Below are 56,271 nucleotides of genomic sequence, written 5' to 3'. Positions count from 1 at the left end.
GTGGCAGTCGGCCATGTTCGCGCCGATCACGAAGAACAGGTTCGCGCGATCGAAGTCCTGGTACGACCCGGGCGGGCCGTCCGCGCCGAGCGACTGCTTGTAGCCGGTGCCCGCGCTCGCCATGCACAGGCGCGAGTTCGACTCGATGTTGTTGGTGCCGACGAAGCCCTTCGCGAGCTTGTTCACGAGGTATTGCGCCTCGATCGACATCTGCCCCGAAACGTAGAACGACAGCGCGTCGGGCCCGTGCGCGTCGAGCACCGCGCGCAGCCGCCGCGCGGTCTCGGCGATCGCGTCGCGGGCCGGCAGCGGCACGAGGTCGTCCTCGCGCGCGCGCCGCACGAACGCGCGGTCGAGCCGCCCCGAGCGGCGCAGCGCGACATGCGCCGACGAACCCTTCGTGCACAGCCGTCCGAAGTTGGCCGGATGGTCGGAGTCGCCCGATACCTTGACGACTTCGTCATCCTCGACGTGCAGCACCATCCCGCAACCGACGCCGCAGTACGGGCACACGCTCTTGACGGGGGTGGCGCTCATGCGTGCTCCGGGGCGTTCAGGCGGCGATCCACACGAAACCGTCCTCGACCCGCGACGGATACGCGCTCACCGATTTCTCGGGCGCTTCGAGGCATTCGCCGGTCCGCAGGTCGAAATGCTGCTTGTACAGCGGCGACGCGACCACCACGCGCTCGCCGAGGCTGCCGATCAGCCCGCGCGACATCACCGCCGCCTGCGACACCGGGTCGACGTTGTCGATCGCGAACACGCCGCCTTCCTCGGCATGCGCGACGTGAAACACGGCGACCTGCTCGCCGTTGACGAGCGCGCACACGCCGGTGTTCGGCACGATGTCGTCGAGCGGGCACACGCGGGTCCAGGACAGGGGATGACGATCGTTCATGATGGGCTCCTTGGAAAAGACGCTGGTGTCGGTCGAAGTCACACGGTTGCAGGTTCGGCGACGACGGGAATCGCGACGGGCTTGCCGCCCGCGCGCTCGGCGAGCGTGGCAGGCCGGATCTGGCCGCGCGTCTCGACGAATGCGATGGTCGTGTCCGGCGCGTCGCTGTTCACGAAGTGGCGGAAGCGCTTGCGCGTGTCCGGATCGGTGACGGCCTTCTTCCATTCGCATTCGTAGGTGTCGACCACGTGCTGCATGTCGGCTTCGAGTTCGGCCGCGATCCCGAGCGTGTCGCGCACGACGACGTCGGCCAGGTAGTCGAGCCCGCCTTCGAGGTTGTCGCGCCACACGCTGGTGCGCTGCAGCCGGTCGGCGGTGCGCACGTAGAACATCAGGAAGCGGTCGATGTAGCGGATCAGCGTGGCGCGGTCGAGGTCGGACGCGAGCAGCTCCGCGTGGCGCGGCTTCATCCCGCCGTTGCCGCACACGTACAGGTTCCAGCCCTTCTCGGTCGCGATGATCCCGACGTCCTTGCCTTGCGCTTCCGCGCACTCGCGCGTGCAGCCCGACACGCCGAACTTGATCTTGTGCGGTGCGCGCAGGCCCTTGTAGCGGTTCTCGAGGTCGATCGCGAGGCCGACCGAATCGTCGACGCCGTAGCGGCACCACGTCGAGCCGACGCACGACTTCACGGTACGAAGCGCCTTGCCGTACGCATGCCCCGATTCGAAGCCGGCCGCGATCAGTTCCTCCCAGATCGACGGCAGCTGCTCGACGCGCGCGCCGAACAGGTCGACGCGCTGGCCGCCGGTGATCTTCGTGTAGAGCCCGTACTTCTTCGCGACCTGGCCCACCGCGATCAGCCCTTCCGGCGTCACCTCGCCGCCCGGCATGCGCGGCACGACCGAGTACGTGCCGTCGCGCTGGATGTTCGCGAGATAGTAGTCGTTTGAATCCTGCAGCCCCGCATGCTCCTTCTTCAGCACGAACTCGTTGAAGCACGACGCGAGGATGCCCGCCACCGCCGGCTTGCACACGTCGCAGCCGAGCCCGTGGCCGTGCTTCGCGAGCAGTGTGTCGAAGGTCGTGATGCGCTCGACGCGGATCAGGTGGAACAACTCCTGGCGCGAATACGGGAAGTGCTCGCACAGATGGTTGTTGACCGCGAGGCCCTGCTTCTTCATCTCGGCCTTCATGATCTGCGTGACGAGCGGCACGCAGCCGCCGCACGACGTGCCCGCGCCCGTGCACGACTTCAGTGCGCCCAGGCTCGTCGCGCCGTCGGCCACCGCCGCGCAGATCTGCGACTTCGACACGTTGTTGCACGAGCAGATCTGCGCGCCTTCCGGCAATGCGTCGACGCCGAGCGCGGGCTTCGCCGCGCCGTCCGACGACGGCAGGATCAGGAATTCCGGCGACTCGGGCAGTTCGATGCGGTTCAGCATCATCTGCAGCAGCGTGCCGTATTCGGCCGCGTCGCCGACCATCACCGCGCCGTGCAGGAACTTGCCGCAGTCCGACACCACCAGCTTCTTGTAGACCTGGCGGCGCTCGTCCGCGTACTGGTAGGTGCGGCTGCCGGCCGTCGCGCCGTGCGCGTCGCCGATGCTCGCGACGTCGACGCCCATCAGCTTCAGCTTGGTGCTCATGTCGGCACCGGCGAATGCGGCGTCGGCCGCTTCTTCCGGGGCGCCGCCGAGCTGCTTCGCGACCACGCGCGCCATGTCGTAGCCCGGTGCGACGAGCCCGTACACCATCCCGTTCCAGGCCGCGCATTCGCCGATCGCGTAGATGTCGGCGTCGCTCGTGCGGCACGTGTCGTCGATCGCGACGCCGCCGCGCGGGCCGATTTCGAGGCCGCAGGCTCGCGCCAGTTCGTCGCGCGCACGAATGCCGGCCGAGAACACGATCATGTCGGCATCGAGATGCGAACCGTCGGCAAACGCCATCCGGTGCGTGCCTTCTTCGCCGTCGACGATTTCGAGCGTGTTCTTGCCCGTATGCACGGTCACGCCGAGCGCCTCGATCTTCGCGCGCAGCATCCGGCCGCCGCCGTCGTCGACCTGCACCGCCATCAGCCGCGGCGCGAATTCGACGACGTGCGTGTCGAGCCCCATGTCGCGCAGCGCCTTCGCGCATTCGAGGCCGAGCAGCCCGCCGCCGATCACCACGCCGCGCTTCGCGTGCGTGCCGCACGCCTGCATCGCTTCGAGATCCTCGATCGTCCGGTACACGAAGCAGCCCGCGCGATCGCGGCCCGGCACCGGCGGCACGAACGGACGCGAGCCCGTCGCGAGCACCAGCTTGTCGTATGCGAGCGTTTCGCCGGACGCGAGCGTGACCGTGTGCGCGTCGCGATCGATCGACGCGACGCACGCGTTCAGGCGCAGGTCGAACTGCGGATGCCGTTCGAAGAAACCGGGTTCGACGAGCGACAGGTCGTCGGCCGACTTGCCCGCGAAGAATTCCGACAGGTGCACGCGGTCGTACGCCGGGCGCGGTTCCTCGCCGAGCACCGTGACCTGCAGCGCGCCCGCCGCGCCGGCTTGCGCGGCGACGCATTCGAGGAGCTTGTGGCCGACCATCCCGTGGCCGATGACGATGAGTTTCATGATGACGTTTCCTTCGGTCGATCAGTTCGCGGCGCCGGCGGCGGCGAGCGCGCGGTCGCGCAGCTCGGCCTCGCGTGCCTTGTGTTCCTCGCTGAAGCGCACGGCCATCGCGCACAGCGCGGTCGCGGTGACGGCGAGCCCGAGCAGGCTCAGCGTGTGCTGCACGTCGCCGACGCCCTTCAGCAGGAACGCCGCGGCCACCGCGCCGACGTTGCCGCCCGCGCCGACGATCCCGGCGACGCCGCCGAGCGCCTTGCGGTCGATGAACGGCACCAGCGCATAGGTCGCGCCGCAGGCCATGTGCGTGAAGAGGCCGAAGGTCAGCATCGCGACGAGCGCCATGCCGATGCCCTGCGCATGCGAGAACCAGACCAGCCCGAGCCCTTCGCCGACGATCAGCGCGCACAGCAGCGTCGCGCGCACGTCGAGGCTGCGGCGCGCGGCGATCTTGTCCGACAGCCAGCCGCCGAGCGCGCGGGCGAACAGCGCGAGCAGCCCGAACGTCCCGGCCGCGAGGCCCGCGTCCTTCAGCGACAGCTTGAAGTGATCGACGTAGTACAGCGCGGCGATGTTGTGGATGAACACCTCGACGCCGAAGCACGCGCCGTACGTGACGAACAGCATCCACACGCGATAGTTGCCGCACGCGGCGAAGAAGCTCGCCCAGCCGCCCTTCTTGCCGCTGTCGACCGTCACGCCCTGCTTGCGCAGCGCGACGAAGTCGCCTTGCGGGCAGTCCTGCGTGAAGCGCCAGTACGCCCAGGCCATCGCGAGCATCGCGACGCCCGGCACGACGAGCGCGATGCGCCACGACGCGTCATCGCCGAAGCCGAGCATCAGGCCGGCCGCGACCAGCAGCGGCATCATCGCCTGCGTCGCGCCCGCGCCCGCGTTGCCCCAGCCGGCGGTGGTCGCGTTCGCGGTGCCGACCACGTTCGGCGCGAACATCACCGACGTGTGGTACTGCGTGATCACGAAGCCCGCGCCGATCGCGCCGATGCCGAGCCGGCAGATCAGGAACGTCACATAGTCGTGCGAGAACGACACCGCGAACACCGGAATCGCGCCGAGCGCGAGCAGCCCGACATAGATGCGGCGCGGGCCGAAGCGGTCGCACATCGGGCCGACCAGCAGCCGCACGGCGATCGTCGCGGCCACCGCGGCGATGTTGATGTTCGCGACCTGTGCCGCGGTGAGGTGGAACTCGCGCGCAATCAGCGGCATCAGCGGCGCGCATGCGAACCACGCGAAGAAGCAAACGAAGAACGCCATCCACGTCATGTGGAACGCGCGCATCGGCGCGGTGCGGAAGCTGAAGAGATCGATACGGGTAGCTTTGTCGGTCATGTCATCCGCCAAACGAAAAACGGCGTCCTGCACACCCGGTCTCGTCGAGACCCGATGTGTAGGACGCCGTTGCCCATGAAGCCCGTTGCCGGGCGCGTCGGTAATCGGTACTGCGGACGAATCGTCGTTGATCCGCCCGTGCCAGCTTACGCAAACGCCGTGCCATATCCGTCCGAATCGCAGTTGCAGCCCCGCCGCACAAGGCTCGCCGGCCGTTGCACGCGTCGCTGCACGACGCCGCGCATGATGCGTCGGGATGCAGCGAGGCACAGATACGGTGCGCTGCAGCACTGTCGCCGTGCGACATCGCGGTGCGCGTGGACGGGGCCGCGATGCACGCCGATGCGGCATCGCGTGCGCCGCGGCCCCGCGGTCGCATGCGGGCCGGCGTCCGTCGTGGCGGTCGCGCCGTGTGTATCGCCGCGCTTATTGCCGCACTTGTCGCCACGTCTGTAGCCGCGCTCGCCGCCCGGTTCGATCAGGTTGGCCCGGATATTGCTGAATCCGGACCACACCGGCAACGGCGCCGGTGGGCAGTCCCCGCAAGTCGGGCCCGCCGTCGCAGGCGGGCGCAACAGATCAGGACAACGACGTCCCCCCGTGCCCGGCACGGCCGGATGTCGCGATCGCGTCGACCGCCCGCCGCCGCCGCAAGCAACAATGCGTTATCGATCGCCGCACGCACGCGGCACTGGAACACGACATGACGACTGGAAAAGTCACGCTGCTGGGCGCCGGGCCCGGCGATCCCGATCTCCTCACCCTGAAGGCCGTGAAGGCGCTGGCGGCCGCCGACGTGCTGCTGCTCGACGATCTCGTCGCGCCCGGCATCGTCGAACTCGCGCCGCACGCGCGCGTGATCCGCGTCGGCAAGCGCGGCGGCTGCCGCTCCACGCCACAGGCGTTCATCGAGAAACTGATGCGCCGCTACGCGCTGCGCGGCGCGCACGTCGTGCGCGTCAAGGGCGGCGACGCGCTGCTGTTCGGCCGCGCCGGCGAGGAACTCGCGACGCTGCGCGCCGCCGCGATTCCCGTCGACATCGTCAACGGCATCTCGTCGGGCTTCGCGGCCGCCGCGAGCCTCGGCATCTCGCTCACGCACCGCGAGCACTGCCAGGGCGTCACGTTCGTCACCGCACATCGCCAGGACCACGGCGAACCCGACTGGGTGGCGCTCGCGGCGACCGGCACCACGCTCGCGATCTACATGGGCATGAGCCGCGTGGCCAGCATCGCGGCGGGCCTGCTCGCCGCCTTGCCCGCGTCGACGCCGGCCGCCGCCGTGCAGTGGGCCGGCACGCCGCACGAGCGCCGCTGGACCGGCACGCTCGGCGGCCTCGCGCGCGGCGTCGCGGCAGCCGGGCTCGGCAGCCCGGCCGTGATGCTGGTCGGCGCGGCGATCGGCGAAGCCGCCGTGCAGCGCACCGATGTCGCCGGCGAGGCGCTCCTGTCGCGGGCGGCGTAGCATGGGTCACGTCACGCGGCACCGTCCGCACGCCCGTTCCGCTCACCGCGGCCGCGTTCGCGCCGGCTGCCGGGGATGCATGCGCGAGGTTCCGGGTACATCGACTTCCGCCCGCACCCCGCAACCCCCGCTCAACCCTTGTACCGAAGCCGGTCCGTCCCCGTTCGCGTCATGAGTTCGTCCGCCCCGCCCGCACGCCTGCGCGTGCTGCTCGTCACCGACACCGACAAGCCGATCGGCGAACTCGGCGACGCGCTCGCGCGCCTCGGCTACGAGATGCTCAACGACGTCGCGACGCCCGCGCGCCTGCCCGCGGCCGTCGAGGAGCAGCGCCCCGACGTCGTGATCATCGATACCGATTCGCCGTCGCGCGACACGCTCGAGCAACTGGCCGTGATGCACGCGACCGCGCCGCGCCCCGTGCTGATGTTCAGCCACGATGCCGACCAGGCGCTGATTCACGCGGCGGTCGGCGCCGGCGTCAGCGCGTATCTCGTCGAAGGGCTGTCGGCCGAGCGCCTCGCGCCGATCCTCGAAGTCGCGCTCGCGCGCTTCTCGCACGACGATGCGCTGCGCCGCCGGCTCGCCGACGTCGAGCGCGAGCTCGCCGAACGCAAGCTGATCGATCGCGCGAAGCGCCTGCTGATGGATCAGCGCAGGCTGTCCGAGCACGATGCGTATGCGTTGCTGCGCAAGCGCGCGATGGACCAGGGCCTGCGCATCGTCGACGTCGCGCGGCAACTGCTCGATGCGACCCAACCGTCATGAATGCCATGAACCCTTCGCCTCCCGCCGCGCCGGAACGCGCGCATCTTCGTCTCGGGTTCGTCGCGCTGAGCGACGCGGCCCCGCTGATCGTCGCGCAGCAGCTGAATCTCGGCGCGCGCCACGGCCTGACGCTGGAACTGAGCCGCCAGCCGTCCTGGGCCGCCGTGCGCGACAAGCTGCTGAGCGGCGAACTCGACGCCGCGCACGCGCTGTACGGACTCGTGTGCGGGCTGCAGCTCGGCATCGGCGGCCCGCAGGCCGACATGGCCGCGCTGATGGTGCTGAACCGCAACGGCCAGGCGATCACGTTCGCCCGCGGCCTCGCCGACGCCTACCGCGCCAGCGGCGACGTCCGCGCGGCGCTCGCGACGCTCGGACGCAAGCCGCTGCTCGCGCAGACCTTCCCGACCGGCACGCATGCGATGTGGCTGAACCACTGGCTCGCGTCGCACGGCATCGATCCGCTGCGCGACGTGCGCAGCGTCGTGATTCCGCCGCCCGAGATGGTCGCGGCGCTCGCGAGCGGCGAACTCGACGGCTTCTGCGCGGGCGAGCCGTGGCACGCGGTGGCCGAAGCGTGCGGCGCGGGCCGGACCGTCGCCGTCACCAGCGAGATCTGGCCCGATCATCCGGAGAAGGTGCTCGCGGCCCGGCGCGATTTCGTCGCGCTGTATCCGGCCACCGCGCGCGCGCTGATCCGCACGCTCGTCGATGCGTGCGCGTGGCTCGACAGCGCCGCGCACCGTCGCGACGCGGCCGGCTGGCTCGCGTCGCCCGATGCGCTCGGCGTGCCGGCCCGGCTGATCGCACCGCGCCTGCTCGGCGACTACGGCCCCGGGCCGTTCGCCCAGCCGCCGCTGCCGATCCGCTTCCACGACGGCGGCGCCGTGAACCGGCCGGATCCGCAGGAAGGCCGGTGGTTCCTGTTGCAGTACCGCCGCTGGGGCATGCTCGACGGCACGCACGACGACGCGGCCATCGCCGCGGCGATCGCGCAAACGGCGTTGTATGATGCTGCGGTCGCCGAAGGCGGTGCGGCGGACAGGTGATCCCGGCACGGGATGCTGGGGCCCTCGCGCAGCACCATGCCGCGCCCCGCGGAATGCCTGACGCGATGCGCCGATCCGCTCCGGCTCGCCGCGCCGCATGGACGCGTTTGCATCCGCGCCGCCAGTCCGTCCCCGTTCAGAATCGATGCCGAAACGAACGCGCACGCCGCTCGACGTGCTGCTCACCGAAATCCGCGCGTGCCGCGCCTGCGAAGCCGACCTACCGCTCGGCCCGCGCCCCGTCGTGCGCGCCCATCGCGACGCCCGCATCCTGATCGTCGGGCAGGCGCCCGGCGCCCGCGTCCATGCGAGCGGCATCCCGTGGGACGATGCCAGCGGCAAGCGGCTGCGCGACTGGCTCGGTGTCGACGCCGACACGTTCTACGACGAGACCCGCTTCGCGATCGTGCCGATGGGTTTCTGCTACCCCGGCCGCGGCGCGAGCGGCGACAACCCGCCGCGTCCTGAATGTGCGCCACTGTGGATCGACCGGCTGCTCGCCGAATTGCCGTCGATCCGGCTGACGCTGCTGATCGGCCAGTACGCGCAGCGGCATTTCCTGCGCGACACGCGCAAGGCGACGCTGACCGACACCGTGCAGGCGTGGCGCGACTACGGCCCCGACGTGCTGCCGCTGCCGCATCCGTCGCCGCGCAACCAGGCGTGGTTCAAGCACCATCCGTGGTTCGATGCCGAGGTCGTGCCGGAACTGCGCCGACGCGTCGCGCCGCTGATCGCCGGCTGACGGAGCCTGACCGCGCCCCGCTCCCTGTCGCGACGAACCGGAACGACATCGACTTTGTTCGGCCGCCTGATTGCGGTGTCACCGGGCCGGATGGAGCGTGTCCCCGCCCGTCCGGCTTGCGCCGATCGGCCCGCGGATTCCGGCCGCGCCCGGTTCGCTGTACCATCGCGGCTCAACCGCGTCACGAACAGCAGAATCCTTCATGCCCTCCACCGCCCCGCCGCGCCTGTACGGGATGCCCGAACGCAGCGACCGGCTCGATTTCTACATCCGCGACCAGGCGTCGCGCCAGGCGATCACCGAGCCGCACCGGCACGCGTATTTCCAGATCCAGTTCAACCTCGGCGGCGACACCGAGCAGCGGATCGGCGGCGTCACGCGGCCGTTTCCGCGCGGCGCGCTCGCGTTCGTGCTGCCGCACCGCGAGCACCTGATTCCGCATCCGGAAGGCGCGCACTTCATCGTCATCAACTTCAGCCAGGCGTTCCTGCGCGCCGATCTCGACGTCGATCCGCTCGATCTCGAGGATGTCCCCGCGCAGCGCTTTCCGGAGCTGACGCCGTTCCGCTTCCAGGAACATCTCGACTTCATCCTGACCGGCGACGCGTTCGACGAGGCGCGCCGCCTCGCGCTGTGCATGCTCGATGCCGACCGCGTGCGCACCTTCGGCTCGACCACGTTGCTGCGCGGCTACCTGCTGCAGCTGATCGGCCTCGTCTGCACGCAGTACGCGGGCGCGCTCGACAAGCTCGCGCAGCGTGGCGCCCAGCGCGCGGGCCGGCGCGACGCCCTCGCGCGCGTGCTGCGCCACGTGCGCGCGAACCTGACCCGCGAGGACCTGACGCTCGCGGCCACCGCCGAGGCCGCGTTCCTGTCGCCGAACTACCTCGCGCACCTGGTGCGCAAGGAAACCGGCAGCACCTTCACCGATCTCGTGACCGAGCGCCGGATCGCGCTCGCGCAGTCGCTGCTCGCGCATACGAGCCGGCGCATCGCCGACATCGCGCGCTCGGTCGGCTTCCGCGACGAAGGGTATTTCGCGCGGCGCTTCCGTGCGCGGGTCGGCGTGTCGCCGAAGGCGTACCGGGATGCCAATGCCGCGCTGCCGGACGCCGACGCAGCGCCGACGGCCGGCGACGCATAGATTTGTCCGGTTAAAGCGCAGTTGCGTCGCATCCCGGCGCGCACGCGTCGGGTATCGTTCCATGCATGCCGGCCCGCGGCGCATTGCGCGGGCAACGGCATCCGTCTATTCATCGAACGAGGTCATCCGATGTCCGCATACGTCATCGACGCTTCCGAGCGTCCTTCCGTCGAAGTCGAACAGTCGTCCGCGCGCTTTCCGGTGCGCCGCGTGTTCTGCGTCGGCCGCAACTACGCCGACCACGCACGCGAAATGGGCGCCGATCCCGACCGTGAACCGCCGTTCTTCTTCACGAAGCCGGCCGACGCGATCGTCCCGGCCGCCGGCACCGTCCCGTATCCGCCGCTGACTGGCGACCTCCATCATGAAATCGAGCTGGTCGTCGCGATCGGCAAGGACGGCCGGTCGATCGACCCGGCCGATGCGCTGTCGCACGTGTGGGGCTACGGCGTCGGCGTCGACCTCACGCGCCGCGACCTGCAGGCCGAAGCGAAGAAGCTGAGCCGGCCGTGGGACTGGGCGAAGGGCTTCGACGCGTCGGGCCCCGTGACCGCGCTGCGCGCGGCGACCGCGACCGGCCATCCGGCAAGCGGCCGGATCTGGCTCGCGGTCAATGGCGAAACGCGCCAGCAAGGCGATCTCGCCGACATGATCTGGGCCGTGCCGGACGTGATCGCGTACGTGTCGCGCTCGGTCGAGCTGAAGGCCGGCGACCTGATCTTCACCGGCACGCCGGCCGGCGTCGGCGCGCTGCAGCCGGGCGACCGCGTGACGGGTGGCGTCGACGGCGTCGCGACGTTCGAGTTCGTGATGGGGGCGAAGCCGTAAGGCATCGTGCGGGCGCATGCGACGCGCAGTCGGTCCGACGGTTGTCGGGTCGGGTCGTATCGCTCCTTGTCGATCCGGGCAGCGATCGCATCGCGCCGGATCGGCATGCCGATCCTGTCGCGTCGATCACGCGCGCCGTTCGCGGGCGTCGAAGATTCGTACGCACACCGAGGTAGCCAGCGCGATCGTCGTGGACAGCAGCATCACGACCAGCGGCGCACGACCGGCGTTGCCGACAGTCAGCACCGCCCCCGTCAACGACGACAGCGCGGCCCCGCCCGCGATCGTCATCGCGCCGGCCAGCCCCGATGCACTGCCGGCCAGTTCCGGCCGCACCGACATCGCGCCTGCATGTGCGCCCGGATTCGACAGCCCGTTGCCGATGCCGATCAGCACGCACGGCCCGAACCATGCGATCGCGTGCGTCGCACCGCCGAACCACAGCACGAGTGCGATCGCCGGCCCCATGCAAGCGACGATGCGTCCGTACAGGATCGTCGTGGCGAGCGGATAGCGGTGCGCGTAACGCGCGGCCAGAAAGCTGCCGCATACGAAGCCGGCCGTGATCGTCCCCATGTAGAAGCCGATTTCCGCGGGCGAAATGCGGAACACCGTTTGCGCGGCGAGTGGCGCGCCGGCCAGGAACGCGTAGAACGCACCGGTCGAAAACGCCATGCAAAGCGCATAGGCCCAGAAGCGTCGCGCACGCAGCAGCGCGGGATACGCGCGAAGCTGCTGGGCAAGCGTCGTGGCGCGCTTCGTATGGGTCTCCGCGAGATCGAACGCGCACCAGCCGAGCAGCACGATACCCGCCGCACCGAGCAGCCAGAAGCTCGCGCGCCAGCCGACCGTTTGATCGAGCACGCCACCGAGCGTCGGGCCGATCATCGGCGCGAACGCGGCCGCCGTCGCCGCATAGCCGATCCGGCTCGCCGCACGCGCGCCGCCGGCGGTGTCGCGCAGCGTCGCCATCGACACCGGATAGACCGACGTAATCGCCGCCTGCATCAGCCGGCAGGCAAGGAACCCGCGGATATCGGTCGCCATCGCGCAGCCGAGCGACCCGAGCGTGAAGATGCCGAGGCTCGTCAGCATGATCGGCCTCCGCCCGAACCGGTCCGACAGCGGCCCCATCACGAACTCGAGCGACGCGGCAACCGCCGCGTAGCCGCCGAGCGACAGCGCGACGAGCGCATAGTCGGCGCGCAGGTCGCGCGCGATCGCAGGCAGCGACGGCAGGAACAGGCTCAACGGCAGCACCGAGAACGCACACAGCAGGATCAGCGTTGCGTGTCGCGGTGCAGCCGGTTCGGAAGCGATCGGCAGGTTGGGTTGCAAGCGGGTGCCCTCCGCGCACGCGTCGCGTGGACGTGCGCAATGCAAAAGACGTTCTTCGTGGATTTCCGGGGAGGTCGGTTGTCGACCCTGAACGGCCCTTCAGATTTATCCAAAGCGGCCAATCGTTGTGACCTGCAGCGGGATTTTGTAGCCACGCTCGATGAGTATCTTGGCCTCGGCGCGACTGCGGAATCATGCCCGATTAAATTGCTTCTCCCGCAGCGTGCCGTTGGAACCTTCAACGGAGTCGTTCTGCCAAGGGCGGCAAGAACGGACACAGCGTGTACGATCTGGTCTTCAAGAAAACCATCCAAGGAGAGAGGAATGAATCCGGAACAGGCCCGAGCCGAAGAAACGCAGGCGATGGAGCGCATGGTGGCCGCCACGCTGCGCGTGCAGAGTACGTTCGCCTCGATGCAGAAGCAATTTCCGCCGCAAGGCAGCGGCGAGCCTTCGCCGTTCGCGCTGCAAACCTTTGATGCCGCCCTGCAGGAACTTGAAGACGCACAGGCCGCGTTCGATGCGCTGCTGAACGATCTGATCGACGGTAACCGCTAAAGACCACGCCCTTATCTGCACCGATTGTCGACGATCTAAAAAGCTGTGTCGAACGTCCGATTGTGGCCGGACTGCGACGGCGGCAAGACGTCAAGAAATGTTTTCAGCTGCGTTTCTGAACGACGCACCCCCAACCATCGGATCTGACGCCGAATGTCCCTTCCTGGCCGATGCCCGTCAGGTACGGCAGGCACCGATCAATGGTGGCACCGGGGTGACATGAGCGCACGATTAATCAATATTTGTGCACCGTCACGCCATTGGTCTGGATTAGCGCCCACATAGACTCGGACCGCTCGCAGCTCGTCGTTCGTTGAACGCAGCCCAGATTCGTCACAGACGAGCCCCAGTGTCCGCCCGTACTCTGCGCTTCCATGAACGTAGCCGGTGACGTAGGCGGCGAGTTGGGTAGTAGAAGATGCTTTTTCGCCAAGTGCTTGATCCAGACCGCGCATCAGTTCGTCAACCGTCAGGGCAAAACAACCCTGCGTCACAATCAGGCCTATGGCAAGCACGCATACCAATTTTCTATACATCTCCGACATCCCATGTTCGAATCAATCCAGACGCCGCGTCAGTTGATCATGCATCGTTGATCGGCAAAGCATTGATCGTCTACGATCCGGGCACCCATGGCCCAACGACTGACCGAAACTCGCGGCGGTTATGAACGCTTGTCAATCAATCGGATTGGTTGGCTACGCAGTCGCGAAGCGTCTGCGAAAGCTCAACGCTGTAGCCAGGCGGCTCAATGAACGTCCGCGAAAGACACTAGACTTCGATACACCGATCGAGCAATTTCATCAATTCGTTGCATCGACGGGTTGAATCCGCAGCCGAATACTGCCCAATTTGCCGTCAATTCATGAAGCAGTCGCTCGAAGAACCTCCCCCGAAGATGCCACCGATCGCGGTCGAGTTCCGCATTCGCAAGCCCGGTCCCCCACCAGCACTCACTGGCGCAGCCCGAACACGCCGTGCCACAGAGCGCTGAAAAAGTCCGTATGCGCGTGTTCGTCACTCCTTCGCGCGTCGCTCTTTGGCGCCTGCTCCGATGCCTCCTGTGTCGCCCCCTCGTCGCCTTGCGGCATCTGCTCATCACGCTGCCCGTCTCGCGATGCGCCCGGCTGGCGCGACGCATGCAGCTCGACCACGCTGCCGGCAATGCGCTCGGCGAGTTGAACATCGCAATCACGGCCGAGCAGAACACCGAAGACGACGTCGCGATTGTGCCCTTGCTCGGCGAAGCGCATCGCCAATGCCACGAACCGCGCATATTCCGCTTCGCGCTCTGCCTTCAGGCGTTCCTCTTCTTCGCGAAGCCGTGCGTGACGGAGCATTTCCTCTGCGTAAACGGTGTCATAGACGCGGCGCAGCTTCGGGTCCGAGAGAATCGCGTATGCTTCCTTGATCTCCTGAAATCGCGCATGCGCGTCCGCTTCGCACCCGACATTGCGGTCGGGATGCGCTTTCATCGCTGCTTTTCGGTAGCCGCGCTTGATTTCCTCGTCGGTGGCGTTCTCGCACACACCGAGCAATTCATACATTGTCGTCATGGTGCGTCCGGATGGAAGTCGGATCGCGTTGATCGTAGCATGTCGCCGCGGCGCCCATCCGTCGGGTTGAGCATTCACCAGGTTCTGAACACCCTGAGTACAGGTCAAGGGCGCTTTGGCAGCTGACGAGATCCGAATCATTCTCGTCGGAACGGCCGTTTGCCGACTGGAGCGATCGCTCGAGTGTCCGAATGAGCATGCAGGCTAACGGCGCTTCATGCGCCGTAATCTACCGAAGCAGCGCCGAGTCATGCAGCAATCGTTCACCCCGATGGCCAAGGTCAGTGGCCGCTTTCGAGCGGCTATCGAAACACATGCTGCCACCCAGGTTCGTCACAGTCGACGAGCCAATCCGTTCAACCCTGCCTCTTCGTGAAGCGCTCCCGTTTTGTATCGCCATGCTGGAACAACGGTGCGTACTCGTGCAATTCTCGTGGCGAGATGTCGAAGGCACGACGGAATGCACGTGTAAAGCTTGACGCATCATTGAAGCCCAACCCCGAGGCAACGTCCTGCACCTCCACATGGGGAAAGCGCACCAGTTCATCGGCCGCCATTCGCAGCCTGCGGTTGCGGATATAAGCGGCAAGGCCCCCTTCATGCTCGAATATGCGGTACACGCTGGCGCGTGAGAGATGTAGCGACGCCAACACGCTGTCAGGCGACAAATTCGGATCATGCAGATTTGCCTCGACGTGCCGCCGCACTTGCCCGTATACAGCTGCGCGCACCGCCGCGCGGGCATTGCCGGCAAGACCCGCCTGGCGGCAGAAGGCCGCAACGATCAACTCTACCGCCGTGAGCAAGGACCGATGCGCTTCGTCCTTGCTCAGTCCGACGATGGTTTTATTGAGCGCGACCAGATGCTCGATCAGCATGCGCGTCAGCGGATCGGTGGCGTGAATCCAGCGGCCATGCAGCGAGGCCGCATCGGGGAATGACTTTTCCACCAGTGCGCGTGGCACAAACAGGAGAAGTATCCGGCTATGAAAACTCCGGATCGTGCACGGCTGATCCATGTCCAGGGCGAGGATACTTGGCACGTGCGGCACGTGCGGCACGTAAGGCGCGTCGGACCGTGGTTTGCCGCCCAGGAACTGCCCCGGCGACCCTTCAAGATATATGCTGAACGAGACGTCCCGCACGCTCTCGGTCGAAACCCGACCCAACGATCGCACGGCCAGGTTCGGCCCCGTGCGAAAGTCGAAGATGCTCAGATTCTCGATCGTGTAACGGGACATCGATGCATCGAACGTATCCTCGGCTTGCTTCGACGAAGGCAATATGTCGTAGACGGGACTCATGCGCTCTTGCCAGGCCAGCAAGCTTCGACGGGCGTCGCCTTGAACGCTGAAACTGCTGTGCACGATGCCGGGCGCGAGCACCGGCCGCTCCGGCGGCAACAACAGGCGGCCTGGCGGTATCGCAGTGTGTAGTGGGTCGTCGTTCAATGCGGCGCTCTTCGCTGATTTTCGTCCGGCTTTGATCTGCCCAGCACTCCTGAACGCCATATTGATCCAATCGCTCGCCCGGAACGCGCTAGTGCAGCATGGGAAGCATACCAGTACGTGCTTTGCCGTAGCACACGGCGCGTCCCCTCCCGCTTCTTCAGCATCACGCAATCGTTTGCGAATCGCGATTTCACCACCTGCGCGAAGGCGGGCCCGATCGCTCGTGCTTCCGGCAATTCGACCGGGCCCTGCGCATCCGATAGAAGTTCCGTTTTTTTGAGACGGAGTGTCAAGCCGACCCGACCGCCCTTTCTAGAATTCTCGCGGCCGCATGTCCGCGGGTGCTTGCCTGTTTTCAGGCGGCCACAGGCTGTCGAATCCGGCCACGCGATAGTTGTCGAAGGCCGCCTGTAAGGCATGCGTCAACGGCTTCGAGTTGCAGAGCCCGAAGCGGGCCGCTGCCGGTCAACAACATCCTTGGGGAATCACCGATGGAATCGGAGCACTCCACCATGTCGCGCTCGCGGATGCCCACCGCAGGGGCGGCGACGCGAGTCGACATTGTGCTGTCCAACGGATTTGCACTGCACGACGTCGCGGCGATCATCGAGATTTTTCATAAAGCAAGTGCGCTGACGACAGCTCGTCCGTCCGGCGAGGCGCGCTATGACGTATCGCTGGTGTCCGCTGCTGGCGGCAGAATTGCCGCCTCTTCATCGGTCTTCGTCTGGACGGAAAGCATCGATTCGCGGCGGCGCGTGGAAGGCAAGCAGATCATGTTCGTCGCCGGTGGAGCGGCTGCTGATCCGGCCTGTCGCGACAAGCGGCTGTTCGATTGGCTGCGCCGCCAGCATCCGCTATGCGAAACCGTTCATCCGATCGCAAACGGAAAGCTTCTCCTGGATGCGGCCGGTCTTCCGAGCGGATTTCGTGCCGCCAACGACACGCCCGACATGCATGCCGCCAGATCGCCGGGCGGCGAGCCTGATGCCATTCGCATTGCGTTGCGCGTGGTCGAAGACGATTTGGGCGGCGAGCTCGCGCGGCAAGTGTCCGGGTCTCTGGCGATGCCGGCGCCTGCACCGTCGGATGCGTTCGTTGCGGCGAGCAACGCGCCACGTGTGAGCGAGCAGATCACGGCATCCGCGCGCTGGCTGGAGGCGAACGTCGACCGGCCCGTCTCGATCGATGCCGCGGCGCAAGTCGCGGCCATGAGCGAGCGCAACTTCCTGAGAAGGTTCAAGAGCGAGATCGGCATGACGCCATCCGACTACCTGCAACGCGCGCGCTTGAACATGAGCTGCAGGATGCTGGTGGAATCGAGCTTGCCGGTCGACAAGGTCGCGCGTCGCTGCGGCATCAACAGTGGCGCCCAACTGGCGAGGCTGTTCCGGAAATACCTGTCGACAACGCCGACTGAATATCGCATGCGTAACGATGCGACCGCTGGCATGGCGTGAGTGCAACGTACATCGGCCGACGTGCGCTCGATTCCGGTGCCACGCGTTGCGCGTCGTCGCGATCAGGGGCGCCCATGAAGCGCGTCGCAACCGGGGCGCCGTTTCCGGTCAAGCCGTCGGATGCGCTGCATCGTCCACATGACGAATCGACGGAGCGCCGCCGCTCTTCCCCGCGCCCCCATCGACACCCTACCGCGCCCGCACCGACACGAACTTGCGTGCGTTCTCGCGCTGAATCAGCACGGCGATCACGCCGCCTTTCGCTTCGAGCGCCTGCACGTCGTCCGGCGTTTCGAGCAGCGTGTCGTTGAGTTCGAGCACGACGTCGCCGGGCCGGATGCCCGCATTCGCGGCCGGCCCGTGCACCGCATCCACCATCATCCCGACCGCGAGCCCGGTCGAACGCCGTTCGGCGTCGCTCAGCGGATGCATCGTCAGCCCGAGCCGATCGCCGGAGTCTGCCGGCCGCGCGGCGGCCATCGCCACGCCGGCGGCACCGGCCGCGCCGACCGTGCCCGCGCTGCCCGCACTGCTGCCCGTCGCGGCCGCGTTGTCGATCGCGTCGCCGGCCCCCGCTCCCGCTCCCGTGACCGTCAGCATCATCGGCGTGCGGTTGCGGATCAGCCGCAGCGGCGCCTTTCCACCGGGCGGCAACGCGGCGGCCAGGTCGTTCAGCTCGGCCGACCGTCCGATCGGCTTGCCGCCGAACTTCACGATCACGTCACCGGGCTTCACGCCGGCCGCGGCGGCGGGCGAACCGGCATCGACGCCGTTGACGAGCGCGCCCGCCGGACGTGGCAGGCCGAACGCCGCGGCCAGCCCGACGCCGACATCCTGCACGTCGACGCCCAGCGCATTGCCGGATGACGTGCGCTGCGCCGCCTGCGCATTGGCCCGCATCTGCGCCTGCACCTGCGCACGCACCTTGATGGCGAGCGCGATCGGAATCGCGAACGTCGTGCTCGCATAGCGGTCGGCGTCCGTATAGACCTGCACCGCGATGCCGATCACGTCGCCCGCGCGATTGAACACGGGGCCGCCCGAGTTGTCGGGGTTCACCGCGATATCGGTCTGGAAGAACGGAAACGCGCTGCCGTCCGGCAGCGCATGCGACGTCGCGCTGACGATGCCGGCCGTGACCGTGTTGCCCGAGCCGTCCGGCGCGCCGATCGTCATCACCGGTTCGCCGGCACGCACCCGCGACGAATCGCCGATATGCACGACCGGCAGCTTTGTCGCGTCGATGTGCAGCACGGCGACGTCGCTCTGCGGATCGACGGTCACCACCGTCGCCTTCAACTCTCGACGATCGGCCAGTCGCACCGTCACGTCGGTCGCATCGGCGACGACATGCGCGGAAGTCAGGATCACGCCGTCGGCGCCGACGATGAAGCCCGAGCCGATGCCCGCGATCGCGCGCGGCGACGTGTCAGGCGCAGGCGCCTGCGCGCCTTGCGGGGGCGGCAGCGGCGCGCCGCGGCGGAAGAACGCGGCAAGCGGATCGTCGGGATCGAGGTACACGAAGGACGGCCCGCCGGCCTGCTGGTCGGTCGCCGCGGTCATGATGGTCACGATCGCCGGCCCGTAGCGGTCGACGATTGCCGAGAAGTCGACCGGCATCGAGTAAGACCGCGCGGCGGGCCTGTTCTTCATCACCGGTGGCGTGGCGGGCGGCGCGACGGTCCCGGCAGCGGCCGGCGGCGACGCCAAAACCAGGGCGAATACGCCCCCGATCAACGCGGTGCGAAGCACGGCGCGAGCAAGCGTCTGGCGAACCACGGTGCACCTCCCCCGGGCAGTCGCAGCGCCGACCCGCGCGAGACGCGCGGACGCCCGACAAGCACCGGTACACCCCTCCATTTATAGTCCACGCCACCTCCGGAACATACGAATCGAAACCCGCATGCCGGGTGGTCGGGCAGCGGCGGAACCGCGACAGCGTTCGTTCCGGACAAAGTTCGCGGTTCGTCAATCGGAACATTCCCCCGACGCGGCGGCGAGGCGCGACGCAATGCGTCCCGCGCTACCAGGCCAGCGCCAGAAAATTGCGCACCACCGCCGACGGATCGTCGCGCCGCGACGCAATGGCGAGCCTCGCGCGCAGCCCGTTGCCTGCGACCTGCCGATACACGACGCCCGCGACCTGCACCTGCGTGATCGCCTTCGGCACGATCGACACGCCGAGCCCGGCCGCGACGAGCGTCACCGCCGAAGCGATTTGCGGCGCGGGCTGCGCCATGCGCGGCTGGAAGCCGGCGGCATTGCACGCGGCGACGATGTCGTCGAACAGCGCGCTGCCCGCTTCGCGCGGCACCTGCACGAACGCCTCGTCGGCCAGCTCCGCCAGATCGATCCGACGCCGCTGCGCGAGCCGATGCGCGACCGGCAGCGCGACGAACATCGGCTCCTCGTCCCAGTCCGCAGCCAGCAACGTGTCCGCGATGCGGCGCTCCGGACGCACGATCGCGACGTCGAGCCGCCCGGCCGCCAGCGCATCGAGCAGCACGCCGGAGGTCGCCTCCTGCAACGTCAGATCCGTGTCGGGAAACGCCTCGCGAAAGCGGCGAATCAGGTCCGCCACCTTCGAATTGAAGGCCGCCGTCCCGGTGAACCCGACCCGCAATTGCCCGATCTCCCCGCGCGCGGCCCGTCTTGCCGCCCGCGCCGCGCGCTCCGCGTCGTCGAGCACGCGCCGTGCCTCTTCCGCGAACACCTCTCCGGCCACGGTCAGTTCGGCGCCGCGCGCGGTCCGCTTGAACAACGCCACGCCGAGTTCGTTCTCGAGTGCCTTGATCTGCTGGCTCAGCGGCGGCTGTCCCATGCCGAGCGTTTCCGCGGCCTTCGTGAAGTTGGACGTGGCCGCCACGGCCAGAAAGTATCGGAGATGCCGAAGTTCCATGCGTTGATGTGATCCCGGGGTAGATGGAAGCGGCTTTCAAGCCAGTCGCAAAACGTATCGCTATGGTTCATTTCATATATTGGACATATACATGAGCGTGCGCAAGAATTCGGGCATTCCCTGACCCATCGGGCACCTGTCATGTCCACTCCCGCAATGTCACCCGCCACGAATCGCGCCGCGAACGCCGCGCCGGACGCGCTGCCTATCGGTGTGTCGCCGCGCTCGGCAGCCTACAAGCGCATCGCGCTGGCGCTGTTCCTCGCCGGCTTTTCCACCTTCTCGCTGCTGTACTGCGTGCAGCCGCTGCTGCCCGCGTTCGCACGCGAGTTCAACATCGGCGCGGCGTCGAGCTCGCTGTCCCTGTCGCTGTCGACCGGGCTGCTGGCGGTCTCCATCCTGTGCGCCGGCGCGCTGTCCGAACGCGTCGGACGACGCGGGCTGATGTTCGCGTCGATGACGCTGGCCGCGCTGTTCAACCTGCTCGCCGCGATTTCGCCGAACTGGAACCTGCTGCTGCTCTGGCGCGCGCTCGAAGGGTTCGCGCTCGGCGGCGTTCCGGCGGTGGCGATGGCCTATCTCGCCGAGGAAATCGCCGCCGACGGGCTGGGCCTGGCGATGGGACTCTACGTCGGCGGCACCGCGTTCGGCGGCATGATCGGGCGGATCGGGATGAGCGCGCTCGAAGAGTATTTCTCGTGGCGCACCGCGATGCTGACGATCGGCGTGGTCGACCTCGTCGCGGCGGTCGCGTTCGTGATGCTGCTGCCGCAGTCGCGACGCTTCGTGAAGCGCACCGACCTGACGCTGCGTCACCATCTGCGGCTGTGGAACGCGCAGCTGCATCACGCGCGGCTGCCGTTCGTGTTCGCGATCGGCTTCCTCGTGATGGGCGCGTTCGTGACCGTCTACAACTACGCCGGGTTCCGGCTGACGGCCGCGCCGTTCAACCTGAGCGCGACCGCCTGCGGGCTGATCTTCGGCGCCTACCTGTTCGGGATGGTGTCTTCGTCGAGCGCCGGTGCGCTCGCCGATCGTCTCGGGCGCGCGCCCGTCCTCGTCAGCGGCATGCTCGTGTTCGCGGCCGGCCTCGCGCTGACGCTGTCGCATTCGCTCGTCGCGATCATCGTCGGGATCGTGCTGATCACGATCGGCTTCTTCGTCGCGCATGCGGTCGCGAGCGGCTGGGTCGGGCATCTCGCCGGTTCCGCGAAGGGGCACGCCGCGTCGCTCTACCTGCTGGCCTATTACCTCGGGTCGAGCGTGCTGGGCTCGATCGGCGGCTCGTTCTGGCAACACGGTGCGTGGAGCGCGGTCGTCGCGTATGTCGCGGTGCTGCTCGTGCTCGGCCTGGCGGCGGCGCACCGGATCATGCGCGCGGAACGCGTGCGGTAACCGCCACCACGACCTGCGCCGCCACCAAATGCATCGCGTCAGCGCACGCGCGCATGGAACTTCGCGATCGCCTTCCACATCAGCACCGGATTCGAGTACATCGGGAAATGCCCGCAATCCGGTATTTCCGACAGAACGACACCGTGCGCCTCGATCGCGCTCAGGTACGACAGCGACGCGTTCTGCGCGCCGTACATGAACATCCGGGGAAACGGCAGGCCGAGGAATTTGCGCATCAGGTCGCCGTTGTCGGACAGGTCGACCATCGAGCGGAAGATCGCCCCGACCGCTTCGGCCCGCACCTTGTGACGCAGGCTCGCCGAGTACAGCGCGCTCGCGTAGGCCGGCGCACGACGGGTGCGGTCGATGAAATCGTCGAAGAACCGCTCGGCGCTGTCGCGCGGATGGTCGACGATCTGCCGGCTCAGGAAACAATCCTCGGGCGCGATGTTCCCCTCGATGTCGACGAAGCTCAGCACGCGCCGCGGATACCGGTGTGCGAGCATCAACGACGTCAGCCCGCCCATCGAATGGCCGACGAGATGGAATCGATCGAAGCCCAGGCGGTCGATCACGTTCAGCGCCGTCTCGACGAGAAACGGAATCGATATCTTCGACAGATCCGCGCAACGCGTTTCACCGCAGCCCGGCGCATCGTATGCAACGAAAGGCCGGCCGTCGAATTCGCGATGGCGCACGATGTCCGCGTAATCCTCCTTGGTCGAGCCGAAGCCGTGGAGAAACACGACGGGCGCGTGCTCGCCGCCGCGATGAATGGCCGACACATCCAGGTCGGTGCTGTCGACGGCGAAGGACAACCGCGACTGGGAAAACTCATCACTCATCTAATCGAATTCCGGGTAAGGATGGTGTAGCGCCCGCCCCGGCGCGACAGGGTCGACCGGGGTGGAATGACAGACGCCGGGCAACGACGCTCAGGCCGTCAGCATCCGGCAAAAATCCTGGATCGCGGTGCACGCACGCAGCAACGACTTGTCGTCGAGCGCGTAAGCGATCCGGATGTACGGGCCGAGCCCGAAAGCGCTCCCGTGCACGGTGGCCACGCCGGCTTCGTCGAGCAACGCATTCACCACATCCTCGTCGCTCGCCAGTTGCACGCCCGCACGGGTCGTCTTGCCGATCACCCCCTCGCACGACGCGAACGCATAGAACGCGCCCTGCGGAACATCGCAGCGCAAACCCGGCGCCTGGTTCAGTTGTTCGACGACCAGATCACGCCGTCGCTGGAACGCGACGCGGGAATGCGCGATGAAATCCTGCGGCCCCGTCAGCGCGGCCAGCGCCGCGTGCTGCGAGATCGTCGACGCGCCGGACGTCTGCTGCCCTTGCAACTTCTCCATCGCATCGATCAGCCAGCGCGGCCCGGTACCGAAACCGATGCGCCAGCCCGTCATCGCATAGGCCTTCGACACACCGTTCATCGTCAGCACGCGTTCGCGCAGCCGCGGCTCGACCTGGGCGATCGTGAAGAATTCGATGCCATCGAAAATCAGGTGCTCGTAGATATCGTCGGACAGCACCAGCACGTGCGGATGCGCGAGCAGCACCTCGGCGAGCGCCTTCAGCTCCGCACGGCTATACACCGCGCCGGTCGGGTTCGACGGCGAGTTCAGGATCAGCCATCGCGTGCGCGGCGTGATCGCCGCCAGCAGCGCGTCCGGTGTGAGCTTGAAGCCGCTTTCCGCGCCGCATGCGACAGTGATGGAGCGACCGCCGCACAGCTGCACGATCTCCGGATAGCTGACCCAGTACGGTGCCGGGACGATGACTTCGTCGCCCTCGTTCAGCGTCGCGGCCAGCGCATTGAAGATCACCTGCTTGCCGCCGCTGCACACGAGCGTGTCGCGCCAGTCCACGTCGACGCTGTTCTCGCGCCGGAACTTCTCGGCAATCGCCTCGCGCAGCGCACGCAGCCCTGCCACCTGCGTGTAGCGCGTGTGGCCCGCGCGGATCGCGGCGATGCCCGCTTCCCGCACGTGTTCCGGCGTGTCGAAATCCGGCTCGCCGGCGCTCAGCGAAATCACCGCGGCACCGCTCGCGCGCCGGGCGGCCACACGATCCATCACCTTGTAGGTCGCCGACGGACGCGCGGCTGCGAGGAAGCGGTTCAGCGTATCGATCGGTGCGCTCATTGAGCGTTCCTCCAGTTCGTCAGACCCATCAGTTCGAGCGTGCTGCGCCCTGCGCGCAATGCGTCCATCATTTGCGCTTCCTTGTCAGCACGCGCCTGCCCTTGGGCCAGCGTCGTCTCGACATATGCAACTGGTATCACCAGCACGCCGTCGTCGTCGGCCACGACCAGATCGCCGGCGGCTACAGGCGTTCCCGCGAAGCTGATCGACTGTCCGACCGACGGCGCGCTCGCCTTGATCGTGCCGCGCATGGAAATGCCGCGCGTGAATACCGGAAAGCGCCGTGCAGTCAGCGCCGCGATATCGCGCACGCCACCGTCGATGACCAGCCCGGCCACGCCGGCCGCCTCGGCGGCGACAGTCAGCACCTCGCCCCAGTAACCGGCGACGAAGCCGCCCGTCGAGATGACGAGCACGCTGCCGCGCGACACCTGCTCCATCGCGATATGAATCGAAAGGTTGTCGCCCGGCGAACATTCGAGCGGAAAGGCAGGACCGGCGACCGACGCGCCGGGCCACACCGTGCGGATCGCCGGATCGACGGCGCCGGTGGACAGGCCCGAGGCCTCGAACAACGTGGAGGTGCCGAGTTTGCGCGCCTGCTCCAGCAGCGCCGGCTCATAAGTCTGGGTCGGGTTCATTGTTCAGGCCTTGCTTTGCAGTGTGTGATAGCCCAGCGCCGCTCGCGCTTCGCCAAGCGTCTTGCCCTGTGCGATCTGTTCGCGGATATGCGATTCGACTTCTTCGATCCGGCGAGCAACCCGTGCGACTTCGCGCGCTCGACCGCGGGGCACGATCACGGCGCCGTTCGCATCCGCGACGACGATGTCGCGCGCCGCCACGCGCACGGTGCCGATTGCGACCGTCGTATTCACCGACTCGACCTGCACGCGGTCCTTGCCAGTCCGCATGAAGCGCCCTGCCGTGAACAGCGGATAGTTGTCGCCCAGCGCCTTGTTCACGTCGCGGCACACGCCATCGATCACGGTGCCGGCAATGCCATGCTGCCCGGCGTACTGGGTCATGATGTCGCCCCATACCGTGCAGTCGGTCCGGCCGTCGTTGTCGATCACGACCACGTCGCCTTGCGCGACATCGTCGATGAAGTCGCCGACGGTTCCGGGCGGCACGCTCGCGGGCACGTACTTGACCGTGAAGGCGGGACCGACGACGACCTTCGTGTAGTTGGCCAACGGCATGATGCCGAGCGCCTGTCCGTGCAGCCCGAGCTTGTCCATCGCATCGGAAACGCCGGGCGTATCGAGCCCTTCGAACAGCGCGACCAGTTCCTGGTCTTCCGCCGCAGCCTTGTTGGGATTCGTCATATCAAAACTCCGCTAGAAGGATGAGCGGTCAGCGCACCGCGATGGCTTCGAATTCCTTGTCGTGCATCACGTCCGCGACCGGGCGGCCGGCACGCACGGCGGCGACCATCCCGTCCTGTCGCTTCGCGATACGCTCGCCGAGATCGAGCACGTCCTCGATGCACCGCGCCGGTATGAACACCGTGCCGCATCGGTCGGCGATCACGTAATCGTCCTGATGGACAGTCACACCGGCCATCTGCACCGGTGTGCCGGAATCGATCTGGATCACGCGGTTGCGCGCGCTGATCATCGTGATGCCGCGTCCGTACACCGGATAGCCGATCGATTCGCTTCCGTCGATGTCGCGGCTCAGGCCGTCGATCACCGAGCCGCGAATGCGCTTCGCGGTCGCCGCGTTCGCGAGAATGTCGCCCCAGCAGGAAATTCCGTCCGCGCCGCCGGCGATCACCAGCACGCGATCGTCGGTGGCGATCGCGTCGACGACCGGCGAGATCAGGTGCACGGTCGGTTTGGCATCGGCTTTCGGACCGAGCTGAATGGTGCTGGCACGCCCGACGATCTTCGGGCAGTTCCACAGTGGACGCAGGCCGACCGTTGCGCCAGGCATGCCGAGAAAGTCGAGCGCGTCGGATACGGTATTGGTGTCGAGCGACGTAAGGCGCTCGAGCAAGGAAGGCTGGTTCATCATGCTGTTTCCCGTTGACAAGTGCAGCCATCGTCGCTTCGGCAGCGTGACAAGTAAATTTCGTATTTCATATCTGCGTGATACGATTTCCGGAATACGAAAAACCTCACATCGCGCGCGGCCGGCAACCACCATGTCGCGCCGCGCCGCCCTCCCCGCGGCATTTTCCGCGCTGCTTCACTCCGGGCATACCCGCCATGAGCAACACGATCGACTACCGGCTGATTCGGCAACTCTGGATGTTTCTCGCCGTCGCCGAGGAGCAGCATTTCGGGCGCGCGGCGAAGCGGCTGAACATGTCGCAACCGCCGTTGACCGAGCAGATCAAGGTACTGGAGCAGTCGCTCAGGATCCAGTTGTTCTACCGCTCGCGGCAGGGAACCCAACTGAGCCCGGCGGGCGCCGCGATCCTGCCGGCCGTCCGGCAATTCGCCGGCCAGGCCGAGCGGCTGCAGCGTGTCGTGCGCGAGGTCGCGGCCGGCCAGTCGGGCGTGCTGCACGTCGGCGCGATCACGTCCGCGATGCTCGACACGGTGCCGCCGCTACTGGACGCGCTCAAGCGCGCGCATCCGAACCTGACCGTGTTCGTCAACGAGATCGACAGCGTCGACGCGATTCCGGCGCTGGAGGCCGGCGAGCTTGATCTCGCCTTTGCACGCGTCGATGGCGAGGTAGCGAACGGTATCGCGACGATGCCGATGGCCGAGGACCGGCTCGCTGTCGCGTTGCCGAAGAAGCATCCGCTGGCGGCCATACCAAGGGTGCGGCTGCGCGCGTTGATGGACGAACCGCTGATCATGTCGTCGCGACAGGTGAGCCCCGTCTACTTCGACATGTTGACGTCCGTCTGCCGCACGCATGGGCTGACACCGCGCGTGATTCACGAGGTGCGTTCGGTGACGTCGCAGATTGCGTACGTCGGCTGCGGTCAGGGGGTGGCGCTGGTGCCTGCGTCGACCCGCAAGCTCGCGCCGGAGAACGTCGTCGTGCGGCCGTTGAAGGAAAAGGTCATGGTCGTGACGGCGGCCGCTGTCTGGAATACGAACCGGCATCATCCGATGGTCGATGCCGTGCTCGACATGCTGAAAAAGTAACGACGCGCGACAATCGTGCCGCTTCCCGGGCGGCGTCACCCGCGCGCCGGGTCACTCGCCCGCGACCCGATGCGCGATCGTCGACAGCGTCCGCAGCATCGGCGCGAACGCATCGGCCGACGTATTGCCGAACCCGAGCACGAGCCCGTTGGCCGGCGACGTCGCGTGAATCGAGAACCCCGACAGCGGGAACGGCCCGATCCCGTGCGCGCGCGCCGCTTCGACGATCGCGCGGTCGCGAAAACGGGCCGGCAGCCGCAACGCCAGATGCAGCCCGCACGGCCCGCCCTCGACCTGATGCGGCACGGTGAACGCGTCGTCCAGCGCGGCGAGCAGCGAGCGCCGCCGGTCGCGATACAGCCGCCGCATCCGCCCGAGATGGCGCCCGTACTCCCCCGTCTCGATGAAATCGGCGAGCGCGAGCTGCACGTGGCGCGTCCCGCCGCGCAGCATCTCCGGCAACGCCGGCCGCACTGCGGCGAGCAGCGCGTCGGGCAGCACGAGAAAGCCGATCCGCAACGCCGGAAACATCGTCTTGCTGAACGAGCCGAGATAGACGACCGGCGAATCGGCCGCGAGCCCGTGCAACGCGCCGATCGGCTCGCCGGTATGCCGAAACTCGCTGTCGTAATCGTCCTCGATGATCCATGCGCGATGCCGGCGTGCGGCGTCGATCAGCGCGAGCCGGCGCGAGATCGACAGCACCGCGCCGGTCGGGAACTGGTTCGACGGCGTGGTGTAGACGAGCCGGGGCGTCCGTTCGCGCCAGTCCGTGTCTGCCGCGCGCAGCCCCTCCGCGTCGACCGGCATCGGCACGACGTCGAGATCGGCCGCCTGCATCGCGGTGCGCGCACCGCGATAGCCGGGCTCCTCGACCCAGACCGTGTCGCCGGGGTTCGTCAGCAACTGCGCGCACAGCGCGATCGCGCCCTGCGCGCCTTCGGTGATCACGATCTGCTCCGGATCGCAGCGCACGCCGCGCGTCACGGCCAGGTGGCGCGCGATCGACTCGCGCAGCGCGCGTTCGCCGAGCGGGTCGCCATACGCGAGCAGGTCGCGGCCGGCGCGGCGCAGCGCGCGGTCGATCGCATGCCGCCATGCATCCACCGGGAAATGCGACAGCGCGGGCACGCCCGGCCGGAAGCCTTCCGACTCGCCGGCGCCGATCAGGCTCGGGCGAATCCGGCCGAGCCGCTGCGCGACGGCCGGCGGTGCGACCCGCCGGCGCGGCGTGGCCGGCCGCGACAGGCCGACCACGCGCGTTCCGCGGCGATCGGATTGCAGGAAGCCTTCGGCGACGAGTTGCTCGTAGACGGCCGCCGTCGTGTTGCGCGACACGCCGAGCGTCTCGGCCAGCGCGCGCGTACCGGGCAGCCGCGTGCCGGCCGGCATCGCGCCGCCGAGAATCGCGTCGCGCACGCGGCGCAGCAGTTGCCGCTGCAACGAAGGCGCGCCGGCCGTGCGCGCGAGCGGCGCGTCGAGCGGCAACAGCGGTGCGTCGCCGGAAGGAAAGGCAGTCGTCATCGGGATATCGCAGTGTGGAAGCCTCGGGGCATGGCGCGTCGAGCGCGGCGCCGGCATGGCACCGGCGTGGCGCGTTCGTGGCGCGTTCGTGGCGCGTTCGTGGCACCTCGGCAGCGCCTTCGTGGCACCATAAATTTACTGTCGGCTGGCGCTTCTCATGGTACCTCGCCGGGACTACGATCGTCTGCATGCCGGCATGTCGCCGGCCGCCAACCGAAGCGAGATCGACCTTGTCCACGCTCACCAACGACTTCCAGCAGCCCATCGGCCACCCCGTTCCCGACTGGTCCGCGCGCCCCCGCCCGGAGCGCATCGTGCTCGAGGGCCGCTACTGCCGCCTCGAACCGCTCGACGCCGACCGCCATGCCGCCGACCTGTACGCCGCGTACGCGCAGGCGCCGGACGGCGGCGACTGGACCTATCTCGCGCACGGGCCGTACGCCGACGAGTCGAGCTACCGCGACTACGCGCGCGGCGCGGCGGCCAGCGCCGATCCGCTGCACTACACGGTGATCGACCGCGCGACGAACCGCGCCGTCGGCACGCTCGCGCTGATGCGCATCGACCCGGCCAACGGCGTGATCGAGGTCGGTTCCGTCACCTTCTCGCCGCTGCTGAAGCGCACGCCGATTTCGACCGAAGCGCAGTACCTGCTGATGAAGTACGCGTTCGACACGCTCGGCTACCGGCGCTACGAATGGAAGTGCGACGACCTCAACGAACCGTCTCGCAAGGCGGCAGCGCGGCTCGGCTTCCGTTACGAAGGCACGTTCCGGCAGGCGATCATCTACAAGGGCCGCAACCGCGACACGGCATGGTTCTCGATCGTCGACGGCGAATGGCCGGACGTGCGCGCCGCGTTCGAAGCCTGGCTCGCGCCGGAGAACTTCGACGCCAGCGGTACGCAGCGCGAGACGCTCGTCGCGATCCGCCACGCGCGGGCGCGTGCGCGCGACGCGGCCGGCCGCGCGAACGACGCGACGCGCGTCACGGTCCGGCCGCTCGTGGCCGCCGACGAAGCCGCGTGGCGCCCGCTGTGGCGGGGCTACCAGACTTTCTACGAGACCGCGCTGAGCGACGCCGTGTTCGCGACGACATGGGCGCGCCTGATGGATCCCGCCGAACCGATGTTCGCGCTCGGCGCCTTCGACGCGTCGGGTACGCTGGTCGGCATCGTGCACGCGATCTATCACCGCTCGTGCTGGACCGAAGGTCCGTACTGCTATCTGCAGGACCTGTTCACGGCGGCGGACGCCCGCGGGCAAGGCGCGGGCGGCGCACTGATCGAAGCCGTGTACGAGCGGGCCCGCGAAGCCGGCGCAAGCCGCGTGTACTGGCTCACGCACGAAACCAACACGACCGCCCGCGCGCTGTACGACAAGCTCGCGAACAACGCGGGGTTCATCCAGTACCGGAAGGATCTCAAGTAACGCGAGAGTGCAACCGGTCGCTCAGCCCGGGGCATCGACCGGATCCGTCGCCTCGCCGCGGGCTGGTGCCGCGCGACACGCGGCGCCAGCCGCAGGCGGCACCGACGCGGGGTGGATCATCTCGTCGCCGTTGACCGGCACCGGCCGCCGCACCGGCCGGTACACCGGTTCGCCCGGCTCGATCGCCTGCCCGGAGATCGCGCAGCGGCCCGCCTGCAACGCGACGCGCAAGCGCCAGCGTTGCTCGCCGTAATGGCAGCGCCCGCTTTCGCTCCAGCGCACCAGCAAGCCGTCGTCGCCCGCTTCCAGAACCGACACGAACAGTTGCGGCCGCAACGGTGAAGCGCCCGGTGCGACAGGCTCCGGAGTCGGCGCGCGATCGGCACGCTCCTGTGGCCGCGCCATCCCGACGTCTGCCGGTAACGGCATCGCGTCCCGCTCTTCGGCTACCAGCATGTGGTACGACACATACTCGCAGATCAGGCATTCGATAACGTTTGGCATGCTTGACGACATTCCGTGAAGATTGAGACGAGCCGCGCTCGGCCGTTCGCACGGCAGCAACGACCGATTCGGTCATGCACCCCGCCTCCGGTGCAACCACCATGCACGCATGGCGATCGGACATTGCCGCAGATGATACAAATTGAAGTTAACTTCAAGTAAAGGGGAAACATGCGCAACGATGCGTTTCGCTGATCGCCACAATGGACCGCAACGACCGCGGCTACGACGCCCACGACCGAACCGCGCGTCTCGCGTTTCGTCTCAAACGGCTGAGACGAATGTCCCGGCGTCTCACCCGCCGCGTCCCGTCGCAATCGCAGCAAATTTCGCGTGTGATTCGCTCGGTCCCGGCTGATGTCAATGCAAGGCGGCCTGCTGCATCGCACAGCGCCCGCCCGGCGCCTTCGCCGTCCGAGCGCCGATTCAAGCTGGCCCCGTTCCTGCATGTCGGTCGCTCGCGCAATCGCGCGACGGACGAACCGCCCCTTGGCCGCGCGTCCGACGACAACCTGACGGAGACAGCAACGTGAGTACACCGGCATCGAACCCCGCTCCCAGCATGAAGGCCGCCGTCTGGCATGGCCGCCACGACATCCGCGTCGAAGAGGTTCCCGTTCCGGCGCATCCGCCGGCCGGCTGGGTCCAGATCCGCGTGCACTGGTGCGGGATCTGCGGCTCCGACCTGCACGAGTACGTCGCCGGGCCCGTGTTCATTCCCGTCGACGCGCCGCATCCGCTGACGGGCCTGAAGGGCCAGTGCATCCTCGGCCACGAGTTCAGCGGCGAGATCGCGGCGCTCGGCGCGGGCGTGACGGGCTTCGCGGTCGGCGAGCGCGTGACGGCCGACGCCTGCCAGCATTGCGGCACCTGCTGGTATTGCCGGCACGGGCTGTACAACATCTGCGAGAACCTCGCGTTCACCGGGCTGATGAACAACGGCGCGTTCGCCGAATTCGTGAACGTGCCGGCCGAGCTGCTGTACAAGCTGCCCGACAACTTCCCGACGGAGGCCGGCGCGCTGATCGAGCCGCTCGCGGTCGGGCTGCATGCGGTGAAGAAGGCCGGCAACATCGTCGGCCAGACCGTCGTCGTGGTCGGCGCCGGCACGATCGGCCTGTGCACGATCATGTGCGCGAAGGCCGCGGGCGCCGGACGCGTGATCGCGCTGGAAATGTCGGCCGCGCGCAAGCAGAAGGCGCTGGAGGTCGGCGCGACGGTCGTGATCGATCCGAAGGCGTCCGACGCGATCGCGGAAGTCAAGGCGCTGACGGGCGGCTACGGCGCCGACGTGTCGTTCGAGTGCATCGGGCACACGGCCACCGCGCAGCTCGCGATCGACGTGATCCGCAAGGCCGGCAAGTCGGTGATGGTCGGCATCTTCGAGGAGCCGACGTCGTTCAACTTCTTCGACATCGTGTCGACCGAGAAGGAAGTGATCGGCTCGCTCGCGTACAACGGCGAATTCGCGGACGTGATCCGCTACATCGCGGACGGCCGCATCGACGTGCAGCCGCTGATCACCGGCCGGATCACGCTCGGCGACATCGTCACGCACGGCTTCGAGGAGCTGGTCAACCACAAGGACCGGAACGTGAAGATCATCGTCCAGCCCGCGGCCGCCTGACGAACCGTTGACCGGACGATGACGGCCGCGCGGCGGCCGGAAGCGGCACCGAACGGCCCCGGGGCATCCCTGGCGCGGCCCCGCCCCCGGCCGCCGCGTGTTTCCGCCCGTTTTCGGTGCGTGCACAACCGCGCCGGTGCGGCGCGCGGGGTCGGACTTCGATATACTCGAAGCGACATCAACGCCCCGCGCGCCACCCGCGCGCCCGCTTCCGTGAAACCACGAGCCGGCCTGATCCTCGAACTCGTCGTCAACCTGCTGCTGCCCTGGGTCGCATACCGGGTCGCGCATCCGTATTTCGGCGAAACCGGCGCGCTGTACGCGTCGGCGATTCCGCCCATCGTCTGGTCCGTCGTCGAATTCATCCGCTCGCGCCGCATCGATGCGGTGGCCGCCGTCGTGCTGCTCGGCATCGCGCTGTCGATCGCCGGCATGGCGCTCGGCGGCAGCGCGCGCACGCTGCTGATGCGCGAATCGCTCGCGTCCGGCACGATCGGCGTCGTGTTCCTGCTGTCGTTGTTCCGCGATCGTCCGCTGATCTTCTATCTCGCGCGCGCGACGGTGGCCCGCGAGATGGCCGGCGGCGCCGCGCGTTTCGAGACGGTCTGGGCCGAGCAGCCGGGGCTGCGCCAGATGCTGCGCCTGATGACCTTCGTGTGGGGCGCCTGCATGACGCTGGAGATGCTGCTGCGCCTGTGGATGGTCGTCACCTGGCCCGTCGAGCGCGTGCTCGTCGTGTCGCCGATCATGGGCTACACGGTGTTCGGCACGCTGCTGCTGTGGACCTTCTGGTACCGGCGGCGGATGCGCGAGCGCAACAGCGTCGACATCCCGACCCGCGACGGCGTCACCGAGATCGCCGGCCGCTGAGCGCCCGCCCCGTCCGCCCCGCGCGGCCGGCCCGGCGGCCGTCACGGCCGCTGGGGTATGATGCGCGGCTCTCGTTCGCCCCCTGCATCGCCCCATGTCTCTCTCGCTTCTCCCGTGTGCCACGATCTGGCTCGCACTGTTCGCGGCCGCCGCGTTCGCGTGGCAACGCCCGCTGCATGGCCTGAGCATCGCCGTTGCCGCGCTCGGCTATGCCGGCGCGCTGGCGTTCGGCAAGCTCGAACCGATCGTGCTCGCGCCGCTCGCGCTGCTCGCGGCCGCCGCCTGGGGCGTCGCGCCGGGCCGCCCGCTCGCGATGCGGATCGTCGCGCACGTCGTGTTTGCCGCGCTCGCGATCGCGCTGAGCCTGCACCTGCTTCCCGGCGTCCACAATCCGCGCGTGATCGAGCCGACGCGTTTCACGCCGGATGCCGTGCCGTTCACGATGTACCTGAATTTCGACAAGCCGCTCGTCGGCCTGTGGCTGCTGTGGGCGCTGCCGTGGGTGGCGCCGGACGTCGCCCCGGCACGCGCGCTGCGCACCGGCGCCGTGGCGGCCGTCGCGACGGCGGCGGCCTGCCTGGCCGGCGCGCTCGCGTTCGGCATGGTCGGCTGGGCGCCGAAATGGCCGGCGTCGGGCTGGATGTGGCTCGTCAACAATGTGCTGCTCGTCACGCTCGCCGAGGAAGCGCTGTTCCGCGGCTACGTGCAAGGCGGGCTCACGCGCGTGCTCGGCCGGTTCGGCTGGGGGCCGTGGGCCGCGCTCGCGATCGGCGCGGGGCTGTTCGGCGCCGCGCACGCGGCCGGCGGCTGGCCCTGGATCGTGCTCGGCACGGTGGCCGGCATCGGCTACGGCCTCGCATGGCGGCGCGGCGGACTGCTCGCATCCGCGCTCGCGCATGCGGGGCTGAACGTGATCCACTTCGCGCTGTTCACCTATCCGATGCTCGCCGCCGCGCGCTGAACGCCGTGCGCGGCGGCGGCATCCCGCCGCTTTCGCGCGGTCGAACTCAGTTGAAGCCGGCTACCGCGTGCGGCACGTAAGGGCCTTCGAGCGTCGCGATTTCATCGTCCGTCAGCTTCAGCTGCAGCGCGCCGAGCGCATCGTCCAGATGATGCGGCTTCGAGATGCCGACGATCGGCGCGGTGACGCCGCGCTTGTGTGCGACCCACGCGAGCGCGACCTGCGCACGCGGCACGTTGCGCGCGGCGGCGATCGCCGCGACGGCCTCGACCACCGCGCGATCGGCACCGGCCGTCGCGTCGTACATCCGCTGACCGACCTCGTCGCTCTGCTGCCGGCCGGACGACTCGTCCCAGTTGCGCGTCAGCCGGCCGCGCGCGAGCGGGCTCCACGGAATCACCGCGATGCCTTCGGCCTCGCACAGCGGCAGCATTTCCCGTTCTTCCTCGCGATACAGCAGGTTCAGGTGGTTCTGCATGCTGACGAAGCGGGTCCAGCCGTTCTGCTTCGACGTATACAGCGCCTTCGCGAACTGCCACGCGAACATCGACGACGCACCGATGTAGCGCGCCTTGCCGGCCTTCACGACGTCGTGCAGCGCCTCGAGCGTCTCCTCGATCGGCGTGCCGTAGTCCCAGCGGTGGATCTGGTACAGGTCGACGTAGTCGGTGCCGAGCCGCTTCAGGCTCTGGTCGATGTCCGTCATGATCGCCTTGCGCGACAATCCCGCGCCGTTCGGCCCGGGGCGCATCCGGTAGAACACCTTGGTCGCGATCACGACGTCGTCGCGCTTCGCGAAGTCGCGCAGCGCACGGCCGACGATCTCCTCGGACGTGCCGTCCGAATACATGTTCGCGGTATCGAAGAAATTGATGCCGGCCTCGATCGCGCGCTGGATGATCGGGCGGCTTTCCGCTTCCGGCAGCGTCCACGGGTGGGTGCCGCGCGACGGCTCGCCGAACGTCATGCAGCCCAGCACCAGCTTCGACACGTCCATCCCGGTCGACCCGAATTTCACGTACTCCATCGCTCGCCTCGTCATTGAAGTGGGGTTGCGGCCGGATGCGCGGCCCGGTTCGGTGCACCGGGTACGAACGCCGTGCGCTGCATCGGCCAGACGTCGCATGGTATCGCGCAGCGCGCAAACGCGTAGTCGACGCGACGGCCTGCTGCGGCCGGGTCGCCCAGGAACGCCGACGCGCCGGAACCGCAGCCCAATCCCACTCGAGCAAGGCTTCGACGGCGCACACCGACGCGCCACGCAGCATCCATGATCAGAATGCGCGGCGTGGCGCCGCGCCGGTTGCCGCGTCGACGAACGAACGGATTACTCGCGAACGACGAACGGCTTACTTGATCTGGTCGGCGAGCGGCTGCAGGAATTCGGAGAAGCCGGTCAGCATGATCTGCACGCCGATGCACAGCAGCAGGAATGCCGACACGCGCTTCGCGACCTTGGTGCCTTCGGTGCCGAGATAGCGGGAGAGCAGCGCGGCACGGCTGTAGGTCAGCCAGATCACGACCGCGACGAGCGCCGACACCGAGATCGACACGATGCTCGACAGCATGAATTCCGACAGCTTGTGCGTGCGGTTCGCGTTCAGCGCGATCGCGGTGGCGATCGAGCCGGGGCCGACGGTCAGCGGCACGGTCAGCGGGAAGAACGCGCGGGTCATGATCGCGTTCGCATCGATCGGCTTGATCGGCGTATCGCCGCCGCCCGCCGGCCCGTCCGGCTCGTTCAGCATCTGCCAGCCCGCGACGGCGACCGCGAAGCCGCCGCCGATCCGCAGCGCTTCCATCGAGATCCCGAAGAAATGCAGCACCGGTGTGCCGGCGAAGAACGCGACCAGCAACACGATGAACGCGTTGAACGCCACCTTCTTCGCGAGCAGGTTGCGCTCGTGCTCGGTCAGCGCCTCGGTGCGTTCGAGAAACAGGAACGCGATGCCGATCGGATTGATGATGCCGATCAGGCCGGTAAAGCCGAACAGGATCTCGGAGATAAGGCGATTGACGATCATCGGGTGCGAAGAAGCGGTCGGGGCTGGGCCGGCGGCGCGCCGGGGGTCACGCATTGTAGAGCAAGCGCCCGCGCGCGAGACGCAAATCGCGCCCCGGGCCCGGCGGGCCGCGCCGCCGCCTTACTCGGCGCCCGGCTCCCAGGCCGGCGGCCGCTTCGCGAAGAACGCGGCGAAGCCCTCCTTCGCTTCCGGCGTCGCCCGCACGCGGGAGATCGTCTGCGCGGTGAACGCCGCGCGTTCGTCCGACGGCGGGTACTCGCCGATCGCGTCGAAAAAGCGCTTGATCTCCATCAGCGCGTTCGGGCCGTTGCGGCTCAGCTCGGCGAGCGTCTTGTCGAGTGCGGCGTCGAGCGCGTCGAGCGGCACGGCCTGGTGGATCAGCCCGATCGCGACGGCTTCGGCGGCCGCGAGTTGCGTCGCGGTCAGCGCGAGCCGGCGCGCCTGGCGCTGGCCGACCGCCTCGACCAGATACGGGCCGATCACCGACGGCAGGATCCCGAAACGGGCCTCGCTGACCGAAAAGCGCGCGTGATCGCTCGCGATCACGATGTCGCAGGCCGCGCACAGGCCGACGCCGCCGCCGAACGCGTGGCCCTGCACGCGCGCGACCGTCGGCTTCGGGCACTGCCGGATCGCCCGCATCATCGCGGCGAACCGCTCGGCGTCGCGCAGGTTCGCGGCCGCGTCGTTCGCGCTCGCGCGCTGCATCCACTGCAGGTCGGCGCCCGCGCAGAACGCGCGACCGTCCGAGCGCAGCACGATCGCGCGCACGTCGCCGCGCCGGCCGAGCGTCGTGAACGCGTCGGTCAGCTCGGCGATCATCGTCTCGTCGAACGCGTTGAGCACGTCGCCGCGCTGCAGCGCGACAGTCGCGATGCCGCGCGCATCGACGCCAACGGCCAGGGTTTTCAATCCATCCATCGAACAGGTTTCCTCGGGGTAGAAACAGGCAACTGCGAAACTCAGGCGGCCTGCCGGCGGTCGACCACGCGCCGGGCCTTGCCGGTCGCGCTCGCGGGAATGCCGCCCGCGGCGAGCACCGTCACGCCGGCCGACACGCCGATCATCGTCTTGATCCGGTGCTGCAGCTCGCGCGCAATCGCCGCGCGCTCGGCATCGGTCACGCACGCGACGGCCTCGGAGCGCAGCTCGACCGCGAGATCGAGCCGGTCCATGTGGCCGTCGCGCGAAAGCGTGATCTGGAACTGCCCCGACAGCTTCGTCTGCGCGACGACGATTTCCTCGATCTGGCTCGGGAACACGTTCACGCCGCGCACGATCAGCATGTCGTCGGAGCGGCCCGTGATCTTCGCGAGCCGGCGCATCGTGCGCGCGGTCGGCAGCAGCAGCGCGGTGAGGTCGCGCGTGCGATAGCGGATCACCGGCATCGCCTCCTTCGTCAGCGACGTTAACACGAGCTCGCCCTCGCTGCCGTCCGGCAGCACTTCGCCGGTCACGGGATCGATGATCTCCGGATAGAAATGGTCTTCCCAGATCACCGGGCCGTCCTTCGTCTCGACGCATTCGCACGCGACGCCCGGGCCCATCACTTCCGACAGCCCGTAGATGTCGAGCGCGTCGATGCCAACGCGCGTCTCCACTTCCTCGCGCAGCGCCTGCGTCCACGGCTCCGCGCCGAAGATGCCGATCTTCAGCGACGACTCGGCCGGGTCCATCCCTTGCCGCACCATCTCGTCGATCAGGTTCAGCATGTATGACGGCGTGACGAGGATGATCTTCGGCTCGAAATCGCGGATCAGCTGCACCTGCTTTTCAGTCTGCCCGCCCGACATCGGCACGACCATGCAGCCGAGCCGCTCCGCGCCGTAGTGAATCCCGAGGCCGCCCGTGAAGAGCCCGTAGCCGAATGCGTTGTGCAGCGTGTCGCCCGGGCGGCCGCCGGCCGCGCGGATCGAGCGCGCGGTCACGTTCGCCCACGTGTCGATGTCGCGCGCGGTGTAGCCGACCACGGTCGGCTTGCCCGTGGTGCCGCTCGACGCATGCACGCGCACGACCTGCTCGCGCGGCACCGCGAAGAGGCCGAACGGATAGTTGTCGCGCAAATCGTTCTTGGTCGAGAACGGGAATTTCGCGAGATCGGCGAGCGTCTTCAGGTCGTCCGGATGCACGCCCGCCGCGTCGAACGTGCGGCGATAGTGCGGGACGTTGTCGTACGCGTGGCGCAGCGACCACTTGAGGCGCTCGAGCTGCAGCGCCTGCAGTTCGTCGCGGCTGGCGGTCTCGATCGGCTCGAGGGCGGCGGCGGGGTGCGTCGGGTGAGTCATCGGGGTGCTCCTCCAGTGGAGTGATGTCGTTATCGTGATCGGGGTGACGGGGCCGGCGGCTAGCGGAACGTGCGGCCGGCCGCGTGCAGCGCGGCGATGCGCGGCGACACGCGATAGCGGTCCTCGCCGTAGCTCGCCGCCAGGTTCGACAGCACGCGAAACACGCGGCCGATGCCGATCGCATCGGCCCACGCGAGCGGGCCGCACGGGTAGTTCACGCCCTTCTCCATCGCGAGATCGAGATCGGCGGGCGAGCACACGCCCTGGTTCACCGTGTCGGCCGCCTCGTTCGCGAGCATCGCGACGGTGCGCATCGCGACCATGCCCGGCACGTCGGCGATGCCGACGACGCGAAAACCCGCTTGCTGGAACAGCCCGACCGCATCCGCATAGGCCGCGTCGCTGCACTGCAGCGCGCGCGTCAGCGCGACGAGCCCGGCCTGCGCGTAATCGCGCGCGAGATCGACGAGCACGAGGTCGCCCACACCGGTTTGCGCGGCGCGCACGGTCGCGGTGCGGCCGTCGGTCAGCGCGATCGACGCGCGGCCGGCCACGGCGAGCAGTTCGTCGGCATGCGCGCCGTTCTGCCGCGCGAGCGCGATGCGTTCGACAACGCGGGCATGCAGCGCCGCGGCCGGGCCGTCCTGCGCGAACAGCGCGACGTCGGCCGGCGCATCGCACGGCGGTTCGAACGCGGGCGCGGGCGGCGTCGCGCCATCCGCATACGAATAGAAGCCGCGCCCCGACTTGCGCCCGAGGAAGCCCGCGTTCACGAGTTCCTGCTGGATCAGCGACGGCGTGTAGCGCGGATCGTTGAAGTACGCGCGGAACACCGACTCGGTCACCGCGAAGTTCACGTCGTGGCCGATCAGGTCCATCAGCTCGAACGGCCCCATCCGGAAGCCGCCGGCGTCGCGCATCACCGCGTCGATCGAGGCCGGCGTGCCGCCCTGCTCGTTCAGCACGCGCAGCGCCTCCGCGTAATACGGCCGCGCGACGCGGTTCACGATGAAGCCGGGCGTCGACTTCGCCAGCACCGGCCGCTTGCCCCACGCGGCGGCCGTGTCGTAGAGGGCCTGCGCGACGTCCGGCGCGGTCGCGAGCCCGCTGACCACCTCGACGAGCGCCATCAGCGGCGCCGGATTGAAGAAATGCAGGCCGGCCACGCGCTGCGGCGCGCGCAGCCCGGCCGCGATCGACGTGATCGAGATCGACGACGTGTTGGTCGCCAGCACGCAGCTGTCGTCGACATGGCGTTCGAGCGTCGCGAAGATCTCGCGCTTCACGTCGAGCCGCTCGGCCGCCGCCTCGACGATCAGCGCGGCGCCCGCGAAGTCGGCCAGCGCGCGCACCGCGCGAATCCGGCTGCCGGCCGCGTCGGCCTGGGCCGGTTCCATCCGGCCCTTTTCCGCGAGCCGCGCGAACTGCGCGCGGATGCCGGCCAGCGCCTTGTCGCATGCGGCTTCGTTCAGGTCGTACAGCAGCACCGCATGACCGGCCGCCGCGGCCACCTGCGCGATGCCCGCGCCCATCGCGCCCGCGCCGATCACGCCGACGACCGCCGACGGCGCCAGCGCGCCCGAATTCACCGAATGTGCAGAAGAAACAGCCATCGCTTGCGATCCGTCATGAAGTGGAAGTGCGAGCGATTATAAACCGACCGGTCGGTAGATTTATGTCAGGGCGAGCCCGAATTTGTCGTGCAAGAGACCGTTACGAAAAGCGCAAGAACAAAAAATCGAACGATCGGGGCACTTTTTTGAAACCGAAAGGTCAATGAAAGTGTTCGATTATGAGATAGTGTCCCCCGAACGCCTGATAAAATTCGACAAATCGCCGGATTTCAGGGGGAAACCGCGTGTCACGCCGCTGCCGTCCACCGCCTGCCGTCCTTTCGGGGTCGGAATCGCGCCACCCGCTGTCGTGACGTACCCGCGCCCCGCCCTCGGCACCCGGTCGCATCGAACCGTTTCATCCAGCGACGGGCTTCGGCCCGCCCGCGCCCCTCGCCGCTTCACGGCGGCGAATCCAGGGCAGCACGGCTCCGCGCTGCCGCCCATCAGCATCATCGTCCACGTTCGGCGGATCATCCGGCCGGGCTTCGTCAACCCGTGACGGCGCGTCGCGCGCCGCCACTCGCATAGGAAACCGTCCATGCCGCTCTCGTCCAACCAGCTCCCGCGCTGGACCCTCGTGGCCCCGCTTGCCGCCTGGCTGGTACTCGCGCTGTCGCGCGTCGTGCCGGCCGAAGGCCTCGTCATCGCCGTGTTCGCCGCCGCCCTCGCCGGCGCCGTGTTCGCCGCCGTCCACCATGCCGAAGTCGTCGCGCACCGCGTCGGCGAGCCGTTCGGCACGCTCGTGCTGGCGGTCGCCGTGACCGTCATCGAGGTCGCGCTGATCGTGTCGGTGATGCTCGGCGCCGGCCCCGAGAAATCGGGCCTCGCGCGCGATACCGTGTTCGCCGCGGTGATGATCATCTGCAACGGCATCGTCGGCCTCTGCCTGCTGGTCGGTGCGTGGAAGCATGGCGAGCAGGATTTCCAGGGGCGCGGCGCGAGCAAGGCGCTCGCGGTGCTCGCGTCGCTGTCGGTGCTGTCGCTCGTGATGCCGAACTACCTGAACGCCGCGCCGGGCCCGTTCTTTTCGAAATCGCAGCTTGCGTTCGCCGGCGTGTCGTCGCTCGTGCTGTACGGCGCATTCGTATTCGTGCAGACCGTGCGCCACCGCGACTACTTCCTCACCGAGCACGACAGCGCGAACGAATCAGTGCATGCGGCACCGCCGAGCGGCCGCACCGCGCTGATCAGCCTCGTGCTGCTGTTCGTGAGCCTGGTCGCGGTCGTGCTGCTCGCGAAGCTGCTGTCGCCGGCCGTCGAGCATGCGGTGATGAAGCTCGGCGCGCCGGAAGCGGCGGTCGGCATCGTGATCGCCGCGCTGGTGCTGCTGCCCGAAGGGCTCGCGGCCGTCACCGCCGCGCGGGCGAATCGCCTGCAGACCAGCATGAACCTCGCGCTCGGTTCGGCGCTCGCGAGCATCGGGCTCACGATCCCGACCGTCGCGGCCGTGTTCATCTGGGTCGGCCAGCCGCTCACGCTCGGCATCGGCGCAATGGAAACCGTGCTGCTGTCGCTGACGCTGCTCGTCAGCACGCTGACGCTCAGCCAGGGACGCACGACGGTGCTGCACGGCGTCGTGCATCTGTCGCTGTTCGCGGCGTACCTGTTCCTGTCGGTCACGCACTGATGTAAAGCGGCGCGGGCCCCGGCGGATCCTCTCCGCCGGGGCCGGCGCGCCGCTCCACCTTCTTCGCTTCACCTTCTTCGCTTCACCTTCTTCGCTTCACACCGCCGCTACCGGACCGGAATCACCAGATGCTGGCCGGCCAGGATCAGGTTCGGGTTCGCGAGGTTGTTGCGGCGCTGGATCTCGCGATAGCGCTGGCCGCTGCCGAGCTTGCTCGCCGCGATCAGGTTCAGCGTGTCGCCGGCCTTCACCACGTACGTATGCTCGCCGGACGCGGCCGCGGTCGTCATCGTCTGGTCGCTGACGAAGTACTTGCGCAGCAGGTCCAGATACTGCGGCGACTGCTTGAGCTTCGCGATCGCGGCGTTCAGGTAGATCAGCAGGTCCTGGTCGTCGGCGCGCACGCCGATCTTGTACGCGATGTTCGAGCCGTCGAGCTTGGTCACCGCGAACTTCAGGTCGGTCCCCTTGATCGAGCTGACCGCGAACGGATAGTCGTAGACGAACGCGTCGACAGCACGGCCGTCGAGGCTCTTCGCGATGAATGCCGGATCGGAATCGTCGATCTCGACGAAACGGACGTTCGGATACTGGCGCGTGACGAACGCACGCACGTCCGGGTCGCCCTTCAGGATGCCGACCGTCTTGCCGGCCAGATCGTCCGCCGAGCGGATCGCGGAGCCCTGCCGCACGATCAGCGAATAGCCGAAATCGTCGACGTACGGCACCGAGTAGATGACGCCCGCCGGCGTGTTGTCCGGGAACGTCAGCCCGTCCATCGCGACGTCGACGACATGATTGCCCTTCGCATCGGTGTCGAGCAGTTGCTTCGGCACGCCCGGATACGTGTCGACTTCGTGACGCGTATCGACGACGATCGGCTTGCCGCCGCGCGAGAACGACGGATCGGCGAACAGCAGCCGAGCGAATTCGACGTTGAAGCCGTGCGGCGCGCCCTTGTCCTCGCCGAAGAACGGCTCGCTCGGGTTCTGCACCGAGACCCGCACGATGCCGTTTTCCGCGATCGATTTCAGCGTGTCGGCCTGCGGCGTGAAGCCGGCCGGCAGCACGTTGCCCGACCCCGACGGCGGCGCGGGCTGGCCTGCGCCGGCCGACTGCGCGGAGGTCGCGCCAGGCGCCGCGTCGTGCGCGGGAATCAGTGTCGACAGGCCGCCCTGGTGGACGATCCATACGCCGACGAGCACCACCAGGAACACGACTGCACCGAGAAGTTTTTTCATGGTTGCGTGCCTGCGGAAAGTTATTGTTGTTTCGACGGCAATGCGGCGGCCCGTGCCGCATCGGGGCCGGGCACGGGGGTGCCGTTCATCACCGCCTGCTGTTGCGCCTGCTTGACCTCGGGGTTGTCCAGCAGCGACGTCTCCATTTCGGAGAACGCCTTGTTCACCGAGCGCATCACCGAATCGACGGCCACGTCGGTCTTGATCTGCTCGAACGTATCGGCCGTCTGCCGGCCCGCGAGCTTGTTCATGTGCTGCGCCGCCTGCGACATGTCCCACATCGCCTTCGCGCGGTCGATCGCCGATGCGAAATTCTTCAGCTCGACCTGCACCTGCTTGTAGCGGCCTTCGCGGAACGCGAGCAGCTGCTTCATCGTGTCGAGCTGCGCGCGAAAGCGTGGTGCGTCGTCCGGATACTGCTTCTCGAACAGCTCGGTCTTGTCCTCGAAGTTCTTCACTTCGGTGCGGAACGCGGTGATGCTGTCCGCGAATTTCTGCGCCGCGTGGCGCTTTTCCGCGAGCTGGTTGATCAGCGTCTCGATCGGATTCGCCTGTGCTTCCTCGACGATCATCTTCACCTTCTGGTTCGCGAACTTCATCGCGACGACCGGCGCGAAATAGATCGCCCCGAGGCCGATCACGGCCGCGGTGACCAGCGCGATCACTCCCTTCAGGATGAACAGCGCGGCCGGTGCCGCGATCGCGACGCCGGCGACGATGATCGCCCATTTGATCAGCCTTGCCTTGCCACTCCCCGAACTGCCGTTTGCTTCATTCGAAAGCTGCGACATGAGTTTCTCTCCTTGAACCTCGAACTGAACTGCGTGCGTGTGCTACGTCATGCTCAATCGAAATGCTTCGGACTCCAGTGGCGCCGTGCGCGCGGGGCGGTCGGCGCCACAATGCGTGGACGCGTGGCGGCGGCGTCACGAGACACCGGCGCAGGCGTCATGCACGATACGATATTCAGGTGCGGCGGGCTGGCGCGCGACACGGCGGCGCCGATCGGCACCGTTCATCGGCGCGGCCAGCGCGCGGACGGGAAAGTGTACCGACGCACGGTACGAAACGGGATGACGGATACGTGACGCGACGGGCGTCGGGAGGATCGTGGTTCCGGCGGGCCGGTGGCTGCGGCGCCGGGATTCCGGTACGAGTGCGTGAAGGCTCATCGTTGTTCTTGTGCGCGTCGCTGATGCGGGAACGCGCGGCCAGCGCGCCCCGCTCCAAATGCACGCACGTATCCTGCGCCGACCGGCATGCAGCGTCAAGCGATCGGCGCGGTGCGTTGCCTTTCGCGAGCGCAAGCGTGCACGACGCGTCAGCTTTCGGAACGGTAAGGATGTTGCCGACGCAGCGATTCGCCGCGCTCGGTCCGACTGCCTCTAAACGACGCCGCCGTCCGTCCCTTCCGTCAGAAACTGCTCGACCATCGCGTTGAACACCGGCAGCGCCGGATTGTCGTTGTCCGCTCGCCACGCGAGATACAGCTCCGCCGCGACGTCGACGTCCGCAAGCGGCCGGAACACCACGCCGTCCACATGCAGCTCGCGCGCCGACGCCGGTACCAGCGCCGCACCCAGCCCGGCACGCACCAGGCCGAGGATCGTATGCGTCTGCCCGACGTAATGCAGGTAGTTCGGCAAGCGCCCGGCGCCGGCGAACATCCCCGAGATCATGTCGTGGAAGTACTTGCCTTCGTTCGGCGAATACGCGATGAACGGCTGGCGGTCGAGCTGGTCCGGGCCGATCCGCTCGTACGCGGCCAGCGGCGCGCCCTGCGCGACCGCGACGAGCATCGGCTCGCGTTGCACGAGCCGGTATTCGAGCGGATGGCGCGCCGCGCGCTGGCGCACGAAGCCCGCATCGAGCATGCGCGACGCCAGCGCGTCGATCTGCACCGTCGACACCATTTCACGCAGTTCGACGTCGACGTCGGGCAGCGCGTGCGCCGCATGCGCGAGCAGCGCCGGAATCATCCGGTACGCGCTGACGGCCGTGAAGCCGAGCGTGATGCGGCCGGCCCCGCCATGCGCGACGCGCTGCGCGGCCTGTTCGGCCCGCGCGGAAAACTCGAGGATGTGCCGTGCGTCGCGCAAGAAGCGCTCGCCGGCCGCGGTCAGCCTGACCTGCCGGCTGCTGCGTTCGAGCAGCGCGATGCCGAGCGCGTGCTCGAGCAACTGGATCTGCCGGCTGAGCGGCGGCTGCGTCATGAAGAGCCGCCTGGCCGCGCGCCCGAAATGCAGTTCCTCGGCCACGGCGACGAAGCAGCGAAGCTGGTTCAGTTCAATCATTCAAATCTTGAATCAATTGATAGCGTCTTGATGTTAGACCGATATCGATTCGATTCCTATACTCGGTTGCACCTGATGCGCGGCCCGCGCCGCGCACGCCATCGACCTCCTGCTCACCCAGCCGCTTCCCGACACCATCGACGCCGAACTGTGCGCCCGCTACGCGGTGCATCGGCTGTATGCGACTGACCAGCCCGACGCGCTCGCCCGCGCTCCACAGCAAAGGATTCCTGATCAACGTCGCGCGCGGCAAGCTCGTCGACGAAGCCGCGCTCGTGCGCGCACTCGCGGACGGCACGATCGCCTACGCGTGGCTCGCCGGCCGCTTCGAACGGATTCGCGTCACGCCGGACGCTTGATACCGGGCGCCGCCGGGCGTGCGACCGGCGGCATCAGGCGCGCTGGCGGCTGCCCGGCATCGGCTCGACTGCAAGCCGGTCGAGTTCGCGCAGGTCGTTCTCCAGCGCGGGCGTGAGCGTCGTGCGCAGATGGTCGAGGAAGGTGCGGATCTTCGCATCGAGATAGCGCCGCGTCGCATAGACCGCGTACACGCTGACGGTCTGCAACCGATACTCGGGCAGCACGCGGATCAGGCGCCCCGCGCGGAGGTCGTCGAGCACCGTATACAGCGCGACGCACGCGATGCCGCGCCCCGCCCGCACCGCGACGCACAGCGCATCCGGCACGTTGACCTGGAACGGTGCCGGCTGCAGTTCGTAGACGGTCTCCTCGCCGTCGTCGCGCTCGAGCCGCCACTCGCTGGCCGGCGATGCCGGCGTATCGAGGCGCAGGCACACGTGGTTCGGCAGGTCGTCGGGCGTCTTCGGCGTGCCGTGCCGCGCGAGATATTCGCGCGATGCGACCAGCACGCTGCAACTGGTGCCGCAGGTCTGCGCGACGTAGCCGGAATCGGGCAGCTGCGACGCGGTCACGATCGACACGTCGTAGCCTTCCTCGACGAGATTCGGCATCCGTTGCGCGAGCGTCAGCTCGACCGACACGTCCGGGTTGTCTTCCTGGTAGCGCACGATCGACGACACGACATGACTCTGCCCGAGCCCCGTCATCGCATGGATCCGCATCTTGCCGCTCGGCCGCAGCAGCGCGTTGCGGGCCTCGGCGTTCGCGTAGTCGAATTCGGCGAGGATCGATTTCGCACGCTCGAAGTAGCGCTCGCCGCTTTCGGTGAGGCCGAGATGGCGCGTCGTGCGATGCAGCAGGCGCGTCTGTACGTGGGCTTCGAGGTTCGACACCGCGCGCGACACCTGCGCGGTGGTCGCATCGATTTCTTTGGCGACCGCGGTGAAACTGCCGGCTTCGACAACGCGCACGAACAGGCGCATGTTTTCGAGCATGTCCATTGAATTGGCTTGGGAAGTGTCGGTGGGGAAACGTCGGCGGCGCTCGCGTCAGACGGGAATCGGCGCGTGCGCGCGAACCACGCGCAAGCGATCACCATGCCGGGGAACGGGCGGGAGAGCGGGCATCGCGTGCGTGGTTGTGGCGTATCGGGGAATTCGGTGGCCCGAATTGTACGCCGCTGCAGACAAATTTGCGCGATCGCAGGGCCGCCAGGCTTTCATCCGATGAAAGGTTCCTGCAAGACGGATGCGGCGCGCGCAGGCAACGCGTTGATGCAGCGCGACAATTTATATCACGACGCGATATAATTCTCGACGTCCTCGCGCTGCGTCATGCGCATCGTCATGTTTACCGCTCAATCGTCCATGTCGTCAGGCTCCTCCCCGTCGCGCCGCACCTTCCGCCAATGGCTGCACAGCTTCATTCCCCATCCGATGACGCTCGGCTGGCGCGAGCGCATGCGCTCGTGCGCGGGCGCGCTCGTCGGGATCGCGACGGTCGGCGTGACGATGCGGCTGCTGCCCGGCATGCCGGGCCTCGTGCCGCTGCTCGTCGCGCCGATGGGCGCGTCGGCCGTGCTGCTGTTCGCGGTGCCCGCGAGTCCGCTCGCGCAGCCCTGGTCGATCATCGGCGGCAATCTGGTGGCGGCGACCGTCGGCGTCGCCTGCGCGCAGTGGATCGCCGATCCGATCACGGCCGCCGCGGTCGCGGTCGCCCTCGCGATCGGCGGCATGTTCGCGCTGCGCTGCGTGCACCCGCCGTCGGGCGCGGTCGCGCTGACGGCCGTGCTCGGCGGCCCGGCGATCCACGCGCTCGGCTTGCGCTTCGTGGTCGAGCCGATCGCGCTGCAATCGGCGATCCTGCTGTCGGCCGCGCTCGTGTACCACGCGCTGACCGGCCACCGCTATCCGCACGGCGGCGTGCGCCACGATGCGAAGCCGCAAGGCGGCAGCGCCGCGCCGGCACGCGGCGGCTTCACGCGCGCCGATCTCGACGCCGTGCTGAAGCGCCGCGGCGAATGGCTCGACGTCGACCCGGACGACCTCGAAATGCTGCTGCGCGAAACCGAGATGCAAGCCTATGCGCGCACGTTCGGCCGGCTCACGTGCGCCGACCTGATGACGAAGAACGCGATCGAAGTCGCGCCGTCGACGTCGGTCACGGCCGCGCTGACGCTGCTCGACCGCCATCGCGTGAAGGCGCTGCCCGTCGTGGACGGCAGCGATCGCCTGGTCGGCATCGTCACGCGCGCCGACCTCACGCGCCCGTTGCGCCGCCCGGTCCCGCTGTGGCGGCGGCTGGCCGCGCGGCTGCCGCAATCGTTCGGCGGCCGGCCGCCCAGCGTCGCGACCGTGATGACCCGCGACGTCGCATCCGTGCCGCAGACCATGCCGATCACCGCGCTGGTGCCGCTGTTTACGCATTCGGGCCATCACCACATCCCGGTCGTCGACGCATCGCGCCGGCTCGTCGGCATCATCACGCAGACGGATCTCGTCACCGGCCTGTACCGCCAGACGCAGATGCTCGAGGCCGCGTAACGCGGACGCTCAACGGGCCGACGACAGCGTAATGTATCTATTTCGCTGAAATTCGGCCATTTATATCATATTGTGATATATTTCACGTTACCGAAACTGCTGCCCGACCGACCGCAATGACCGATACCCGACGCGCGCTGACCAAAAGCGATTTCCAGCAACTGTCCGAGTTCCGCTACCAGATGCGCCGTTTCGAGCGCTTCTCCGAACGCGCCGCGCAAAGCGAAGGCGTGACGCCGCTGCAGTACCTGCTGCTGCTGCACATCAAGGGCTATCCGCACCGCGAATGGGCCACCATCGGCGAACTCGCGGAACGCCTGCAGGCGCAGCATCACGGCGTCGTTGCGCTGGTGACGCGCTGCGAGGCGCTCGGGCTCGTGAAGCGCAAGACGAGCGAAGCGGACCGCCGGCAGGTCGAGGTCCACCTCGAGGAAGCCGGCGAGACGCTGCTCGCCCACCTCGCGGCCATGCATCGCGCGGAACTGAAATCGCTCAAGGGCACGTTCCAGGTTCCGCAGATCAATAACTGACCCTGGCTTTACCGACCTATCCTCACGCCGATGAACGCACCGCACAAACGCGACTTCTCGACCAACGAACGCCTGCCCAGGATCGCGTTGCTCGCTGCCGGGATCGGCTTGCTCGGCACGCTGGCGGCGTTCGTGCTGTCGAGCCTGATCCACCTGTTCACGAACCTGTTCTTCTTCCAGCAGTTTTCGTTCGCCGACCGTTCGCCCGCGCACCACACGCTCGGCGCATGGGTGATCGTCGTGCCGGTGATCGGCGGGTTGATCGTCGGGCTGATGGCGCGCTTCGGTTCGGAGAAGATCCGCGGCCACGGCATTCCCGAAGCGATCGAGGCGATCCTGTTCGGCAAGAGCCGCATGTCGCCGAAGGTCGCGATCCTCAAGCCGCTGTCGTCGGGTGTCGTGATCGGCAGCGGCGGCCCGTTCGGCGCCGAAGGCCCGATCATCATGACGGGCGGCGCGCTCGGCTCGCTGATCGCGCAATGCGTGCACGTGACCGCCGCCGAGCGCAAGACGCTGCTCGTCGCGGGCGCGGCCGCCGGCATGACCGCCGTGTTCGGCACGCCGGTCGCCGCCGTGCTGCTCGCGGTCGAACTGCTGCTGTTCGAATGGCGTCCGCGCAGTTTCCTGCCGGTCGCGCTCGCCTGCGCGGTCGCCGGTTTCGCCCGCGCCGTGTTCTTCGGAGTCGACCCGCTGTTTGCGCTGACCACGGCGCCGCCGACGCCCGTCGCGCTGCTGTCGTGCATCGTCGCGGGCCTGCTGTCGGGCGCGCTCGCGTGCGGCCTGTCGGCCGCGCTGTACCGCGTCGAGGACACCTTCGCGAAGCTGCCGGTGCACTGGATGTGGTGGCCGGCGCTCGGCGCGATCGTGATCGGCATCGGCGGCTGGCTCGAGCCGCGCGCGCTCGGCGTCGGCTACGACGTGATCGGCGACCTGCTGCACCAGCACATCGCGCTGAAGATCGCGCTCGCACTGCTGACCGTGAAGGCCGTGATGTGGGTGATCGCGCTCGGCTCCGGCACGTCCGGCGGTGTACTCGCCCCGCTGCTGATGCTCGGCGCGGGCCTCGGCACCGTGCTGTCGCCGGTGCTGCCCGGCGGCGATCCGGCGCTGTGGCCGCTCGTCTGCATGGCCGCGACGCTCGGCGCCACGCTCGGTGCGCCGCTGACCGCGATCGTGTTCGCGTTCGGCCTCACGCACGACGCGAACGCGCTGCTGCCGCTGCTCGCGGCGACGCTCGTCGCGCACGGCTTCGCGACCGTCGTGATGAAGCGTTCGATCATGACGGAAAAGATCGCGCGCCGCGGTTACCACATCTACCGGGAATACGGCGTCGATCCGCTCGAACGCCATGACGTGGCCGAGGTGATGACGCCGGCCGACGATCTCGTCTCGATCGACGGCGCCACGACGCTCGACGCCGTCGAGTCGCAGTACTTCGGCGCGAAGCAGACGCACCGTGCGTACCCCGTCGTGCAGAACGGCCGCCTGCTCGGTCTCGTCGATCGCGCGACGCTCGACGCGCAGCGTGCGCAAGCCGGTCCCGGCGCGGCGCTCGCGAACGCATTCATCGATCGTGCGCCGCCCGTCGCGCACGCGCACGAAACGTGCCGCGTGGTCGCGTCGCGGCTCGCGATGCTCGGCCTCGAACGCCTGCCGGTCGTCGACGATCCGCAATCGCTGCGCATCATCGGCATCGTGTCGCGCAGCGACCTCATCAAGCCCGCGCTCCAGCACTTCGACGACGAACACAAGCGCGAACGCTTCCGCCCGGTCGTACCGGTCAACCTGCGCGACGCCGGTGCGCGCAAGGCCAGCTGATACGTACCGCGCGCTTCACCGTCCCCCGCCGTTCCGGATCGGCGCGCACCCTGCGCGCCGGTTCGCATTCCGCCGGGTCGGCGTTTAAACTTGGTTGACAATTCATCGGACGAAAGTTTGTCATCATGGTGCTCATGCGACGGGGCCACCCTTTCAGCCATTCCACTTCGTCATCCAATAAAGAAGCGTCGCGGCGCGACATGCAGATACATGCAGCACGCCGCGGCCGTCAATCCGCCACACCACAGGGCAGCGAGCCGACCTCACGACGCATGACGTCGTCGCCGCGTCCCCGCCTCCACGCGGGCCGTGCGCGACCCATGCCGCATCGCAACAGAACGGACAGCATCCGGATTGTCGTTTGGCAAGCGTGTTAACAACTTGTTTCGGAATCGCCGGAACCGCATTTGTCCGATGCAATCTCACAAGAACGCAGTTCAAGTTCTGCTGCGCATCCCGCTCAATCAATCACGACTCGAGGGAGATAAAACGTGAACGTGAAATACTTACCGCTCATCGCATTGACCGTGGCAATTTCCGCACACGCAGCCGATCCGGCCATGCAGAACGTGGGGCAAAGCCAGAAGTCCGCGGAGGACGTGTCGGCGTGCATCGCAAAGACCTGGGCCGACAAGTCGCAGCAACAGGTGGTCACGCAGAACGTGCTCGCCAACGGCCTCGCGACCGATGTCTACGTACCGGGCCAGCAACCGCCGAACGGCGCGGCCGCGATGGTTCGTCCGGCGTCGAAGCCGGGCGCGAAGACGTGGGTCGGCATGCGTGGCGACGCCGCTTCCGCGGGCGACATCAACGCCTGCCTGTAAGCTCCGCGCCGGACAGCGTTGCGCCGTCCGCATGCGACAAGCCCCGCTTCGAGCGGGGCTTTTTGTTTGGGCGCATCGGCCGCGCGCGCATGCCGCGGCCGGTGCTCATGCGCTTACAGGTAGCTGCAGACGTAGTCGAGCGTCTCGAGCACTTCGATGTCGAAGCGGCTCTTGCCCGGCACCGAGAACGACTCGCCGGCGCCGTAGGTTTGCCATTCGCTGCTGCCGTCGAGCTTCACGCGGCACTTGCCGGCCTGCACTTCCATCAATTCGGGCGCGTCCGTGCCGAAGTTGAGCGCGCACGGCAGGATCACGCCGAGCGTCTTGCGCGTGCCGTCCGGGAAGAGCACGGTATGCGACACGCACTTGCCGTCGAAATAGACGTTCGCGCGCTTGACGACCGATACGTTGTCGAATTGGGTTGCACTGGTCATGTGATGCCTCTGATTGCTGGATGCCGGATGGCGTGTTGTCGGAAGCCGGCCGGAACGGCGGGCCGGCCGCTATGATACCGGCTCGCGGCGAGCGCGCCGCGAGCGGGAATGGTCCGCGGTGCGCGGCAGATGTTCAGGATCACTACGCGATGCATTGCCCGACTCATCGGAGCCCCTTGCGCCGCGCGGAATCGCGCAGGCAGTCGAGCAGCATCGACGCGGCCGGCGTGAGCGGGCTGTCGCGACGCGTGACGACCTGCACGGACACGCCGGGCAGCCGCTCGCGGATCGGCAGCACCGCGAGCTGGTCGCGCGCCCACTCGCCCTGCAGCAGCTGTTCGGGCATCGACGCGATCAGGTCGCAGCCCGTCATCAGGCTGTGCGCGAGCCCGAAGCTCGGGCATTCGACGACCCGCTGCGGCACCGGCAGCCCGTACGCGACGAACGAGTTGAACAGCACCTGGGTCGAGCTTTCCGGCGACGGATTCATCAGCCAGTCGGCCTCGACGAGATCGGCCAGCGACGTGGCCGATGCGAGCGGATGCCCCTTGCGCGCGACGATCAGCGATCGGCTCGCATAGAGTTCCGCGTGGTCGAACTCGGCCGCCAGCAGTTCGGGCACGACGACGGCGACCGCGAAATCGAGCGAGCCGTCGTGCAGCCGCGGCAGCGCGACGCCGGGAAACCCTTCGATCAGATTGACGCGCGCGACCGGAAAGCGCCGCCGGAACGCGCGAAACGCGTCGGGCAGGATCGTCACCGCCGCGGCCGGCGTGATCGCCGCCGCGACCGAGCCCGTCATCGCGCCCTGCGCCTGCTCGATGTCGTCGCGCGCCCGCTGCATCTCGGCGACGATCAGCCGCGCGCGCACCTGCAGCTGCTGGCCGAACGCGGTGAGTTGCACGCCGCGCGCGGTGCGCACGACGAGCGACACGCCGAGCGCGATCTCCAGCTCCTTGACCGCCTTCGTCAGCGCCGCCGGCGACACGTTCAGGCGCCGCGCAGCCGCGCGGATGCTCCCTTCGTCCGCGACGGTGACGAACGCTTTCAGCTGATGGTATTTCATGGCGGCATGCGTGATTCGTGGAAACCCGACGCCCGGCCACGCGCAGCGGATCAGGGTATTCCCGAGCGGCAACCGGTGGTGAGCACCAAAGCAATTTAGCAGCTTCTGGTACCCGACAGAAATTTATATGCTTGGCCGTCATATGTGCGTCAAACGCCCACCGGCCCCACCTGCCTCACCTGCTCCACAGGAGACACCATGCTGCAAGCCGTGAACCCCGTCATCCCCGGCATCGCCGCGATCGCCCCCGACCTGATCGACGTGCGCCGCCGCATCCACGCGCATCCGGAGCTCGCGTTCGAGGAAACGCTGACCAGCGATCTCGTCGCCGAGTTGCTCACGGGGTGGGGCTATGAAGTGCATCGCGGCATCGGCAAGACGGGCGTCGTCGGCGTGCTGCGCGAAGGACAAGGCACGCGCACCGTCGGCCTGCGCGCCGACATGGACGCGCTGCCGCTCGCCGAAGCCACCGGCCTGCCGTACGCGAGCCGCCACGCAAACAAGATGCATGCATGCGGTCACGACGGCCACACCGCGATGCTGCTGTGCGCGGCGCGCCACCTCGCCGCCACGCGCCAGTTCTCCGGCACGCTGAACCTGATCTTCCAGCCGGCCGAGGAAAACTTCGGCGGCGCGAAATCGATGATGGACGACGGCCTGTTCGAGCGCTTTCCGTGCGACGCGATCTTCGCGATCCACAACATGCCGGGCCGCGCCGCCGGCGACATGGCGTTCCGCGCCGGTGCCGCGATGGCGTCGGCCGACCGCGTGACGATCACGCTGCGCGGCGTCGGCGGACACGGCGCGATGCCGCACTTCGCGCGCGACCCGATGTCGGCCGCGGGCAGCATCATGGTCGCGCTGCAGACGATCGTCGCGCGCGAGGTCGATGCGCAGCATGCGGCCGTGATCACCGTCGGCAGCGTGCAGGCCGGCGAGACCTTCAACATCATTCCGGAAACCGTCGTGATGAAGCTGTCGGTGCGCGCGCTGGACGCCGACGTGCGCGCGCTGCTCGCACGCCGGATCGACGCGCTCGCGAAGGGCCAGGCGGAAAGCTTCGGCATCACGGCGGAAGTCGACTACGACTACGGCTATCCGGTCCTCGTGAACCATCCCGAACCGACCGCATTCGCGGCCGACATCGCCCGCCAGATGCTCGGCGCCGATCGCGTGGAAACCGAGGCCGCGCCGCTGATGGGCAGCGAGGACTTCGCCTACATGCTCGAAGCACGCCCCGGCTGCTATGCGTTCATCGGCAACGGCATCGGCAGCAAGGGCGGCTGCATGGTGCACAACCCCGGCTACGACTTCAACGACGACATCCTCGCGATCGGCGCGAGTTACTGGGTCCGCGTCGCCGAAGCCTGGCTCGCGGCCTGACGGCCCTTCATCACGCAGTTCCGCGCCTTAGCAGGGGAACCTCATGGAAACGTCCGCCCTTCCGTTCGCCGGCTCGCCGGCCGATGCCCGCGCCGCCGCGAAGAAACGCCGCCTGATCGCGGCCGCCGCGGTCGGCAACGCGCTCGAGTTCTACGACTTCACGGTCTACAGCTTCTTCGCGATCCTGATCGGCAAGCTGTTCTTCCCGGTGCATTCGTCGTTCGGGCAATTGATGCTCGCGGTCGCGAGCTTCGGCGTCGGCTTCGTCACACGCCCGCTCGGCGGCCTCGTGATCGGCATGTACGCCGACCGCGCCGGCCGCAAGAAGGCGATGATCCTGACGCTGTTGCTGATGGCGCTCGGCACCGCGACGATCGCGATCGCGCCGACCTTCGCACAGATCGGCCTAGCCGCGCCGCTGCTGCTCGTGCTTGCACGCCTGCTGCAGGGGTTCGCCTCGGGCGGCGAAGTCGGCGCGTCGACGACGCTGCTGCTCGAACAGGCGCCGCAGCATCGCCGCGGCTTCTACGCGTCGTTCCAGTTCTCGAGCCAGGGGCTCGCGGCGCTCGCCGGGGCGCTCACGGGCGTCGCGCTGACGTCGACGCTCAACGCCGCGCAGCTCGAGAGCTGGGGCTGGCGCGTGCCGTTCATCATCGGCACGCTGTTCGTGCCGCTCGGCTACTGGCTGCGCCGCACCGTCGAGGAAGTGCCGGCCGCCACGCCGGCCGCCGCGCACGACGAACCGGTCGCGTCGCTGCCACTCGCCGACGTGCTGCGCCATCACGGCAAGGCCGTGTTCGCGGGCCTCGGCGTGACGATCGGCGGCACGTCGATCCACTACATCATCGTGTTCTACATGGCGATCTACGGCGTGCAGGTGCTGCACCTGCCGACCTGGCTGTCGATGACGGCCGGCTGCGTCGCCGGCGCGATCCTGATGCTCGTGACGCCGATCGGCGGGCACCTGTCCGACGTGTTCGGCCGCAACCGGATCGTCTGGTGGACGCGCATCGTGCTGATGGCCGCGATCTATCCCGCGTTCATCGCGCTGAACCGCTGGCCGGGCGCCGCGTCGCTGCTGTCGATCATCGCCGCGCTGTCGATCGTGCACGCGATCAACATCGGCGCGACGGGTGCGATGCTCGGCGAGCTGTTCCCGCGGGCGGTGCGGGCGACCGGCGGCGCGCTCGTGTACAGCGTGGGCGTCGCGATCTTCGGCGGCTTCGCGCAGTTCTTCGTCACGTGGCTGATCGCGGCGACCGGCAATCCGAATGCGCCCGCGTGGTATGCGATCGGCTGCGGCGTGCTCACGCTGCTCGCGATTCGTTGCATGGACGAGAAGGCCGGGAAGGCGCTCGATTGAGCGGTGGCGGCGTGGGACGTGCGACACGTCATTGACGCAGCGAACGCGCATCGTGCATGATCGCTCCATGCACGACGCCACGATCACCCTTTCGACGACTACGCGCACGACCGCCTTCGGCGGGCCCGTGCGGCGAGTGCGCGCAAGGTCGTAGCGCCCTTCACCGATTTCCACAGGCCCCGCCGGTTCCGGACGGGGTCTCGTCGTTTCTCCGTCCGTATCGGCCACTCAGGAGAAACGCGATGTCCGAAGCCCCTTCCCCGAAACGTGCGCTGCTCGTCGTCGACATGCAAGTCGGGTTGTTCCATGGCCCCGATCGTCCGCATGACGGCGAACGCGTGCTGGCCAACGTCAACCGGCTGATTCGCCGCGCACATGAAGCCGGCACGCCCGTATTCGCCGTGCGCCACACCGGCCCGGCGGGTTCGCCGATCGCGCCCGATGCACCGCACGCCGCATTGCTGCCGGCGCTCGCGATCGATACGGCACGCGACATCGTGTTCGACAAGACCCGGCCGAGTTGTTTCGCGGGCACGCGGCTTGCCGAGTGGCTGCACGCGGCCGGGATCGGCGAGATCGTGATTGCGGGGATGAAGACGCAGTACTGCATCGACACGGCGTGCCGCGCGGCCGCCGATCTCGGCTTTCGCGCCGTGCTCGTCGCCGATGCGCATACCTGCATGGATACGCCCGCGTTGCCGGCCGAGCGGATCGTCGCGCATCACAATGCGACGCTCGGCGGGCCGTTCGCGACGTTGACGACGACCGAGGCGTGCGGGTTCTGACCGGCAACGCATACGGCACGCCGCACGCCGGCCCCCGTAAACGCAACAAGGCACGGGCCACCCTCACCCGTGCCTTGCGTGCGCGCCGCCCCGCTCAGAACGTATGCATCATCCCCACATACGCGCCCGTCTGCGACTCGCCCGTCATCGGGCTCGTGCCCGACGTCGCGTCGCGCGGCGACGCGAGCAGCGAGAAGTTCGAATTCCCGCCGTTGCGCACGTACGCGACCGTCCCGTACAGGAACGTGCGCTTCGACAGGTTGTACGTCGTGCCGAGCACGTACATGATCGCGTGGCCCGACGGATCGTGCGACGCGTCGCCGCCGCCGTCGCCGACTTTCACGTAATACCCGCCGCCCGTCACCGCCCACTGCGGATTGGCCGTA

51 protein-coding genes and 2 pseudogenes (1 of these 53 only partly in view) are annotated in these 56,271 nt (G+C 68.0%); 24 read left to right on the top strand and 29 right to left on the bottom strand.

Going from position 1 to position 56,271, the window contains the following annotated elements:
- The 4 genes in view from U5A56_RS03565 to U5A56_RS03550 are tightly spaced (at most 38 nt apart) and all read right to left on the bottom strand, a layout consistent with a single transcriptional unit that may run on beyond the window.
- Nucleotides 1-537, bottom strand: partial view of a bifunctional nitrate reductase/sulfite reductase flavoprotein subunit alpha gene (locus U5A56_RS03565; RefSeq protein ID WP_321920942.1) — the start only. 3,651 nt of this gene lie to the left of the window's left edge; 537 of the gene's 4,188 nt are visible here — the first part of the coding sequence; the start codon lies at nt 535-537; the stop codon falls past the left edge of the window.
- A 16-nt stretch (nt 538-553) separates the two neighbouring features.
- Entirely contained in the window at nt 554-901 is a 348-nt protein-coding gene (gene nirD / locus U5A56_RS03560; protein WP_044843338.1) for a nitrite reductase small subunit NirD, read from the bottom strand.
- Nucleotides 902-939: 38 nt separating this feature from the next.
- The gene (nirB, locus tag U5A56_RS03555; protein ID WP_321920941.1) at nt 940-3,513 is read right to left on the bottom strand and encodes a nitrite reductase large subunit NirB; all 2,574 of its coding nucleotides are present in this window, start codon (nt 3,511-3,513) and stop codon (nt 940-942) included.
- Between the two features lie 21 nt (nt 3,514-3,534).
- A complete protein-coding gene (locus tag U5A56_RS03550) occupies nt 3,535-4,860 on the bottom strand; it encodes an MFS transporter (RefSeq protein ID WP_321920940.1) in 1,326 nt (441 codons plus the stop codon).
- A 703-nt stretch (nt 4,861-5,563) separates the two neighbouring features.
- On the opposite strand from U5A56_RS03550, the gene cobA reads away from it, so the two are divergent.
- From cobA to U5A56_RS03520, 6 genes are all read left to right on the top strand, one after another.
- Nucleotides 5,564-6,325, top strand: a complete 762-nt coding sequence (gene cobA, locus U5A56_RS03545) for a uroporphyrinogen-III C-methyltransferase (protein ID WP_321920939.1) — start codon at nt 5,564-5,566, stop codon at nt 6,323-6,325.
- Between the two features lie 171 nt (nt 6,326-6,496).
- The gene (locus tag U5A56_RS03540; RefSeq protein WP_044843334.1) at nt 6,497-7,093 is read left to right on the top strand and encodes an ANTAR domain-containing response regulator; all 597 of its coding nucleotides are present in this window, start codon (nt 6,497-6,499) and stop codon (nt 7,091-7,093) included.
- Nucleotides 7,094-7,098: 5 nt separating this feature from the next.
- Complete coding sequence (locus tag U5A56_RS03535) at nt 7,099-8,142, top strand: CmpA/NrtA family ABC transporter substrate-binding protein (RefSeq protein ID WP_124522048.1); 1,044 nt, start codon at nt 7,099-7,101, stop codon at nt 8,140-8,142.
- A gap of 145 nt (nt 8,143-8,287) precedes the next feature.
- Complete coding sequence (locus U5A56_RS03530; protein ID WP_044843332.1) at nt 8,288-8,887, top strand: uracil-DNA glycosylase family protein; 600 nt, start codon at nt 8,288-8,290, stop codon at nt 8,885-8,887.
- Nucleotides 8,888-9,089: 202 nt separating this feature from the next.
- Complete coding sequence (locus U5A56_RS03525; RefSeq protein WP_044843331.1) at nt 9,090-10,031, top strand: helix-turn-helix transcriptional regulator; 942 nt, start codon at nt 9,090-9,092, stop codon at nt 10,029-10,031.
- A 129-nt stretch (nt 10,032-10,160) separates the two neighbouring features.
- Nucleotides 10,161-10,859, top strand: a complete 699-nt coding sequence (locus tag U5A56_RS03520; RefSeq protein ID WP_124903870.1) for a fumarylacetoacetate hydrolase family protein — start codon at nt 10,161-10,163, stop codon at nt 10,857-10,859.
- 126 nt (nt 10,860-10,985) lie between these two features.
- Here the strand turns inward: U5A56_RS03520 and U5A56_RS03515 are convergent, their stop codons facing one another.
- On the bottom strand, nt 10,986-12,197 hold the full coding sequence (locus tag U5A56_RS03515; protein WP_321920938.1) for an MFS transporter: 1,212 nt from the start codon (nt 12,195-12,197) through the stop codon (nt 10,986-10,988).
- 324 nt (nt 12,198-12,521) lie between these two features.
- Here U5A56_RS03515 and U5A56_RS03510 point away from each other — a divergent pair, with 324 nt between their 5' ends.
- Complete coding sequence (locus U5A56_RS03510; RefSeq protein WP_011549124.1) at nt 12,522-12,755, top strand: hypothetical protein; 234 nt, start codon at nt 12,522-12,524, stop codon at nt 12,753-12,755.
- 197 nt (nt 12,756-12,952) lie between these two features.
- Here U5A56_RS03510 and U5A56_RS03505 read toward each other — a convergent pair whose 3' ends face one another.
- The 3 genes from U5A56_RS03505 to U5A56_RS03495 form a co-directional block, all read right to left on the bottom strand.
- The gene (locus tag U5A56_RS03505) at nt 12,953-13,300 is read right to left on the bottom strand and encodes a hypothetical protein (RefSeq protein ID WP_321920937.1); all 348 of its coding nucleotides are present in this window, start codon (nt 13,298-13,300) and stop codon (nt 12,953-12,955) included.
- 408 nt (nt 13,301-13,708) lie between these two features.
- Nucleotides 13,709-14,311: a J domain-containing protein gene (locus tag U5A56_RS03500; RefSeq protein WP_321920936.1), complete on the bottom strand. Its 603-nt coding sequence runs from the start codon at nt 14,309-14,311 to the stop codon at nt 13,709-13,711.
- A gap of 356 nt (nt 14,312-14,667) precedes the next feature.
- A complete protein-coding gene (locus tag U5A56_RS03495) occupies nt 14,668-15,762 on the bottom strand; it encodes a helix-turn-helix domain-containing protein (protein WP_321920935.1) in 1,095 nt (364 codons plus the stop codon).
- A gap of 491 nt (nt 15,763-16,253) precedes the next feature.
- On the opposite strand from U5A56_RS03495, the gene U5A56_RS03490 reads away from it, so the two are divergent.
- Nucleotides 16,254-17,222, top strand: a complete 969-nt coding sequence (locus U5A56_RS03490; RefSeq protein WP_321920934.1) for a GlxA family transcriptional regulator — start codon at nt 16,254-16,256, stop codon at nt 17,220-17,222.
- Nucleotides 17,223-17,411: 189 nt separating this feature from the next.
- Here U5A56_RS03490 and U5A56_RS03485 read toward each other — a convergent pair whose 3' ends face one another.
- The gene (locus U5A56_RS03485; protein ID WP_321920933.1) at nt 17,412-19,001 is read right to left on the bottom strand and encodes a trypsin-like peptidase domain-containing protein; all 1,590 of its coding nucleotides are present in this window, start codon (nt 18,999-19,001) and stop codon (nt 17,412-17,414) included.
- A 244-nt stretch (nt 19,002-19,245) separates the two neighbouring features.
- Nucleotides 19,246-20,121 carry a LysR family transcriptional regulator gene (locus U5A56_RS03480; RefSeq protein ID WP_321920932.1) on the bottom strand — a complete coding sequence of 292 codons (876 nt, stop codon included), beginning with the start codon at nt 20,119-20,121 and terminating at the stop codon, nt 19,246-19,248.
- 141 nt (nt 20,122-20,262) lie between these two features.
- Between U5A56_RS03480 and U5A56_RS03475 the strand changes: the two genes are divergently transcribed.
- Nucleotides 20,263-21,516: an MFS transporter gene (locus U5A56_RS03475; RefSeq protein WP_124645937.1), complete on the top strand. Its 1,254-nt coding sequence runs from the start codon at nt 20,263-20,265 to the stop codon at nt 21,514-21,516.
- Nucleotides 21,517-21,554: 38 nt separating this feature from the next.
- Here U5A56_RS03475 and U5A56_RS03470 read toward each other — a convergent pair whose 3' ends face one another.
- From U5A56_RS03470 to U5A56_RS03450, 5 genes are all read right to left on the bottom strand, one after another.
- Complete coding sequence (locus U5A56_RS03470) at nt 21,555-22,361, bottom strand: alpha/beta hydrolase (protein ID WP_321920931.1); 807 nt, start codon at nt 22,359-22,361, stop codon at nt 21,555-21,557.
- A 90-nt stretch (nt 22,362-22,451) separates the two neighbouring features.
- Nucleotides 22,452-23,669, bottom strand: a complete 1,218-nt coding sequence (locus tag U5A56_RS03465; protein WP_321809470.1) for a pyridoxal phosphate-dependent aminotransferase — start codon at nt 23,667-23,669, stop codon at nt 22,452-22,454.
- Nucleotides 23,666-24,310: an RraA family protein gene (locus U5A56_RS03460; RefSeq protein ID WP_044843319.1), complete on the bottom strand. Its 645-nt coding sequence runs from the start codon at nt 24,308-24,310 to the stop codon at nt 23,666-23,668. The genes U5A56_RS03465 and U5A56_RS03460 overlap by 4 nt, the downstream gene beginning before the upstream one ends.
- Before the next feature lie 3 nt (nt 24,311-24,313).
- Nucleotides 24,314-24,994, bottom strand: a complete 681-nt coding sequence (locus U5A56_RS03455) for an RraA family protein (RefSeq protein WP_321920930.1) — start codon at nt 24,992-24,994, stop codon at nt 24,314-24,316.
- Nucleotides 24,995-25,022: 28 nt separating this feature from the next.
- Nucleotides 25,023-25,682 (bottom strand): RraA family protein, encoded by a 660-nt coding sequence (locus U5A56_RS03450; RefSeq protein WP_321920929.1) that lies wholly within the window; start codon nt 25,680-25,682, stop codon nt 25,023-25,025.
- 197 nt (nt 25,683-25,879) lie between these two features.
- Between U5A56_RS03450 and U5A56_RS03445 the strand changes: the two genes are divergently transcribed.
- Complete coding sequence (locus U5A56_RS03445) at nt 25,880-26,776, top strand: LysR substrate-binding domain-containing protein (protein ID WP_044843317.1); 897 nt, start codon at nt 25,880-25,882, stop codon at nt 26,774-26,776.
- 51 nt (nt 26,777-26,827) lie between these two features.
- Here U5A56_RS03445 and U5A56_RS03440 read toward each other — a convergent pair whose 3' ends face one another.
- Nucleotides 26,828-28,300, bottom strand: coding sequence for a PLP-dependent aminotransferase family protein (locus tag U5A56_RS03440; protein WP_321920928.1), 1,473 nt, complete (start codon nt 28,298-28,300; stop codon nt 26,828-26,830).
- 230 nt (nt 28,301-28,530) lie between these two features.
- Here U5A56_RS03440 and U5A56_RS03435 point away from each other — a divergent pair, with 230 nt between their 5' ends.
- Nucleotides 28,531-29,730, top strand: coding sequence for a GNAT family N-acetyltransferase (locus U5A56_RS03435; protein WP_321920927.1), 1,200 nt, complete (start codon nt 28,531-28,533; stop codon nt 29,728-29,730).
- Nucleotides 29,731-29,751: 21 nt separating this feature from the next.
- Here U5A56_RS03435 and U5A56_RS03430 read toward each other — a convergent pair whose 3' ends face one another.
- On the bottom strand, nt 29,752-30,234 hold the full coding sequence (locus U5A56_RS03430; protein WP_321920926.1) for a DUF3331 domain-containing protein: 483 nt from the start codon (nt 30,232-30,234) through the stop codon (nt 29,752-29,754).
- Nucleotides 30,235-30,796: 562 nt separating this feature from the next.
- Between U5A56_RS03430 and U5A56_RS03425 the strand changes: the two genes are divergently transcribed.
- From U5A56_RS03425 to U5A56_RS03415, 3 genes are all read left to right on the top strand, one after another.
- Nucleotides 30,797-31,861: a 2,3-butanediol dehydrogenase gene (locus tag U5A56_RS03425; protein WP_321921389.1), complete on the top strand. Its 1,065-nt coding sequence runs from the start codon at nt 30,797-30,799 to the stop codon at nt 31,859-31,861.
- Between the two features lie 213 nt (nt 31,862-32,074).
- Nucleotides 32,075-32,731 (top strand): VC0807 family protein, encoded by a 657-nt coding sequence (locus U5A56_RS03420; protein WP_321920925.1) that lies wholly within the window; start codon nt 32,075-32,077, stop codon nt 32,729-32,731.
- Nucleotides 32,732-32,825: 94 nt separating this feature from the next.
- Entirely contained in the window at nt 32,826-33,692 is an 867-nt protein-coding gene (locus U5A56_RS03415) for a CPBP family intramembrane glutamic endopeptidase (RefSeq protein ID WP_321920924.1), read from the top strand.
- Nucleotides 33,693-33,738: 46 nt separating this feature from the next.
- Here the strand turns inward: U5A56_RS03415 and U5A56_RS03410 are convergent, their stop codons facing one another.
- The 5 genes from U5A56_RS03410 to U5A56_RS03390 all read right to left on the bottom strand — a co-directional run bounded on the left by U5A56_RS03410 (nt 33,739) and on the right by U5A56_RS03390 (nt 39,614).
- The gene (locus U5A56_RS03410) at nt 33,739-34,719 is read right to left on the bottom strand and encodes an aldo/keto reductase (RefSeq protein WP_044843310.1); all 981 of its coding nucleotides are present in this window, start codon (nt 34,717-34,719) and stop codon (nt 33,739-33,741) included.
- A 322-nt stretch (nt 34,720-35,041) separates the two neighbouring features.
- Nucleotides 35,042-35,716 carry a MarC family protein gene (locus U5A56_RS03405; protein WP_044843309.1) on the bottom strand — a complete coding sequence of 225 codons (675 nt, stop codon included), beginning with the start codon at nt 35,714-35,716 and terminating at the stop codon, nt 35,042-35,044.
- Nucleotides 35,717-35,836: 120 nt separating this feature from the next.
- Complete coding sequence (locus U5A56_RS03400; RefSeq protein ID WP_321920923.1) at nt 35,837-36,637, bottom strand: enoyl-CoA hydratase-related protein; 801 nt, start codon at nt 36,635-36,637, stop codon at nt 35,837-35,839.
- A 41-nt stretch (nt 36,638-36,678) separates the two neighbouring features.
- Nucleotides 36,679-38,001, bottom strand: a complete 1,323-nt coding sequence (paaK, locus tag U5A56_RS03395; RefSeq protein ID WP_321920922.1) for a phenylacetate--CoA ligase PaaK — start codon at nt 37,999-38,001, stop codon at nt 36,679-36,681.
- A 59-nt stretch (nt 38,002-38,060) separates the two neighbouring features.
- Nucleotides 38,061-39,614, bottom strand: a complete 1,554-nt coding sequence (locus U5A56_RS03390) for a 3-hydroxyacyl-CoA dehydrogenase (protein ID WP_321920921.1) — start codon at nt 39,612-39,614, stop codon at nt 38,061-38,063.
- Nucleotides 39,615-39,777: 163 nt separating this feature from the next.
- On the opposite strand from U5A56_RS03390, the gene U5A56_RS03385 reads away from it, so the two are divergent.
- Nucleotides 39,778-40,116, top strand: coding sequence for a hypothetical protein (locus U5A56_RS03385; RefSeq protein WP_321920920.1), 339 nt, complete (start codon nt 39,778-39,780; stop codon nt 40,114-40,116).
- 39 nt (nt 40,117-40,155) lie between these two features.
- Entirely contained in the window at nt 40,156-41,244 is a 1,089-nt protein-coding gene (locus U5A56_RS03380; protein ID WP_321795945.1) for an ionic transporter y4hA, read from the top strand.
- Nucleotides 41,245-41,351: 107 nt separating this feature from the next.
- Here U5A56_RS03380 and U5A56_RS03375 read toward each other — a convergent pair whose 3' ends face one another.
- The 3 genes from U5A56_RS03375 to U5A56_RS03365 form a co-directional block, all read right to left on the bottom strand.
- Nucleotides 41,352-42,485 carry a LysM peptidoglycan-binding domain-containing protein gene (locus U5A56_RS03375; RefSeq protein WP_321920919.1) on the bottom strand — a complete coding sequence of 378 codons (1,134 nt, stop codon included), beginning with the start codon at nt 42,483-42,485 and terminating at the stop codon, nt 41,352-41,354.
- 20 nt (nt 42,486-42,505) lie between these two features.
- Entirely contained in the window at nt 42,506-43,276 is a 771-nt protein-coding gene (locus U5A56_RS03370; protein WP_044843303.1) for a hypothetical protein, read from the bottom strand.
- 594 nt (nt 43,277-43,870) lie between these two features.
- Nucleotides 43,871-44,779: a LysR substrate-binding domain-containing protein gene (locus U5A56_RS03365; RefSeq protein ID WP_044843301.1), complete on the bottom strand. Its 909-nt coding sequence runs from the start codon at nt 44,777-44,779 to the stop codon at nt 43,871-43,873.
- 209 nt (nt 44,780-44,988) lie between these two features.
- Between U5A56_RS03365 and U5A56_RS37115 the strand changes: the two are divergent.
- Nucleotides 44,989-45,096, top strand: a pseudogene (locus tag U5A56_RS37115) (NAD(P)-dependent oxidoreductase); the annotation flags it as partial.
- Between the two features lie 75 nt (nt 45,097-45,171).
- On the opposite strand, the gene U5A56_RS03350 reads toward U5A56_RS37115, so the two are convergent.
- A complete protein-coding gene (locus U5A56_RS03350) occupies nt 45,172-46,140 on the bottom strand; it encodes a LysR family transcriptional regulator (protein WP_044843298.1) in 969 nt (322 codons plus the stop codon).
- 366 nt (nt 46,141-46,506) lie between these two features.
- Here U5A56_RS03350 and U5A56_RS03345 point away from each other — a divergent pair, with 366 nt between their 5' ends.
- The 4 genes from U5A56_RS03345 to U5A56_RS03330 all read left to right on the top strand — a co-directional run bounded on the left by U5A56_RS03345 (nt 46,507) and on the right by U5A56_RS03330 (nt 50,854).
- Nucleotides 46,507-47,682, top strand: a complete 1,176-nt coding sequence (locus U5A56_RS03345; protein WP_321920917.1) for an HPP family protein — start codon at nt 46,507-46,509, stop codon at nt 47,680-47,682.
- Nucleotides 47,683-47,798: 116 nt separating this feature from the next.
- Entirely contained in the window at nt 47,799-48,212 is a 414-nt protein-coding gene (locus tag U5A56_RS03340; protein ID WP_124484609.1) for a MarR family winged helix-turn-helix transcriptional regulator, read from the top strand.
- 30 nt (nt 48,213-48,242) lie between these two features.
- Entirely contained in the window at nt 48,243-50,030 is a 1,788-nt protein-coding gene (locus U5A56_RS03335; protein ID WP_321920916.1) for a chloride channel protein, read from the top strand.
- A gap of 491 nt (nt 50,031-50,521) precedes the next feature.
- A complete protein-coding gene (locus tag U5A56_RS03330; RefSeq protein ID WP_185643516.1) occupies nt 50,522-50,854 on the top strand; it encodes a hypothetical protein in 333 nt (110 codons plus the stop codon).
- 113 nt (nt 50,855-50,967) lie between these two features.
- Here U5A56_RS03330 and U5A56_RS03325 read toward each other — a convergent pair whose 3' ends face one another.
- Nucleotides 50,968-51,288 (bottom strand): pyrimidine/purine nucleoside phosphorylase, encoded by a 321-nt coding sequence (locus tag U5A56_RS03325; RefSeq protein WP_006478890.1) that lies wholly within the window; start codon nt 51,286-51,288, stop codon nt 50,968-50,970.
- A gap of 163 nt (nt 51,289-51,451) precedes the next feature.
- Nucleotides 51,452-52,354 carry a LysR substrate-binding domain-containing protein gene (locus U5A56_RS03320; protein WP_044843294.1) on the bottom strand — a complete coding sequence of 301 codons (903 nt, stop codon included), beginning with the start codon at nt 52,352-52,354 and terminating at the stop codon, nt 51,452-51,454.
- Nucleotides 52,355-52,552: 198 nt separating this feature from the next.
- On the opposite strand from U5A56_RS03320, the gene U5A56_RS03315 reads away from it, so the two are divergent.
- The 3 genes from U5A56_RS03315 (at nt 52,553) to U5A56_RS03305 (ending at nt 55,885) form a co-directional block, all read left to right on the top strand.
- On the top strand, nt 52,553-53,737 hold the full coding sequence (locus tag U5A56_RS03315; protein WP_321809453.1) for a M20 aminoacylase family protein: 1,185 nt from the start codon (nt 52,553-52,555) through the stop codon (nt 53,735-53,737).
- A gap of 43 nt (nt 53,738-53,780) precedes the next feature.
- Entirely contained in the window at nt 53,781-55,100 is a 1,320-nt protein-coding gene (locus U5A56_RS03310; RefSeq protein ID WP_044843292.1) for an MFS transporter, read from the top strand.
- A gap of 242 nt (nt 55,101-55,342) precedes the next feature.
- The gene (locus U5A56_RS03305) at nt 55,343-55,885 is read left to right on the top strand and encodes a cysteine hydrolase family protein (protein WP_321920915.1); all 543 of its coding nucleotides are present in this window, start codon (nt 55,343-55,345) and stop codon (nt 55,883-55,885) included.
- Nucleotides 55,886-55,979: 94 nt separating this feature from the next.
- On the opposite strand, the pseudogene U5A56_RS03300 reads toward U5A56_RS03305, so the two are convergent.
- Nucleotides 55,980-56,271: pseudogene (locus tag U5A56_RS03300) on the bottom strand (porin); the annotation flags it as partial.

The sequence above is a fragment of the Burkholderia sp. BCC1998 genome (assembly GCF_905339875.1).
Lineage (GTDB): Bacteria > Pseudomonadota > Gammaproteobacteria > Burkholderiales > Burkholderiaceae > Burkholderia.
The sequence above is the reverse complement of the archived record's forward strand: the minus strand, read 5'-3'. Positions and strand labels throughout refer to the sequence as shown.

Excerpts from the sequence above, each read along its gene's own strand:
- nirD (WP_044843338.1), bottom strand. The coding sequence starts at position 901 with ATGAACGATCGTCATCCCCTGTCCTGGACCCGCGTGTGCCCGCTCGAC.
- nirB (WP_321920941.1), bottom strand. The coding sequence starts at position 3,513 with ATGAAACTCATCGTCATCGGCCACGGGATGGTCGGCCACAAGCTCCTC.
- U5A56_RS03550 (WP_321920940.1), bottom strand. The coding sequence starts at position 4,860 with ATGACCGACAAAGCTACCCGTATCGATCTCTTCAGCTTCCGCACCGCG.
- cobA (WP_321920939.1), top strand. The coding sequence starts at position 5,564 with ATGACGACTGGAAAAGTCACGCTGCTGGGCGCCGGGCCCGGCGATCCC.
- U5A56_RS03540 (WP_044843334.1), top strand. The coding sequence starts at position 6,497 with ATGAGTTCGTCCGCCCCGCCCGCACGCCTGCGCGTGCTGCTCGTCACC.
- U5A56_RS03535 (WP_124522048.1), top strand. The coding sequence starts at position 7,099 with ATGAACCCTTCGCCTCCCGCCGCGCCGGAACGCGCGCATCTTCGTCTC.
- U5A56_RS03530 (WP_044843332.1), top strand. The coding sequence starts at position 8,288 with ATGCCGAAACGAACGCGCACGCCGCTCGACGTGCTGCTCACCGAAATC.
- U5A56_RS03525 (WP_044843331.1), top strand. The coding sequence starts at position 9,090 with ATGCCCTCCACCGCCCCGCCGCGCCTGTACGGGATGCCCGAACGCAGC.
- U5A56_RS03520 (WP_124903870.1), top strand. The coding sequence starts at position 10,161 with ATGTCCGCATACGTCATCGACGCTTCCGAGCGTCCTTCCGTCGAAGTC.
- U5A56_RS03510 (WP_011549124.1), top strand. The coding sequence starts at position 12,522 with ATGAATCCGGAACAGGCCCGAGCCGAAGAAACGCAGGCGATGGAGCGC.
- U5A56_RS03505 (WP_321920937.1), bottom strand. The coding sequence starts at position 13,300 with ATGTCGGAGATGTATAGAAAATTGGTATGCGTGCTTGCCATAGGCCTG.
- U5A56_RS03500 (WP_321920936.1), bottom strand. The coding sequence starts at position 14,311 with ATGACGACAATGTATGAATTGCTCGGTGTGTGCGAGAACGCCACCGAC.
- U5A56_RS03490 (WP_321920934.1), top strand. The coding sequence starts at position 16,254 with ATGGAATCGGAGCACTCCACCATGTCGCGCTCGCGGATGCCCACCGCA.
- U5A56_RS03480 (WP_321920932.1), bottom strand. The coding sequence starts at position 20,121 with ATGGAACTTCGGCATCTCCGATACTTTCTGGCCGTGGCGGCCACGTCC.
- U5A56_RS03475 (WP_124645937.1), top strand. The coding sequence starts at position 20,263 with ATGTCCACTCCCGCAATGTCACCCGCCACGAATCGCGCCGCGAACGCC.
- U5A56_RS03470 (WP_321920931.1), bottom strand. The coding sequence starts at position 22,361 with ATGAGTGATGAGTTTTCCCAGTCGCGGTTGTCCTTCGCCGTCGACAGC.
- U5A56_RS03465 (WP_321809470.1), bottom strand. The coding sequence starts at position 23,669 with ATGAGCGCACCGATCGATACGCTGAACCGCTTCCTCGCAGCCGCGCGT.
- U5A56_RS03460 (WP_044843319.1), bottom strand. The coding sequence starts at position 24,310 with ATGAACCCGACCCAGACTTATGAGCCGGCGCTGCTGGAGCAGGCGCGC.
- U5A56_RS03455 (WP_321920930.1), bottom strand. The coding sequence starts at position 24,994 with ATGACGAATCCCAACAAGGCTGCGGCGGAAGACCAGGAACTGGTCGCG.
- U5A56_RS03450 (WP_321920929.1), bottom strand. The coding sequence starts at position 25,682 with ATGAACCAGCCTTCCTTGCTCGAGCGCCTTACGTCGCTCGACACCAAT.
- U5A56_RS03445 (WP_044843317.1), top strand. The coding sequence starts at position 25,880 with ATGAGCAACACGATCGACTACCGGCTGATTCGGCAACTCTGGATGTTT.
- U5A56_RS03440 (WP_321920928.1), bottom strand. The coding sequence starts at position 28,300 with ATGACGACTGCCTTTCCTTCCGGCGACGCACCGCTGTTGCCGCTCGAC.
- U5A56_RS03430 (WP_321920926.1), bottom strand. The coding sequence starts at position 30,234 with ATGCCAAACGTTATCGAATGCCTGATCTGCGAGTATGTGTCGTACCAC.
- U5A56_RS03425 (WP_321921389.1), top strand. The coding sequence starts at position 30,797 with ATGAAGGCCGCCGTCTGGCATGGCCGCCACGACATCCGCGTCGAAGAG.
- U5A56_RS03415 (WP_321920924.1), top strand. The coding sequence starts at position 32,826 with ATGTCTCTCTCGCTTCTCCCGTGTGCCACGATCTGGCTCGCACTGTTC.
- U5A56_RS03410 (WP_044843310.1), bottom strand. The coding sequence starts at position 34,719 with ATGGAGTACGTGAAATTCGGGTCGACCGGGATGGACGTGTCGAAGCTG.
- U5A56_RS03405 (WP_044843309.1), bottom strand. The coding sequence starts at position 35,716 with ATGATCGTCAATCGCCTTATCTCCGAGATCCTGTTCGGCTTTACCGGC.
- U5A56_RS03400 (WP_321920923.1), bottom strand. The coding sequence starts at position 36,637 with ATGGATGGATTGAAAACCCTGGCCGTTGGCGTCGATGCGCGCGGCATC.
- paaK (WP_321920922.1), bottom strand. The coding sequence starts at position 38,001 with ATGACTCACCCGACGCACCCCGCCGCCGCCCTCGAGCCGATCGAGACC.
- U5A56_RS03390 (WP_321920921.1), bottom strand. The coding sequence starts at position 39,614 with ATGGCTGTTTCTTCTGCACATTCGGTGAATTCGGGCGCGCTGGCGCCG.
- U5A56_RS03385 (WP_321920920.1), top strand. The coding sequence starts at position 39,778 with ATGAAAGTGTTCGATTATGAGATAGTGTCCCCCGAACGCCTGATAAAA.
- U5A56_RS03380 (WP_321795945.1), top strand. The coding sequence starts at position 40,156 with ATGCCGCTCTCGTCCAACCAGCTCCCGCGCTGGACCCTCGTGGCCCCG.
- U5A56_RS03375 (WP_321920919.1), bottom strand. The coding sequence starts at position 42,485 with ATGAAAAAACTTCTCGGTGCAGTCGTGTTCCTGGTGGTGCTCGTCGGC.
- U5A56_RS03370 (WP_044843303.1), bottom strand. The coding sequence starts at position 43,276 with ATGTCGCAGCTTTCGAATGAAGCAAACGGCAGTTCGGGGAGTGGCAAG.
- U5A56_RS03365 (WP_044843301.1), bottom strand. The coding sequence starts at position 44,779 with ATGATTGAACTGAACCAGCTTCGCTGCTTCGTCGCCGTGGCCGAGGAA.
- U5A56_RS03350 (WP_044843298.1), bottom strand. The coding sequence starts at position 46,140 with ATGGACATGCTCGAAAACATGCGCCTGTTCGTGCGCGTTGTCGAAGCC.
- U5A56_RS03345 (WP_321920917.1), top strand. The coding sequence starts at position 46,507 with ATGTCGTCAGGCTCCTCCCCGTCGCGCCGCACCTTCCGCCAATGGCTG.
- U5A56_RS03340 (WP_124484609.1), top strand. The coding sequence starts at position 47,799 with ATGACCGATACCCGACGCGCGCTGACCAAAAGCGATTTCCAGCAACTG.
- U5A56_RS03335 (WP_321920916.1), top strand. The coding sequence starts at position 48,243 with ATGAACGCACCGCACAAACGCGACTTCTCGACCAACGAACGCCTGCCC.
- U5A56_RS03325 (WP_006478890.1), bottom strand. The coding sequence starts at position 51,288 with ATGACCAGTGCAACCCAATTCGACAACGTATCGGTCGTCAAGCGCGCG.
- U5A56_RS03320 (WP_044843294.1), bottom strand. The coding sequence starts at position 52,354 with ATGAAATACCATCAGCTGAAAGCGTTCGTCACCGTCGCGGACGAAGGG.
- U5A56_RS03315 (WP_321809453.1), top strand. The coding sequence starts at position 52,553 with ATGCTGCAAGCCGTGAACCCCGTCATCCCCGGCATCGCCGCGATCGCC.
- U5A56_RS03310 (WP_044843292.1), top strand. The coding sequence starts at position 53,781 with ATGGAAACGTCCGCCCTTCCGTTCGCCGGCTCGCCGGCCGATGCCCGC.
- U5A56_RS03305 (WP_321920915.1), top strand. The coding sequence starts at position 55,343 with ATGTCCGAAGCCCCTTCCCCGAAACGTGCGCTGCTCGTCGTCGACATG.